At 54.4% G+C, this 57,671-nt stretch carries 41 protein-coding genes (2 of these 41 running past the window's edge); 22 read left to right on the top strand and 19 right to left on the bottom strand.

Annotated elements, in window-relative coordinates:
- A protein-coding gene (locus tag LOC67_RS01950; protein WP_230260803.1) for an ATP-binding protein crosses the window boundary here: on the top strand, positions 1 to 1,294 show its final stretch. 1,367 nt of this gene lie to the left of the window's left edge; 1,294 of the gene's 2,661 nt are visible here — the last part of the coding sequence; its start codon lies beyond the left edge, outside the window; the stop codon is at positions 1,292 to 1,294.
- A 50-nt stretch (positions 1,295 to 1,344) separates the two neighbouring features.
- On the opposite strand, the gene LOC67_RS01945 is transcribed toward LOC67_RS01950, so the two are convergent.
- From LOC67_RS01945 to LOC67_RS01935, 3 genes are all read right to left on the bottom strand, one after another.
- On the bottom strand, positions 1,345 to 2,784 hold the full coding sequence (locus tag LOC67_RS01945) for a DUF1501 domain-containing protein (RefSeq protein ID WP_230260801.1): 1,440 nt from the start codon (positions 2,782 to 2,784) through the stop codon (positions 1,345 to 1,347).
- A complete protein-coding gene (locus LOC67_RS01940; RefSeq protein ID WP_230260799.1) occupies positions 2,774 to 6,874 on the bottom strand; it encodes a DUF1553 domain-containing protein in 4,101 nt (1,366 codons plus the stop codon). The genes LOC67_RS01945 and LOC67_RS01940 overlap by 11 nt, the downstream gene beginning before the upstream one ends.
- A gap of 117 nt (positions 6,875 to 6,991) precedes the next feature.
- Positions 6,992 to 8,323, bottom strand: coding sequence for a sulfatase-like hydrolase/transferase (locus tag LOC67_RS01935; RefSeq protein ID WP_230260798.1), 1,332 nt, complete (start codon positions 8,321 to 8,323; stop codon positions 6,992 to 6,994).
- A gap of 841 nt (positions 8,324 to 9,164) precedes the next feature.
- On the opposite strand from LOC67_RS01935, the gene LOC67_RS01930 reads away from it, so the two are divergent.
- The 8 genes from LOC67_RS01930 to LOC67_RS01895 all read left to right on the top strand — a co-directional run bounded on the left by LOC67_RS01930 (position 9,165) and on the right by LOC67_RS01895 (position 20,811).
- Complete coding sequence (locus LOC67_RS01930; protein WP_230260797.1) at positions 9,165 to 11,891, top strand: DNA translocase FtsK; 2,727 nt, start codon at positions 9,165 to 9,167, stop codon at positions 11,889 to 11,891.
- A gap of 158 nt (positions 11,892 to 12,049) precedes the next feature.
- Positions 12,050 to 12,922, top strand: a complete 873-nt coding sequence (locus tag LOC67_RS01925; protein ID WP_230260796.1) for a hypothetical protein — start codon at positions 12,050 to 12,052, stop codon at positions 12,920 to 12,922.
- Positions 12,923 to 13,044: 122 nt separating this feature from the next.
- Entirely contained in the window at positions 13,045 to 13,935 is an 891-nt protein-coding gene (locus LOC67_RS01920) for a homocysteine S-methyltransferase family protein (protein WP_230260795.1), read from the top strand.
- A gap of 361 nt (positions 13,936 to 14,296) precedes the next feature.
- Positions 14,297 to 16,615 (top strand): DUF1592 domain-containing protein, encoded by a 2,319-nt coding sequence (locus tag LOC67_RS01915; protein WP_315861021.1) that lies wholly within the window; start codon positions 14,297 to 14,299, stop codon positions 16,613 to 16,615.
- A 2-nt stretch (positions 16,616 to 16,617) separates the two neighbouring features.
- Entirely contained in the window at positions 16,618 to 17,961 is a 1,344-nt protein-coding gene (locus LOC67_RS01910; protein ID WP_230260794.1) for a DUF1552 domain-containing protein, read from the top strand.
- A gap of 291 nt (positions 17,962 to 18,252) precedes the next feature.
- The gene (locus LOC67_RS01905; RefSeq protein WP_230260793.1) at positions 18,253 to 19,527 is read left to right on the top strand and encodes a PQQ-binding-like beta-propeller repeat protein; all 1,275 of its coding nucleotides are present in this window, start codon (positions 18,253 to 18,255) and stop codon (positions 19,525 to 19,527) included.
- Between the two features lie 7 nt (positions 19,528 to 19,534).
- Complete coding sequence (locus LOC67_RS01900; RefSeq protein WP_230260791.1) at positions 19,535 to 19,816, top strand: DUF167 domain-containing protein; 282 nt, start codon at positions 19,535 to 19,537, stop codon at positions 19,814 to 19,816.
- A gap of 23 nt (positions 19,817 to 19,839) precedes the next feature.
- Entirely contained in the window at positions 19,840 to 20,811 is a 972-nt protein-coding gene (locus LOC67_RS01895; RefSeq protein WP_230260789.1) for a threonine/serine dehydratase, read from the top strand.
- Between the two features lie 649 nt (positions 20,812 to 21,460).
- Here the strand turns inward: LOC67_RS01895 and LOC67_RS01890 are convergent.
- From LOC67_RS01890 to LOC67_RS01880, 3 genes are all read right to left on the bottom strand, one after another.
- On the bottom strand, positions 21,461 to 22,345 hold the full coding sequence (locus LOC67_RS01890; protein ID WP_230260787.1) for a sugar phosphate isomerase/epimerase family protein: 885 nt from the start codon (positions 22,343 to 22,345) through the stop codon (positions 21,461 to 21,463).
- Between the two features lie 50 nt (positions 22,346 to 22,395).
- On the bottom strand, positions 22,396 to 23,424 hold the full coding sequence (locus LOC67_RS01885; RefSeq protein WP_230260785.1) for a zinc-binding dehydrogenase: 1,029 nt from the start codon (positions 23,422 to 23,424) through the stop codon (positions 22,396 to 22,398).
- A gap of 241 nt (positions 23,425 to 23,665) precedes the next feature.
- A complete protein-coding gene (locus tag LOC67_RS01880) occupies positions 23,666 to 24,364 on the bottom strand; it encodes an orotidine 5'-phosphate decarboxylase / HUMPS family protein (protein ID WP_230260783.1) in 699 nt (232 codons plus the stop codon).
- Between the two features lie 236 nt (positions 24,365 to 24,600).
- Between LOC67_RS01880 and LOC67_RS01875 the strand changes: the two genes are divergently transcribed.
- A complete protein-coding gene (locus LOC67_RS01875) occupies positions 24,601 to 26,133 on the top strand; it encodes a HEAT repeat domain-containing protein (protein WP_230260781.1) in 1,533 nt (510 codons plus the stop codon).
- An 89-nt stretch (positions 26,134 to 26,222) separates the two neighbouring features.
- Here the strand turns inward: LOC67_RS01875 and LOC67_RS01870 are convergent, their stop codons facing one another.
- On the bottom strand, positions 26,223 to 27,563 hold the full coding sequence (locus tag LOC67_RS01870; protein WP_230260779.1) for a hypothetical protein: 1,341 nt from the start codon (positions 27,561 to 27,563) through the stop codon (positions 26,223 to 26,225).
- A gap of 550 nt (positions 27,564 to 28,113) precedes the next feature.
- On the opposite strand from LOC67_RS01870, the gene LOC67_RS01865 reads away from it, so the two are divergent.
- The gene (locus LOC67_RS01865) at positions 28,114 to 29,289 is read left to right on the top strand and encodes a trans-sulfuration enzyme family protein (protein ID WP_230260777.1); all 1,176 of its coding nucleotides are present in this window, start codon (positions 28,114 to 28,116) and stop codon (positions 29,287 to 29,289) included.
- On the top strand, positions 29,286 to 30,449 hold the full coding sequence (locus LOC67_RS01860; RefSeq protein WP_230260775.1) for a trans-sulfuration enzyme family protein: 1,164 nt from the start codon (positions 29,286 to 29,288) through the stop codon (positions 30,447 to 30,449). The genes LOC67_RS01865 and LOC67_RS01860 overlap by 4 nt, the downstream gene beginning before the upstream one ends.
- Before the next feature lie 80 nt (positions 30,450 to 30,529).
- Here the strand turns inward: LOC67_RS01860 and LOC67_RS01855 are convergent, their stop codons facing one another.
- From LOC67_RS01855 to LOC67_RS01845, 3 genes are all read right to left on the bottom strand, one after another.
- Positions 30,530 to 31,681, bottom strand: coding sequence for an iron-containing alcohol dehydrogenase (locus LOC67_RS01855; RefSeq protein WP_230261578.1), 1,152 nt, complete (start codon positions 31,679 to 31,681; stop codon positions 30,530 to 30,532).
- 158 nt (positions 31,682 to 31,839) lie between these two features.
- The gene (gene epsC / locus LOC67_RS01850; protein ID WP_230260773.1) at positions 31,840 to 32,811 is read right to left on the bottom strand and encodes a serine O-acetyltransferase EpsC; all 972 of its coding nucleotides are present in this window, start codon (positions 32,809 to 32,811) and stop codon (positions 31,840 to 31,842) included.
- 569 nt (positions 32,812 to 33,380) lie between these two features.
- Positions 33,381 to 33,776: a hypothetical protein gene (locus LOC67_RS01845; RefSeq protein WP_230260771.1), complete on the bottom strand. Its 396-nt coding sequence runs from the start codon at positions 33,774 to 33,776 to the stop codon at positions 33,381 to 33,383.
- 410 nt (positions 33,777 to 34,186) lie between these two features.
- Here LOC67_RS01845 and LOC67_RS01840 point away from each other — a divergent pair, with 410 nt between their 5' ends.
- Positions 34,187 to 34,609, top strand: coding sequence for a hypothetical protein (locus LOC67_RS01840; protein ID WP_230260770.1), 423 nt, complete (start codon positions 34,187 to 34,189; stop codon positions 34,607 to 34,609).
- Positions 34,610 to 34,916: 307 nt separating this feature from the next.
- On the opposite strand, the gene LOC67_RS01835 is transcribed toward LOC67_RS01840, so the two are convergent.
- Positions 34,917 to 36,329 (bottom strand): tetratricopeptide repeat protein, encoded by a 1,413-nt coding sequence (locus LOC67_RS01835; protein WP_230260769.1) that lies wholly within the window; start codon positions 36,327 to 36,329, stop codon positions 34,917 to 34,919.
- Between the two features lie 229 nt (positions 36,330 to 36,558).
- Positions 36,559 to 38,112, bottom strand: coding sequence for a sigma-70 family RNA polymerase sigma factor (locus LOC67_RS01830; RefSeq protein WP_315861020.1), 1,554 nt, complete (start codon positions 38,110 to 38,112; stop codon positions 36,559 to 36,561).
- 828 nt (positions 38,113 to 38,940) lie between these two features.
- On the opposite strand from LOC67_RS01830, the gene LOC67_RS01825 reads away from it, so the two are divergent.
- Complete coding sequence (locus LOC67_RS01825) at positions 38,941 to 39,474, top strand: hypothetical protein (protein ID WP_230260767.1); 534 nt, start codon at positions 38,941 to 38,943, stop codon at positions 39,472 to 39,474.
- 86 nt (positions 39,475 to 39,560) lie between these two features.
- Here LOC67_RS01825 and rnhA read toward each other — a convergent pair whose 3' ends face one another.
- Positions 39,561 to 40,019 carry a ribonuclease HI gene (rnhA, locus tag LOC67_RS01820; protein ID WP_230260766.1) on the bottom strand — a complete coding sequence of 153 codons (459 nt, stop codon included), beginning with the start codon at positions 40,017 to 40,019 and terminating at the stop codon, positions 39,561 to 39,563.
- Positions 40,016 to 41,836: a sensor histidine kinase gene (locus tag LOC67_RS01815; RefSeq protein ID WP_230260765.1), complete on the bottom strand. Its 1,821-nt coding sequence runs from the start codon at positions 41,834 to 41,836 to the stop codon at positions 40,016 to 40,018. The genes rnhA and LOC67_RS01815 overlap by 4 nt, the downstream gene beginning before the upstream one ends.
- A gap of 501 nt (positions 41,837 to 42,337) precedes the next feature.
- On the opposite strand from LOC67_RS01815, the gene LOC67_RS01810 reads away from it, so the two are divergent.
- Positions 42,338 to 43,915: an SHD1 domain-containing protein gene (locus LOC67_RS01810; RefSeq protein ID WP_230260763.1), complete on the top strand. Its 1,578-nt coding sequence runs from the start codon at positions 42,338 to 42,340 to the stop codon at positions 43,913 to 43,915.
- A 197-nt stretch (positions 43,916 to 44,112) separates the two neighbouring features.
- The gene (locus LOC67_RS01805) at positions 44,113 to 44,631 is read left to right on the top strand and encodes a GrpB family protein (protein WP_230260761.1); all 519 of its coding nucleotides are present in this window, start codon (positions 44,113 to 44,115) and stop codon (positions 44,629 to 44,631) included.
- Positions 44,632 to 44,642: 11 nt separating this feature from the next.
- On the opposite strand, the gene yaaA is transcribed toward LOC67_RS01805, so the two are convergent.
- Positions 44,643 to 45,410: a peroxide stress protein YaaA gene (gene yaaA / locus LOC67_RS01800; protein ID WP_230260759.1), complete on the bottom strand. Its 768-nt coding sequence runs from the start codon at positions 45,408 to 45,410 to the stop codon at positions 44,643 to 44,645.
- Between the two features lie 77 nt (positions 45,411 to 45,487).
- Here yaaA and LOC67_RS01795 point away from each other — a divergent pair, with 77 nt between their 5' ends.
- Complete coding sequence (locus tag LOC67_RS01795; protein WP_230260757.1) at positions 45,488 to 46,270, top strand: class I SAM-dependent methyltransferase; 783 nt, start codon at positions 45,488 to 45,490, stop codon at positions 46,268 to 46,270.
- Positions 46,271 to 46,342: 72 nt separating this feature from the next.
- Here LOC67_RS01795 and LOC67_RS01790 read toward each other — a convergent pair whose 3' ends face one another.
- On the bottom strand, positions 46,343 to 47,353 hold the full coding sequence (locus LOC67_RS01790; protein WP_230260756.1) for a ThuA domain-containing protein: 1,011 nt from the start codon (positions 47,351 to 47,353) through the stop codon (positions 46,343 to 46,345).
- A 666-nt stretch (positions 47,354 to 48,019) separates the two neighbouring features.
- Between LOC67_RS01790 and LOC67_RS01785 the strand changes: the two genes are divergently transcribed.
- Both LOC67_RS01785 and LOC67_RS01780 read left to right on the top strand, forming a co-directional pair.
- Positions 48,020 to 49,474 carry an ammonium transporter gene (locus LOC67_RS01785; RefSeq protein ID WP_230260755.1) on the top strand — a complete coding sequence of 485 codons (1,455 nt, stop codon included), beginning with the start codon at positions 48,020 to 48,022 and terminating at the stop codon, positions 49,472 to 49,474.
- 308 nt (positions 49,475 to 49,782) lie between these two features.
- A complete protein-coding gene (locus LOC67_RS01780) occupies positions 49,783 to 50,130 on the top strand; it encodes a P-II family nitrogen regulator (RefSeq protein WP_230260754.1) in 348 nt (115 codons plus the stop codon).
- Between the two features lie 291 nt (positions 50,131 to 50,421).
- On the opposite strand, the gene LOC67_RS01775 is transcribed toward LOC67_RS01780, so the two are convergent.
- The gene (locus LOC67_RS01775) at positions 50,422 to 50,805 is read right to left on the bottom strand and encodes a DUF3127 domain-containing protein (protein ID WP_094413573.1); all 384 of its coding nucleotides are present in this window, start codon (positions 50,803 to 50,805) and stop codon (positions 50,422 to 50,424) included.
- A gap of 242 nt (positions 50,806 to 51,047) precedes the next feature.
- Between LOC67_RS01775 and LOC67_RS01770 the strand changes: the two genes are divergently transcribed.
- A complete protein-coding gene (locus tag LOC67_RS01770) occupies positions 51,048 to 51,803 on the top strand; it encodes a DUF1080 domain-containing protein (RefSeq protein WP_230260753.1) in 756 nt (251 codons plus the stop codon).
- Positions 51,804 to 52,872: 1,069 nt separating this feature from the next.
- Positions 52,873 to 54,816, top strand: a complete 1,944-nt coding sequence (locus tag LOC67_RS01765) for a preprotein translocase subunit SecA (protein ID WP_230260752.1) — start codon at positions 52,873 to 52,875, stop codon at positions 54,814 to 54,816.
- 20 nt (positions 54,817 to 54,836) lie between these two features.
- Here LOC67_RS01765 and LOC67_RS01760 read toward each other — a convergent pair whose 3' ends face one another.
- Positions 54,837 to 55,823, bottom strand: coding sequence for a class I SAM-dependent methyltransferase (locus LOC67_RS01760; protein WP_230260751.1), 987 nt, complete (start codon positions 55,821 to 55,823; stop codon positions 54,837 to 54,839).
- 280 nt (positions 55,824 to 56,103) lie between these two features.
- Here LOC67_RS01760 and gap point away from each other — a divergent pair, with 280 nt between their 5' ends.
- Positions 56,104 to 57,126, top strand: a complete 1,023-nt coding sequence (gene gap, locus LOC67_RS01755) for a type I glyceraldehyde-3-phosphate dehydrogenase (protein WP_230261577.1) — start codon at positions 56,104 to 56,106, stop codon at positions 57,124 to 57,126.
- A 499-nt stretch (positions 57,127 to 57,625) separates the two neighbouring features.
- Here the strand turns inward: gap and LOC67_RS01750 are convergent, their stop codons facing one another.
- Positions 57,626 to 57,671, bottom strand: partial view of a metallophosphoesterase family protein gene (locus LOC67_RS01750; protein WP_230260750.1) — the final stretch only. The gene runs 737 nt beyond the window's last position; 46 of the gene's 783 nt are visible here — the last part of the coding sequence; its start codon lies beyond the right edge, outside the window — the gene reads right to left on this strand; the stop codon is at positions 57,626 to 57,628.

Raw genomic sequence — 57,671 nt, 5'->3', positions numbered from 1 at the left:
AAATGCCAAGTTCTGGGACTACCTTGCGGGCGAAGACTCTTCTCTGTCAGACGACTTCTGGATGGGCTTCGAGCAAATCGTCTCGGAAATTTTCCCATTCGAAGTTGCTGCCGCGCAGGCCCCTTCACGCTTGGACCACAACGATCGAACCTACGAACTTGACTATCGCGAAGTCTCGACTGACGGAACGCTAAACCGTGTCCTGATTATCGTCAAAGACATCACCGCACAGCTGGAAGCGGAACGTGCAGAACAAGCGATCAAAGAATTGCAGGACGTCATCGGCAACCTACTAAAGGATCGCGATGGGTTCTGTGATTCCATTCGTGAATGCAACAAGCTGATCGAAGACGTCAAACACGCCAAAGATTTGATCACATCTCGACGCATTATCCACACCATCAAAGGTAACTGCGCGATCATCGGATTCCGTTCGATTGCCAAATTCATTCACGAGTTGGAATCCGTTCTGGAAGACGAAAACCGCCTGCCGAGTGATATCGAAGTCGAATCACTTCGAGGGGTTTGGGATGACGGTTTGAATCGCATGGGAACCTTCCTGGACACATGCAACCAGGGAACCATCCAGGTCACACGATCTGAACTGGAACACGTCGTCGACCTGCTACGCAGCGAAGCGGAATACAGCGACATTCTGCCATTCGTCGAGCACTGTTTGCTGGAACCGGTTGACCTACAACTGAAACGACTTGCTGACCATGCGGCCAGAATTGCTGTTCAGCTCGACCGTGTTGTGCAAGTGCATACCGATGATGGAGGCCTTTGTGTCCCTGGCGAACGCCTGAAGTCATTCTGGCCAACGCTTGTGCACATTGTTCGAAATGCAGTTGATCATGGGTTGGAATCGCCTGATGAACGCACCGCTGCAGGAAAAGAAGAATCTGGACATCTGCGATTCTCTAGCGATGTCAAAAACGGCTGGATCGAAATTCAACTCAGTGACGACGGCCGAGGCTTGGACTGGGATAACATCCGAACCAAGGCGACCTCGTTGGGAATCCCTTGTGAAACAGACGAAGATCTGATCAAAGCGATGTTCAGCGACGGCTTCTCAACACGCGATGTGGCGACCGATTATTCTGGTCGAGGTGTCGGACTCGGTGCGGTAAAGGCAGCCTGCGAGGAGCTCGGCGGAAGCCTTTCGGTCCAATCCACCGTCGGTAGCGGCACCACATTCATCATTCGCTTCCCCTGGGAAAAAGGCATGCAACTGAGCACGCCTCGTAGCAGTTTGACGGACTCAACAGAGATCGCCGAACAACAGTCGATCTAGTATTTTCTATCCGCAACGGCCAAGGACTTGAACAAATCTGCCAAGTCCGTCTATGCGATCACCGGCATCATGACTTCGCCGTGGACATCAGTCAGCCGGAAATCACGCCCGCTATAGCGGTACGTTAACTTGGTGTGATCGACACCAAGCAAATGTAAGACCGTGGCCCAAAGGTCATACACGGTTTGTTTGTGTTCGACGGCATAGTAGCCGAGTTCATCGGTTGCACCATGCGTCACCCCGCCCTTGATTCCACCGCCGGCCATCCAGACGCTGAAACCGAACGGGTTGTGATCACGCCCGTTGCTGCCTTGCGAAAACGGTGTTCGGCCAAACTCGCCTCCCCATACGACCAAGGTTTCGTCCAACAAGCCTCTTTGTCGCAAATCTTTAATCAGCGCAGCGATCGGTTGATCAACTTGTCGGCTCATCGTCCTGTGGCCGGTTTCGAGTCCACTGTGTTGATCCCATGGATTGGGTGCCTGCCCCCCGCCGACGGTTTGCGGTAAGCAGCTCAATTCAATAAACCGAACACCTTTTTCGACCAGACGCCGCGCCAATAAGCACTGTCTACCATAGCCGGCCATCTGAGAATCATTCGAGTCCAAACCATAGTCGCGTTTGGTCGCCTCCGTTTCATCAGCCAGGTCGCAAAGGTCCGGCACAGACGTTTGCATCCGAAAGGCCGTTTCATAGTTTTTGATCGCGGCTTCGACTTGCGCGTCATGCTGCGTCATCGCGGCATATTGGTTGTCCAACACCGATGCCAGGCTTAACCGTCGCTGTTGCATCGCTTCTAAACCCAGCGGACGAATGTTTCGGATCGCGTCCTCGGCATCGGCAACCAAAATCGACCCTTGATGCTCTGCCGGAAGATAGCCGCTGCTAAATAAGCTGACGCCTCCGTGTGGTGCCGTCGCGCCTTGGCTTTGCAAGACAACGAATCCAGGCAGCTCGTCGGTCTCACAACCCAAACCATATGAACACCACGCACCGGCACTGGGATGCCCCATAAAGGGAAATCCGCTGTGCATCACGAAATTCCCTTGTGCGTGCTCGTTTACCGCTGTCGTCATCGATCGAATCACGGCAAGCTCATCGGCAACGCTTGCGATGTTTGGAAACATATCGCTAACTTCAAGTCCCGACTCGCCGTGTTGGCTGAACTTGAATGGGCTAGCCATCACGTTGCCATTGTTGTTGAACTGCGTCCTTTGCACTTTCACCGGCATCGGCTTGCCGTGCAATCGCGAAAGCTCTGGCTTGGGGTCAAAAGAATCAACATGCGACACTCCCCCGGACATGTAGCAAAAGATGACATGCTTTGCCCGCGGCGGTCGGTGTGTTCTTTCGAGCGCCGCGCCGGAAGGCAAGGCAACGCCATCGCTCGTCGATCCAAAGGTTCGACCACCGGACATCATCGCGGCCAGCACGGTGGCGCCAAATCCGGTTGAAGCCGTTTCTAAATATCGTCGACGACTAACGAACATAAATCATCTCCTTCAACAGAAACATCGAACGCGCTAATTCCGTATAAGTCTGCCGCTGAACATTGTCATCGAGCGAATCGAGCGATCGCAATTCGGCACGAACATCCGACAACTGCTGCTGTGCCTGACGATATTCAGTTTTCTGCTGAGAGCTTAAACGTTCGATTAAGTCGTCATCAGAAAGGTACTCGGGCATTCGTTCAGCAATCAAGGCAACTTGGCTTTCGTCCAAAGCCACGTCGTAGATTGCCGCACGCAAAATATGACCAGACAGTGAGCGGTTCCCAACGGCGGGCAAATGTCGAACGCCAAAGCTGAGCAGCGTCTGACCGCTCGGGTACAGGACCGGTCCGGAACTTAAGTATGGCTTACCGTAAGGCTTGCCATTTCGGTACATCGCGATCGCTCCGTCGGCGTGATACGACACCATCAAGTGCACCGCCCGATCGATCGCGTCGGACTCTGGCACCGTGTTAACGTCCTCACTGCGACGATGGAGATCACTTCCCGCTAGCCAGCGTCGCGACTGGCGTTCTCCATAGACAATCGAATCAAAAACGCGTCCGTTCTCGGTTTGCACAGTCACGACACCGCCGCCGCTTTGGTCCAACGTCCCTAGCTTGACAAATGCTTCTAACGTTTTCTCGCGCAAGTCTCTGTTGATGGGACCGGCGACGGCATAGGATCCTTGCTTAACCGATAAACCCTGACTGTTGAACAATGCCTGGTCGCCAAGAACTTGCTTTCCTGCAGCCTCGCCTCCCTCGACCCTGGCGTCGAAGCCGCCGATGGGATCCTGTAAACCCTTGGTAAAGTCCCAGGCTGCGATTGGCTGAACCGATTCGTGAATGTCACTTTCCTGGTTGACCATCGATCGCGCAAGATCCAATTGCGACGACAGGAACTCGCTCAGTTTTTTTCGTTCCGTGTCGAGTTCACGTCGGCGATCGATCAGTCGTGAAACGTCTGAGCTTGTGAGGTTCAAAAACGCTTTGAGTTGATCCAATTCGTCATCGGTCACTTTCCGAGAAGTCACCTGATAGAACATTTTCGAAAGCCTCGCTTCGTCGGTATCAAGCGATGTGTCGGCTAAAGTTTTCGCTGCCCAGCTTCGAGCCCAACTCGCGACCTGTGGATCGTTCATCAAAGCTAATGACTGAGCCGGAACATTGGTCACCGATCGCTTTCCAACCGTTGCGAACGGTTCGGGAAAATCGAAAGCTCGCAAAAACGGATCCAGTGCATTCCGAATAACCGAGACGTACAAGCTTCTCCTGGGCACCCCCGATTTGACAGGCGGTCCATAGATCGACTCATCGAGCAATCCCGAAACGAAAAGCATCTGGTCGCGAATCGTCTCGGCCTCTAAGCGACGCTGATTTGAACGAGCCAGGAATCGATTCAGTGGATCACGTTCATGAACTTGGGCGGTCGCTAAAGATGATCGCTGCCATGCCTCAGTCAGTACTAGCTCTCGAATCAAGGTCTTGATTGACCAACCGTCTTTCGAAAATTGATTGGCCAAGTAATCCAACAATTCTGGGTGCGATGGTTTCTCGCCAAGACGTCCAAAATTGTCGGGAGTTGCAACAATCCCTTGACCGAATAAGTGTGTCCAGATTCGATTGACAATGACTCGACGCGTCAGCGGGTTGTCGCTTCGCAAGCAGTCTTCGGCAAGCTGAAGACGCCCGCTATCGACTTCTTGATCAACTCGCTCCGCGTACGGGGTCGGATCGATCGCTTCAAGAAACCTGCGAGGAACCGGATCGGCAAGTTGCTTATGATTGCCTCGCACCATCAATGGGTGATCGGTGGGACTGGATTCGTCCAATGCCGGAATCCGTGTCGGAACGGGAATCGTTGCCTCCAACTCTCGGTATCGCAGGACGGCCTGTTTCGCATCTCGCAAATGATCCAAGCGGTTTTCGAGCAACGAATTTGTGAGCGCTTCGTTCAGCACCAATGCCTGTCCGTCACTCGCATTGCCTTGCTTCCATGCCTCGATTGCTGCTTGCAAATAGTTTCGATACATCGACACCAAGTCTTCCAACGACTTGGGATGATGATCTGCGGAATGCAAAAACTCGCCGATCAATTCATCGTTCTGCTTCGGCGGAACCCAGTCGTCGTTTGCAACCACGACGCGTCGAACCCCCATCCAGGATCGATCTTGTCCTGAAGTCAACAACGGCGCATCGTGCGAGGTTGCCGCTTCGATATGAATCGAATCGCCTTCCCAATAGCTCACGTCCAATGGTCGCCACTTCCAAGTCGAATCCAAATTCGTTCGTTGGTAGACGGTCCCGTTACGCGGATAGTCGTAGACGACATATCGATTGGTCGCCCCCGCCCCGCCAATCGATTCGACCCAAACCTTTTGTTTGGCTTGAAGTGTCACATCATCACTGGTGAACCGCCCCGGCAACTTTTGTGAATGCAAGTGCGAATAAATGCCGGCGGGATAAATCCCAGTGATGACGGAGTCACCTTGTGATTCGATGGCAAATTGTCCTGCCTTGGCACGATGCGTTTCCCGATGCCCGAACCATCGATCGAGGCCGGTGTTCTTCCCCAGATCCCATTCTTGGTTGACTTGAGAATTGCTAATCAATGATGAATCGATCGCATCTGGTGTGATGCCGTGACTGTGGCGGTACTGTTGCCAAGCTTCATCGAACGAATGCCCTTGCGACATGCTCTGCTTGATCGCATGTAGCGGTGCTAAGAACCCCGCTTCAACTTTTGCAAAGTCGTCACCGCGCAGACGGTCGGCTAAATCGTCGAGCGAACGAAGCCACTGCTCAGCAACCGCTGCCTTTATCTCGCCTTTTAACTCATCAAGTTTTGGTGTGACCGAATACAACCGATCCGGAAGATCGATCACCGCTCGGCCGGGACGGCAAGATTCCAAGATCCCGAATAGGGCATAGTAATCCGCTTGGCTAATGGCATCGAACTTGTGATCGTGGCAACGAGCACAGGATACAGTCAGCCCTAGAAACGCCTTGCTGAAGACATTGATCTGATCGTCGGTAAATCGCACCCGTTCGTCGTATGCATCCGTCGGCGCAAAACCATGAAAGACCATGCGCCAGTGAGCAGTCCCGATAACGGACTCGTTAATTCCGAGCTCGGTATTGATCCGCGGTTGCCGAAGCAGATCACCCGCAATGTGTTCTCGAACCAACTGATCGTATGGAACATCGGCATTGAGGGCACGAATCAGATAATCTCTGTAATGCCATGCGCCTTCGATCTTAGGATCACCTTCGCTACCGTGTGTTTCCGCATAGCGAATCCAATCCATCCAGTGTCGTGCCCACCGTTCGCCGAAATGATCACTTTCAAGCAAGCGCTCGACTAGCGAAGCGACCTCCTTCTGGTATGCCTCATCACCGGATTGTTTTGCACTGTTTAAACGATCGATCCACCGTTTGGACTGATCAACCGTCGGAGGCAGCCCGATCAAACTGAGAAACAGCCTTCGCACGAGAACTTCCGGTGATGCCTTGCCAGACGCTTGCAGTTGTTCGGATTCAATTCTCGCATCGAGGAATCGGTCGATCGGATGGTTCGCCGTACCGGAAGGCACATTGACATCAGCGATTGGCTGAAAGCTCCACCATTGTTTGCGGCGACGCAGCTTTTCCGTCCAAGACTGCGTTTGCGATCGCTCTTCGGCTGTCGGTGGCTGATCGCGTGGATCGAAAGCCCCTGACTGAATCCACGTTTCAAAATCCCGAACAACACCCTCGTCCAGTTTGGGACCACCGTCAGGCATTTCCAATCCAGGAATCTCGTGCCGTAGAATTGCGATCAAGCGACTTTGATCAGGGGCACCGGGAACAATCAACGCATCAGGAACACTTCCGCGCCGCATCCTCGCGCGCTGATCGGCAGCGAACTCGCCTTCCGCGGCATCGGCGGTGTTGTGGCATTCGTAACAATGCTCCACCAGTACCGGACGGATCTTGGATTCAAAGAACTCCAGCTGATCGGATTCCGCCGCATCGCAGTCGCGGAAATCAAAAGCGGAACAGCAAAGTGCGACTGAGAAGGCTGCAATGAGATGACGTGCGTTCGACATCAATCGGGCCGCCAAGCGAAAGAAGGTTAAAAAGGCGGGAGGTAGGAATCACTACCCTAAGCCCTTGGCGGCGCGTTCGCAAGTTTGGCCCCGGAATCTCGGTCCCGGGAAGGGTTGCTACTTCAGCGGTGGCATTTGACGATTGAAGGATTGCCAGCGATTGATTAGCTCACTTAGCTTTTCCGGTTGTTTGGCGGCCAGGTCACGTTCTTCGCCAATGTCGCTTGCCAGGTGGTAGAGCTCAAAGGGCTGGCTCTCGCCCGGTGAAACGACTTTCCAGTTACCGCTCCGCAGGGCCTTTTTGCCGCGTTGCATCCGCCAAAAAATCGTTTCGTGACCTTTCGCCAGCGGAGAATCGATCCAGCTCATCAGACTGACGCCATCGACGTTCTCCGGAATTGGCAAGCCCGCGACATCCAGTGCCGTTGCGGCGATGTCCAGACTTAGGATCGGTCGTTGCTCGACAACACCTTCGGGAAGTCGATCCGGAAAGCTCCAGACCATTGGAATCCGAACCCCGCCTTCATAGAGCGTTCCTTTCCCGCCGGCGAGTGGCTTGTTGCTGCTGGTCAGCTCTTTGGTCGGCCCGCCATTGTCGCTTAGGAACACGATCATGGTGTTTCGCCGCAAGCTATGCTCATCGATCGCATCAAGCAGTTGCCCGATACCACGATCCATGGACACCAACATTCCCGCAAAGATTCGTCGCTGGACATCCTCAATCCGCTTCAACGCTTCGCAGTCCTCCAGTGGCGCTTGCATTGGACTATGAACCGCGTTGTAGCAAACCATCAGGCAGAACGGAGACTCGTGGTTCTGCTTGATGAACTCAACAGATTCGTCCGAGATCGCTTCAGTCAGGTAGCGAGACTCTTCAATCACATCTTTGCCGCGCAAGATCGGATTGTCTTGATCGTAAGCCGGCTCGTTGATTGGTGCGTAGTTGCCTCGAACGAAGTTGCCGTCCTGGAGCACTGAACCGGCATCCAAAGACTTATCGCGTACCATCGTCATCACGTTGGCGAACGAATCGGGATGCTCAACCGATCCTGGGACATAAAAATGCCCTTCGTGCAAAAAGCCATAAAACGATTCGAAGCCTCGCTGCATCGGGTGCAGATCCGCAACAGCCCCGAGATGCCACTTACCAACCAAGCCCGTCTTGTAGCCAGAGTTTCGCAGTTGTTCGACGAACGTTGTCTCGGTCAATGGCAATCCGGAATCCGGCAACAGGTTTCGAGCCCCTGTCGGGTTCTGGTCATATCCGAATCGTGACTGATAACGCCCAGTCAACAAACCGGCACGCGAAGGGCTGCAATAGGATGACGTCACATAGCCACTGGTACAGCGAATCCCACGGTCGGCCAGGCTGTCGATATTCGGTGTCGGAATCTCGCGGTTTCCCATCATTCCCGTTTCGCCATAGCCGAGATCGTCCGCAACGATCACGACGATATTCGGCCGTGAAACTGCCTTAGTTTCTTGAGCCGAAAGCGAGCTTCCGATGGACACTATGGAAATAAGGAAGCACAGATGGATCGCCGAGAAACAGCGACGGGGAATACAACGATTAGAAATACAGCGAATCAAGTTCGTCATCTTTATCGGGGCGTTTGGCTGGACGTTATCTGGCTGAACGTTGCCTGGCAGAACATTGCCGAGACACGAAAGCTATGGTGACCAAGCCAGAGATTAGCGGCTGGCGACAATGATCTGGCCAACAAACAGCCAAACGAAGGTGAACAGGATTCCGAACGCGGTATGTAGCAGTTCAATCGACACGATGGTCACGTCAGAGAAATGAGGGGAAGATCAACATTCGACTTGTGGCAAGAGTGCTTCCATGTTGGTTGATTGTGGAATCGTGTTTCACGACGCCGATCAATCAGTCGCCCCTCGTGAGCGACCGGACTTGGATAGGTGACTGAAGCGTGTTCAGGCATCTTCCAAGTCGCTGCCGCATTAATTCTTACCGCGTTCTAAGCACCGTCGAATGAAAACGCGCTGGTGGTACAAGAATACTGCCCGATGTTTCACAGGCGTACCGACTGGCAAAGGTTTACGCCACAGCCAAAGATCAACGGTTTGGCAAACTTCGCAGGCTGTATCAGCGATTCAGCTTGATCGGATCAACCTTCACACCTTGAAGGAACTCATGCGGTTGACTTTAACGTCCGATAGCGACAATGACCGATTCTCCTTCGCCCATTACATCAGCGTGCCTAACGTCAATGCGTTGTTGATTCGTTCATCAAGGCACATTGCAACGCAATAAGAATTCGGAAGCTGCATGTCGGCTGATCTAGTCAACGAATCCTCTACAGAGCCCGACTTCGCCCGCGATGTCGGGTCGATCTTGTTGATTGCGCTGACAGTACTTTTGACAATCTCTTTGGCAACGCGAGATCCCTCGGACCCGATCGATATCCCTTTCTGGCCTATCAGCGCGATCCACGTTCCTGACGTGTTGGTCTATCCGCCCGGACAGTCAATATCCAATGCCTGCGGTTACTGGGGCGCGTTGATCGCTTCGGCGATGACACACTACTTGGGCATGGCTTCGGCGATCGTTGTTGCGGGGCTCGGCGGTGTTTCGATCGCTTTGCTCCGGCGTGGTCAGTTGCGAGCTCCCGTTCTGCGTTCCCTTGGCGGAACCATCGTGATCGCCTCGGTCGCAACCGCTTCGGCAATGATGCCGATCGCGGATGATGGGATGTCGCTTTATGGCGCCGGAGGAATCCTGGGTGCGATGACATCCAGTTGGTTGCTAGAGCACTTCAGCAGCGGTGGCGCTTGGATCTTGACACTGACGATGCTTGCCGTCGGGACGCTGCTGACGACCGACTACGCGATCCTTTACGCGACGCGAAAAATCTTCGCCGGTGGTGCGCAAGTTTCAAGAACCGGAATGGAAAAGGCCGCTTCCGCCCTGCCACCGATGCTGCGTGGCAAACGGAAGCCTTTTGATGAAAAAGCCACGACGTTCGCCGAATCCAACGCAAATCAGGCGACGGCGACGCAGGCAACCATCGCTGAAGCACCGAGTGAAGTAGAGGTCGACGAAACTTCTGACGCAGCCGAGGTCGAGGAAGAAAAGCCAGAGCCGCGAATCAAAGTTCGTGCAGGATCGCGTCGTCAAAAACCAAAGGAAGAAGTCGCCGAATCAGTCGAGGACGATTCCTCGGGTGAAGACGAAACGTACGCTGAGTACGACGAAGAAGATTACGAAGCGGAAGAATACGAAGACGAATCGGCCTATCGCGAATTAGAAGTCGAGGGAGAAACACAGCAACTGCGTCAGGACTCCGAGCATAAACTGCCCGGTCCTAAGATTCGCATGCCCAAACGCAGCAAGAGCGAAAGCGAGTTAGACAAAGTCTCGCGGGCGATGATCGAGCAGTCACCGGCTACCGCTGAAGAATACCAGCTGCCCCAGATCGAGTTGCTGGAAGCCAGCGATGACATCGACTATGAAGAGCAACTGAACGAAGTCCGGCGCAAAGCAAAAATCCTTGAAGCCACGTTTGCCGATTTTGGATTCAACATCCGAGTCGTCGAGATTGAAACCGGACCGGTCATCGCCCAGTACGAAATCGAACTGGAAGCTGGTCTACGATTGAGCAAAATCACAGGCCTTGCCGAAGACTTGGCTATCGCCCTTCGTGTCCCCAGCGTTCGTATCGTCGCGCCGATCCCTGGAAAGAATACCGTGGGGATTGAGGTTCCGAACGAGAAACGACAAGCCGTTCGGCTGCGCGATGTGATGGAAGAGTCGGACACCAATTCATTGAAAATGAACATCCCGGTGTTCTTGGGTAAAGACGTCTCGGGAAATCCCATGGTCGTCGACTTGGCCAAGATGCCTCACCTGTTGATCGCCGGTCGAACAGGAACGGGTAAAAGTGTCTGTTTGAACTCTATCATCACATCCATGCTGATGACGCGTGGACCGGATGAAGTTCGGATGCTGATGATCGACCCCAAGATGGTCGAACTTAGCGGATACGGCAAGCTTCCTCACCTGATGCACCCGGTGATCACCGACATGCGCAAAGCAGAAGCGATTCTGGCTTGGGCGGTCGAGAAAATGGAAGAGCGTTATTCGCTGCTTGCCAATGTCGGCGTTCGTCATATCAACAGCTTCAATGACCTTGGACGCGAAGAGATCCTTCGTCGTTTGGAAGTCGAGCCCGAAGACGACGACGGAAGCGTTCCTGACAAGTTGCCATTCATCGTCATTGTTGCTGACGAAATGGCTGACTTGATGATGACCGCGGGCAAAGACGTCGAGCAACACATCATTCGCTTGGCTCAGAAAAGCCGTGCGGTCGGAATCCACCTGATCTTGGCAACACAGAAACCAACGGTCGATGTCATCACCGGTCTGATCAAAAGTAACTTGCCGGCACGACTGAGCTTCCAGGTCGCCAGTAAGACTGACAGCCGAGTCGTCTTGGACGAAAACGGTGCGGACAAACTGCTTGGCAACGGTGACATGCTGTTCCTATGGCCCGGGACCAGCACACTGATCCGTGGTCAGGGCACCTACCTGTCCGACGATGAAATTGATGCGATCTGTGCGCATTGCAGCATGCGTGAACAGAACTTCGTCGGCGAATTGATGAATCTGAAAGTCAACGAAGACGAAGATGGCGACGGCCCATCACTCGGGTCCGATCGGCCCGACATTTACGACAGTGCGGTCGAAGTCATCATTCGTGAAGGACGCGGTTCTTGTTCACTACTGCAGCGACACTTGGGAATTGGCTACGGACGGGCGGCAAAGCTGATCGACTTCATGGCCGAAGACGGCATCGTTGGTGACTACAACGGCAGCAAAGCCCGCGAAGTTCTGCTGTCGATCGAACAGTGGCACGAAATGCAAGGTTTAGACCCTCCCGAATCAGACGAGGACGACGAAGATCCATCGATGTCTGAAATGGACGAGGCCGATTCGTACGAAGATGATGAAGAAGAGTACGAAGACTACGACGAAGACGAAAAGGAATTGTCGTAGCAAAGCCCCGTAAGGCCGCCCGTTCAGAAGTGGCCACTGCCGAACCACCGATTCTTTGCCGCTTTTTCTGGTAGCACTCTCGCCCCCCATTCGCTTGGAACTTGAACGTTCGGTATTCGCCGAATTGCAGTTCCTTAAATCAAGCAAAGGGAGACGGGATGATGGCACGCAAAGATCACAATCGACGTATCGGTTCGGGTTTCCAACAATTCGATCAGCGTTTGCTGATGGCCGGTGACGTTCAAGTCTGGATGAGCGGCAACGATCTGAGAATCGTCGGCAACGGATCAAGCAACCGGGTTGATGTTGCGCAAGTCGGCAGCGTCATCCGCGTTACAGGAAACAACTGGTACGGCGCGACATCGATCAACGGTGGAAATGCCCCATTCGAAATCAACGCATCCATCGTCGATGACATCTTTGTCGATATGAATGGCGGAAATGATCGCGTGTTCGTGAACAACATCGCCCTAACGAACACTTCTCACGGCGACCTAGTCATCGACACTGATAGTGGCGACGATTTCGTCGGTGTCTACAACAGTATCGCGCGTGACATCACTGTCCGGACACACGCCAATCATGACGACGTGATTATCGCTTTTTCCACCGCCACCGACGATATTGATGTCGAACTGGGCAGCGGAAACGATGAACTTGACCTCTATCAAGCTGCCGCCGGTGACTGGATCGATATCGATGGTGATACCGGCAACGATGATGTTGCGATCCAGTTTTCTTCAGCAGCCGACAAGCTATATGCAGACATGGATGCCGGTGACGACGTTGTCTGGATCAACGACGGCGACTATGAAGACATCGAAATCAACGGCGATAAAGATGATGATCGCGTCACATTGCAAAGCGTCAACGTCAACGATGACTTAGACATCGAACTGCATGACGGCTACGATCAGTTGTACATCTACAACACGATGGTTGGCGGATCGATCAACCTGGATGGTGGGGATGACCCTGACAAAGTCGGTGGAAGTGGCAACAACTTCAATGTTTACACGTTATTCAAATAGCCGTTGCTACTAAATTCAACGCTGATCGCCAGTTGCCCCACCGGATCAAAGCCCGAGGGTCAATTGGCGAAAGGCGATGATCAGCTCGCAGCGGCAGAATACTGGAGGCAGAGCACTGACGAATGACCAAGACTCGGTTCGAAACGTTTGCTTCCGGTCGTGACATCATCATTCTCGATGGACCGATAGGGACCGAACTGACATTGCGTGGAATCGACACTCCACCACCGCTATGGAGTGCCGACGCGATTACAAATTCGCCCCAAACAATCTCGGCAATTCATCAAGACTATGCCGCAGCGGGTTCGAGAGTCCATACGGCGGTAACGTTTCGGACGAAGTGTTCAGATGCCGGTCATCAATGGAAAAGGTTGACCGAGCAAGCAATCAACATCACGCGTGATGCGATTCCCAATGATCATTTCGTCGCTGGCAGCATTTCACCAATCGCGGATTGCTATCGCCCCGATCTGTCACCGCCGGATCCCATCGAGCCACACCGCAGAATGGCAAATCATTTGGCCCAGTGCGGATGCGATCTGATACTTTGCGAAACGTTTCCGCATTCAGGTGAAGCCATCGCGGCGCTACGAGCTTCCGTGACAACCGGGCTTCCGGTTTGGTTGGCCATGACCGCCGGCCCCGAAGGTGACTTGATGTCTCCCGACCAGATGTCTGAAACCGCCAAACGAGCCGAGCAAGAAGGAGCATCCGCGATCCTGATCAACTGCACGCCCGCAACACAGACACAGCGTTTTATCGATGCGTTCGCGGACGCAAAGCTTTCCGTCAGATTCGGAGCTTATGCCAACGCGGGTAGCGTGCACGATCAGATCGGCTGGCAAACCAAAGATGTGCATGCGACCGAACGCTACTCACGATTTGCTAAAGGTTGGATCCAATCGGGCGCGACGATCGTCGGCGGGTGCTGCGGCACTCGCCCTGAACATATCTCAGCGGTTGCCGAAGCCATCCTAAACACCGAAATTCCGGGTCACACAAACGATCCCTGAACGATTCGATCTTCAGCCAGTTGACGAAGGGCAGTCACCAATGAATGCGGCAACCCAACATCCGGAAAGTCACTGCCGACACCTCGGTCGGTCATTGGACACCCAACCAATTAGGTGGGCTATCTATTGAAGACGCAGAACATTCCGGTCCTGCGGCTAGCGAGATCCCCTTTTTTGAATCTCCCGTGCCACTGGGAAAGCATTTATTGAGCATGAACGAGGCGTCATTGCGTTCTGAAGGTAGAATATTTCACAGGAAGGGGCTCATTCACGCAGGGGCATTCGGTGAGCGTACGTCAATTTGCCGCCTCCCTCTGCTGATCGATTCGCTACTCGCTACGAAGCTTTTCCAAAACTCTGCATGTTTCGACTATCTCCGCAGAACGGTCATCGGCGTCTCTGGACCAGCCTCATACTGGCAATGATGTATGTCGGCTTTTCGGCAGGAATGAGCGACGCCGAAGATGACACGCAGCGTGAAGCCCGTTTCCACGACGAACTGCTGCCGTTGCTTCGTACCTATTGCTTTGACTGCCACGACCAGGGCAGCGAGATCGACCTTGAAGTCGATTCAAACGCGGCCAGCATCAATACGAATCGAACGCGGTGGATGCAGGCGATCGCACACCTACGTCTCGGTACGATGCCGCCAGAAGATGGTGTGGAAATGGCCCCCGAGATCCGGTCTCGTATGATCGAGTCGATCGATTCGCTCGCCAATGCGGTCAACTGCGTTCGCAATCCGAACGCGGGCCGAGTTGCCCTTCGAAGACTGAACCGAACCGAGTATCGAAACACGATTCGCGACCTAACCGGTGTGGACTACCAGCCTGCCGACGACTTCCCCGGCGATGACGTTGGGTATGGCTTTGACAACATCGGTGATGTGCTTTCGCTTCCGCCGATCTTGATGGAAAAGTATGTCGATGCGGCGATGGAGATCGCGGGTGAAGCCATCTATGCTCCGCCACCACCAGAAATTTTCGAACTCCAACGGACCGCTTCTAAACTGATCGGTGCAGAGAAATTCGGTGGGTCGTCTCCTATGGTGATGGCGTCCTCGGGAACGGTCGCCCTGCAAGCCGACCTACCCTTCGGCGGACAGTACGAGCTGGTCCTAACCGCAGGTGGTGATCAAGCCGGTGATGAACCGGTCAAAGTCGAACTGAACTGGGGTAGCAAACCGCGGATTGTCGAAGTCACCAGCGACGATGCCGAAGACATCACGATCCCGATTCGCCTGGGGCGCGGTGAACGAAAGATCGAAATCAGTTTCATCAATGATTACTATGAAAAAGACGTCGCCGATCGAAACTTTCATTTGTATCACGTCAAACTGACCGGGAAAGAACAACGTGACACACACATCGATGCGTCGAAGTTGCCGATGAGTCATCGGCGAATCGTATTCGTCTCGCCCTCGCGTGAGGTGAACGAAGAACAAGCAGCCTCCGCGATCCTATCTCGCTTCGCGAGTCGAGCCTTTCGTCGCCCCGCAACGAAAAGCGAAGTGAGTCGCCTAACCGATCTGGCGATGGAAGTGCGGAAATCTGGCGGACTGTTTGAAGACGCGATCCAAGTTGGAATAGCCAGCGTTTTGGTTTCGCCCCATTTCATTTTCAAAGTCGAACGACCGCGTGAGCCCGATGCCGAAGGCAAAATGCCGTCGATTGGCAATTATGAATTGGCGACGCGAATATCGTATTTTTTGTGGAGCAGCATGCCGGATGACGAGTTGCTGATGATGGCCCACCAAGGCACCATCCGTGACCGCGCTCGCTTGCTTCAAAAGATCGCGTCGATGATTCGTGACCGCCGCTCCAATCAGTTCGTCGATAACTTTGCCTCGCAATGGTTACAACTTCGAAACCTTGAAAAGCTCGATCCAGACACGCGGCTGTTCCGTGGCTTTGATGACGAGATCCGAAACCTGCTTTGGCGGGAAACGCTGACGTTCTTTGCCGGCGTCATGCGAGAGAACATGCCGGTGACGACTTTGCTAGACGCGGACTTTACCTACCTCAACGAACCACTCGCAAAGTTCTATGGTATCGCCGGAATCGAAGGCAACGAGTTCCGCAAGGTATCGCTGACAGGAACGCCACGAGGCGGCTTGTTGACCCAAGGCAGCGTTTTGGCGGTGACCAGCAACCCGACCCGAACCAGCCCAGTAAAACGTGGGAAATGGATTCTGGAAAACCTGCTCAACACACCGCCCCCACCGCCGCCCGCAAACGTTCCGGAACTTGAGCGTGGACAGCTGGCCGGTACCCTTCGCGAACGTCTAGAACAACACCGTGCCAACCCCGCATGTGCGGCCTGCCATAACATGATGGACCCACTGGGTTTCGCACTGGAAAACTTTGATGCGGTCGGACGCTGGCGAACCAGTGACGGTGTTGACCCGATCGATGCGACCGGTGCATTTCCGAATGGGACGACGTTCAACGGAATCGATGACCTGCGACGGCTGCTTAGCACCGAACGCAAGGAAGATTTCATCCGCGCGATCGCCGAAAAGATGCTGGTCTATGCCATCGGACGTGGGACCGAATACTACGACAAATGTGCGATCGATCAGATTGTCAGTGATTGCCATGCGGGAGACGATCGATTCGCGTATCTCATCGTGGCGATTATCGAAAGCGATCCATTTCAAAAACAAGGTCACCGAGAATAACAATGCCTAAACCAATCTCACGACGAACCTTGCTGCGTGGTGCCGGTGTTTCGATCGCCTTGCCATTGCTGGATTCGATGTCACCGACACGATTGCTTTCGGCCGCCAGCACGCCCAATAAGACACCACTGCGGATGGCGTTCTTCTATGTCCCCAACGGCATGCACATGCCGGACTGGAGACCTGCACAAACGGGATTCAAGTACGACTTGACCCCGACACTGGAACATGTCGGTGACTATCGCGACCAGATCAACGTGCTTAGCGGATTGACGCTAGACGGCGCCCGTGCCCACGGGGACGGGGGCGGTGACCACGCCCGCAGTGTTGCCGCGTTCTTGACTGGTGCACACCCGAGAAAGACCAATGGTGCCGACATCCAAAACGGCATCTCGGTCGATCAAGCCACCGCGCAATACGTCGGCGACCGAACTCGGTTTGCGTCGTTAGAACTCGGACTCGAAGCGAGCGCGCAAGCGGGAAACTGCGACAGCGGTTACAGCTGTGCCTACGCATCGAATATGTCATGGCGTGGCCCCACCAACCCGATGGCAAAGGAGATTGATCCGGGCGCGCTGTTCGATCGACTGTTCGCTGGCCAAACCGTCAAAGAAACAAAGACGGCGCTATCGATCCGTGAGAAATACCGCAAGAGTATCCTGGACTTTGCACTCGAAGACGCAAAACGACTGCACCGCGTCCTACCCGAAGTCGATCGTCGCAAGATGGACGAATACCTCTATGCCGTTCGCGATGTGGAAAAGCGACTCGGCGGAACCGAGCGACTACGACTAACCGAAGATGGCGTTCCCGATTACCCGCGTCCCAGTGGCGTCCCGAAGGAACTCGATCAACACAGTGACTTGATGATGGATATGGTTGCGTTGGCATTTCAAACCGATAGCACTCGTATTCTGTCGTTCATGTTTACCAACGCGGGAAGCAATCGCAGCTACAAGCAAATTGATGTTAGTGAAGGCCATCACGAGCTTTCGCATCATGGCAAAAGCGAGCACAAGCAGGCTCAAATCGCCAAGATCAACCGCTATCACCTGGATCGATTTGCATACTTGCTCGGACGCCTACGCAGCATTCCTGAAGGCCGATCAAACTTGCTCGATAACAGCATGATTGTTTACGGCAGTGGTATTAGCGACGGTGATCGCCACAACCATGATGACTTGCCGATCCTGCTGGCAGGCTCGGCCGGCGGTCGCATCAAAACCGGTCGACACATCGCGTACGACAACGGCACGCCGCTTTGCAACCTGTATCTCTGGATGATGCATCAAATGGGAGCCGAAGCGGAAAAGTTTGGCGACAGCAACGGTGTCTTGACGATCTAGTGCAAACCGATTTCCATCGCTTCTGACGTCAAATACAGAAGGCACTGCTGCAGCGCCGAAATGTTCAGTGGCCTCGAAAGTACCGCGGAACCCGGCGTAATGACCGGGTAAAATGACTGGGGATCGTTCTAAATGCGATTCCGTCTATGATACAGTCGGCCGGGCTACTGCCAATCGCCGCCTACATATCGTTCCCGTGGGAACGATCGACTCAAACGTAGGCTTGATTAGGTATCGCCCTTTTACTGAGTCGAACGATCATCTTCCCGCCAAACCATGCTGTCGGTCTACATGCGATCCATTCAATTTGCGTTCGTCGGTCTGTTCCTATTGGGTGCTACCAACCTTTCGGCTGAAGACTGGCAACAGTTTCGCGGACCGACCGGGCAAGGCATCTCCGAATGTCAAAATGTCCCGACGAAGTGGAGCCCCAGTGAAAATGTTGTTTGGACGTTCAATGATCCTGGCAAAGGCTGGTCTTCACCGGTCATTCAAAACGATCGCGTTTACATGACGACCGCAGTGCCGCTGGGCGAAGAAAAAGTCTCCAGCGAAAGCAAAGATTCTCGCAAGGTTGAAATCCCCTATTCACTCAAAGCGATCTGCCTGAACGCGAAAACAGGCGATCTGCTTTGGTCCACGCAAGTTGGCGAAGTCCCTGCGGAAGCTTCTTCGCACCCCAAGAATTCACATGCCAGTGGTACACCGATCGTCACCGAAGATCGCCTTTACGTTCACTTTGGCATTTATGGAACAGCGGCATTGGACTTGGATGGCAACTTGATTTGGCAGCGTGCAATCAAGTTCAAACCGGTTCATGGCTGCGGCGGTTCGCCGATCGTCTATAAAGATGTGCTGATCTTCAATTGTGATGGTGGCGACCACGCGTTTGTGATGGCGCTCGATAAAGCGACTGGTGAAGACCGCTGGAAAACGGATCGGTCCGTTGACGCGAAATTAAAGTTTTCGTTTTCAACACCTTTGGTCATCAATACCGACCAGGGCGATACCTTGGTTAGTCCGGCAAGCGATGCGGTCTACGGATACGATCCGAACACGGGCAAAGAAAAATGGCATGTACGTTATCCTAAAAAATGGTCCATCGTCCCTCGCCCGGTCTATGCTGGCGGTTTGGTTTTAATTTGCACCGGATACGTTGGTAAAGCCGAATTGTTGGCGATTCGCCCCGGCGGTTCGGGAGATGTCACCGACACACATGTTGCATGGCGAGACGAGAAATTCGTTCCATTCAACCCTTCACCGCTCGTTGTCAACAACATGATTTTCACCGTCAGCGATGACGGAATCGCATGCTGTCGGCAGTTGTCTGATGGTGAAATCATCTGGAAGAAACGCCTCGGCGGTAACTACTCCGCATCGCCATTCTTGTCGGAAGGTAAGATTTACTTTTTGTCCGAAGACGGCGTCTGCACGATCATCCAAGCCGCGGACGAATTCGAGGAAGTCGCGACGAACGAGATCGAAGAACGAACCCTCGCATCGATCGTCCCGCTAAATGACGGCCTTCTTTTGCGAACCGCATCGACCCTTTATCGCATCGATTAATTCGAACATGATCGAAGTGGCAGTTCACGCTAAACCGGGAGCGTCAAAGAACGTCGTCGGTGGAACACACGATGGCCGGTTGCAGGTTCGCGTCACCGCACCGGCAGACAAAGGCAAAGCCAATGCCGCGATCCGTAAAGTGCTCGGCAAAGCACTTTCCATTCCGCCCTCATCGATCGAATTGATCAGCGGCGCGACCTCAAGACAGAAGCGGTTTGCGATTGATGCCGATGCACAAACCGCGGATCGTATCCAAAACGAGTTACAGCGTCTTATGACAAGCGGATAGCTTGTCGATGGAGCCCCAAGACTATGCCAGGCCAACCTTTTGCGATCGGTATCGATGACGTTCGAAGTGCCCATCAACGAATCCGAGCGCACATCATTCGAACGCCTTGCCTCTTTCACGAGCGACTGTCAAATCGCCTCGGATGCCAATTGCATTTCAAGGCTGAAAACCTGCAACACATCGGTGCTTTCAAAGCTCGCGGCGCAATCAATGCAGTGTTGCAATTGAACGAGACCGACGCCGGACGCGGTGTCGTCACACATTCCTCAGGCAATCACGCCGCAGCGCTCGCTAGGGCCGCAAGCATCCGTGGGATCGATGCCCACATCGTGATGCCGCATAACTCGTCCCCCATCAAAATTGCTTCGGTGCAAAGCTACGGGATCGAACCGATTTTTAGCGAACCTGACTCGCAAAGTCGTGAAGCGAAGGCATTCGAAGTCCAAGCCCAAACAGGTGCAACTCTGGTGCATCCCTATGACTGCGCTGACGTGATGGCCGGCCAGGGAACTGTGGCCATCGAAATATTGGAGCAGGTCGAGAACTTAGACGTCATTTTGGCTCCTGTCGGTGGCGGTGGGCTATTGTCCGGCATCTTGATCGCCGCAAAATCGATCCGGCCCGAGATCCAGGTCATCGCTGTCGAACCTGCCTTCGCCGATGATGCGGCTCGTTCGATGCAGAGCGGTCAACGAGAAATGCCAAGCCGCTACGATACGGTCGCGGATGGTTTGAGAACCGGATTGGGGGAGTTGACCTTTCCCATCATCCATCGGTTGGTCGACGACATCGTCCTGGTCAAGGAAGAAGAGATCCTTGCCGCGACACGTGAAATCGCCGAACAAGTCCACCTCGTCGCCGAACCATCGGGTGCGGTCGCCTATGCGGGATTGAAATCGGATCCAGAAAGGTTCCAAGGCAAACGTGTTGCGGCGGTTATTTCCGGCGGCAACATCGATTTCAAAGGATGCCAGCTCGGAACGCCGCTCAAGTAACCGTCGCTAGCGCGATCGCGGCTCAGAGCAACCGACCCATCTGAGCCGAAAAGGCGCTAGCCTCGGTTAAGTGTCTCGCAAGAATTCACCTGCTAACAGCAAGACTCTCAAACAACCGTCGCTAGCGCGATCGCGGCTCAGTGCAACCGACCCAACTGAGCCGAAAAGGCGTTAGCCTCGGTTGAGTGTTTCGTAAGAACACACCTGCTAACACCAAGACTCTTAAACAACCGTCGCTAGCGCGATCGCGGCTCAGTGGATCCGAACCACCTGAGCCGAAAAGGCGCTAGCCTCGGTTCTGTGTCTCGTAAGAACACACCTGCTAGCAGCAAGACTCTCAAACAACCGTCGCTAGCGCGATCGCGGCTCAGTGGACGAACCATCTGAGCCGAAAAGGCGTTAGCCTCGGTTTTGTGTCTCGTAAGAACACACCTGCTAACACCAAGACTCTTAAACAACCGTCGCTAGCGCGATCGCGGCTCAATGCAACTGAACCATCTGAGCCGAAAAGGCGCTAGCTTCGGTTATGTGTTTCGTAAGAACACACCTGCTAGCACCAAGACTCTCAAACAACCGTCGCTAGCGCGATCGCGGCTCAGTGGATCCGAACCACCTGAGCCGAAAAGGCGTTAGCCTCGGTTGATTTAAATCAGCTCCAATGCTGGGCGATCTTGTCTTTCAAAAACGCCACACTGCGTCGCAACTGGTCCATCCCATCGACGCCATCTTCAATGCTGATCCAACTATCGAATCCTTTGGATCGCAACTCCGAAAAGATCGCGTCATAATCGTTCAAGCCTTTGCCGATTTCACCGTGACGCAATCGCTTTGCGTAACCTTCGGCCCCGCCCTCTTCGTTACGCAAATCTTCGATGGTGCCTTCGGCTAGATAGCGGTCACTCGCATGCATCGTGACGACACGATGCGAAACTCGCTTTAACAATTCCAGTGGATCTTCACCGGCAAGATAGGTATTCGAAGGGTCATAGTTGACGCCAAAATTCGGATCGTCGATTTGATCAACCAGCTTGCAAAACACATTCATTTTTTGGGCGAATTCGGGATACAGCCAAAAGTCATCCTTGTAATGATTTTCAAGGATCAATGTGATGTTGCGTGCTTTGGCAAACGGCAAACAGGCTTCGATACAATCGGCCGCAAGTTTGACACCTTCATCCACACTCAACTCAGGACGACGTTGACCGCTAAGCACCCGACAGTAGCTGCCGCCGAGGATTTCTGTCATCTCGATCCAACGTTTTTGCTTCGCGATTTCGGAATCTCGAAACGCCTGATCGGGATGCGTGAAATCGGGCGAACAACACATCATCGGGACCACTTTGCCAGTGTCCTCGACCATTGACCGAAACGCAGGCCAATTGGATTCGTCTTCCATTTCGAGGAAACCGGCGTACCACTCCAGTCCATCCACTTCCAAGTCGGCAGCGAGCCCGATCCACTGGGCAACGGTCATCGTTCCGTCTTTGCACAGCGCGGTCATGAAGGCTTTTGGGAAAGCCGCTAGCTTTGGCATCTTCGTTTGCTCCGTAAGTTGCTAAAAATCGTGGTGTCGATCGGGTCTTTTCAAACAGGCTTCAAGACGCTTTTGACAACCGCGCCGGAGTGCATCTTTTCGAAAGCTTCGTGCCACTGATCGATTGGCCAAACGCCACCGATGATTGGCCGGACATCCAGCGTTCCGCTACCAAGTAACGCCAGTACCCGTTCCCAGATCGGCCAGTTGTGACTGAAACTGCCTTGCAATGTCACGTTCTTTTGAACCAATGGATCGAGATTGAATCCGAGTGGCTGCGGCCCCCAGCCGACCTTGCTGATCCATCCGGCCGGACGCACCAAATCGATCGCGATCTTCAGTGTCGCACTGGCTCCGGCCGCATCAATGACTCCGTCGCAGCCCAGACCATCACGCTTCCGCGCCCATTCAGATGCGTCTCCGATGATGGTTTCGCAACCATAGGCTTCGCTAGCGATTTTCAAGCGGTGCGCATCCTGCTGCAAACCGACCAATGCGACCTCGGCTCCACACAAGCGGGCGACGGCCGCACAGAGAATACCGATGGTGCCGGGGCCAAGAACGATCACACGATCACCAGGTTCGATCCTGGCATTTTTGACAACCGCGTTGTAAGCGACACAACAAGGCTCGGTCAGACAAGCTTGTTCAAAAGGCACATTGTCGGGAACGTGATGCAGAATACGTGAAGGGACACGAACGAATCTGGTCATCGCGCCGTCAACGCCATAACCGAAACCTTTGCGTGTCGAATCCAAGTTATACAAACCTCGACGGGTCATCGGATTGTCCTTCGAAATGATCGCGGCGGTTTCAGAAACCACACGATCACCCTCGGACCAACCGACAACGTCAGAACCGACCTCCGCAATATGCCCTCCGAACTCGTGCCCTAGGATCACCGGGTAGTTGACCGGCCAAGAATGGTCCGAGGTCCACTGGTGCAAGTCGCTTCCACAGACGCCGACGTTGGCGACTTCAAGCAGCACATCGTCACGTCCGATCTCGGGCTTCTCGACATCACGGACTTCGACAGAACCTTTTTCAGGTGAATAGTTAACGACAGCGGCGGACTTCATGGGATGTTTCGCGTGATAGCGATCCGAGGGAGGAGAATAAACGGTGCGTGGAGAAGTAGACAGATTCAGTTTGCTTCGGAGCGACACAAGCTGTGTTCAGTGATCGGCACGATTGGCTAGTGCTTCGTTCCATATGAAAATACGGGTTCGGGTCATCAGCCGACGGGCGTTTGCCGGTTATTGCACTCAAACCGTGGCTAACGCCATACGGCTAATCCTAAAATCGAGCTGGAACGATGCACTAGCCTGCCTTGACTTCCTGTGCGTGAACAGCGTCACAAATCATTCGCAAACTTTCTTCCAGATTGCCGTCTGCCGTTTTAAAGGCATCGGCATCAATCGTTAGCGGTGCACCAAGAACCACCAGTGGTGCACCGTGGCTTGGACAAGCGATCGCTTGCTCAAGTGACAATCCACCGACGGCTTGAACAGGCACGTTGACCGCATTGACAACATCACGCAGTTGATCCATTGGGCTGGGCATGCGATGTCCCGCTGCGGCAATCCCGCGCCGTTCGTCATAGCCGATGTGGTGGATGATGTAATCGCACCCAAGGTCTTCCAACCATCGTGCGCCGGCGACCATGTCCTCGCTGACCATGTTGTCACCCATCACCTTGACACCAAAATCGTTGCCAGCCTGGACTACACATTTGACCGTTTCGGCATGTGCCCGGGCCATGACGACAACATGGGTCGCGCCTGCTTTGGCCATCATCTCAGCCTCCAGGTACCCTCCATCCATCGTTTTCAAATCCGCGACGATCGGTGTTTCTGGAAAAGCCTGACGCAATGCGCGAACCCCGTGCAGGCCTTCGGCGAGGATCAGCGGTGTACCAGCCTCGAGCCAATCGACGCCCGCTCGCAATGCCAGTGCGGCGGTGTCCAAAGCTTCATCGATGTTGGTCAAGTCAAGCGAAATCTGAACGGTGGGTTTCATCTGGCGGGCGGGGAATCGTTTGGGGAGGGGCTGAACTATCGCGGGAGACGTATGCTACCACGTGACCGCCAGACCGTGGCGTTCCGCCGGAAACTCACGGAAACCGAACTTCTCTGAATCCGTCCCGGAACTGGGCATCCGGAATGGAACCTAAACGATGGGTCGACAAAAAACGTTGCTAGGCCGAAACTGGGGGATGAATAACCGTTTCTTCTACGACTTTCCCTGGCACCACTGTGTCTTTAGAAACCACCCTGTCTTCGCTCGTCGGCCCAGAATCGGACCCCGTGGCTGCGGGCTACCGACTAAAAGAAATCGCGAGCGGAGACTCCGATTCGGCAAAGCAAGTTTTGCAATACTTCGGTGAACATGCCGAGCCGCTATCGCAATCGGATCCCGCCATCATCGGAACACTGCTGCGAATCGTTCATTCACAGCTTGCCACCGGCGAAAACGCGAAAGAAGCCCTTTCTTCGGTCGATCCCAATCTTGTCAATCAGATCGACATCGCGCTCCCGAATAGCGTCACCAACCGACACCTGTTGCTGCAGTTGCTCGCGCACGCGCGTTCCGATCAATCATTGCAAGTCTTAGTCAGCCGATTGCTCGCGCGTCCCTTGGAAGACTGGATGCAAGTCGGACAAGTCCTCGGCCCCTTGATGAGTCACGATGACTGGGACACCGACGCGGTCTTTCCAAAGATTTTGGAGTCGATTTCAGAGCCGTCCATGGCGGCCCCGATGCTCGACTTGGCCAACTACCTTTATCGCAGTGAACGCGTCGACCCACATCCGGCAGAGTCGCTGACCAACTCGCTGCAAGAGCTGCTTGGCGCCGTATCACGTCGGCTGGAACGATTCGAAGAAGATCCACGTTCGCTCGGTGACGATGTACCTACAGTTCAAAAACGACTTGGTGAAGCCGTCGCACTGGCGGTTTCGCTATGTGACTGCTTGGCTTCGATTGGCGATCCGACTTCGGTAGCCAAACTGAACCAGACGGTTACCCTGAAACACCGCCGCGTTCAATGCGAAGCCGCAGGTGCACTGGCAAAACTCGGTGACGAAGACGGACGCAAACGGTTGATCGAACTCGCGGACGAACCCGCCGCACGACTGCGTGCGATCGCCTATGCAGACGAGCTTGGCTTCGCGGACGAAATTGATGAAAAGCTCCGGACGGACGAAGCCACCGCAGAAGCCGAGATGGCGTTGTGGTTAAGCCAACCGCACCAAATGGGCGTGCCGCCGACTCATGTCGAAGTCGCCGCGAACCGACGATTGCTATGGCCCAGCTTCGATGACCCTGTTGATGTCATCCTGGTGCGGTTCGAATACAACACCGGCAATAGCGTTTACAGCAACATCGGATTGACCGGCCCAGGCGTTTGCGCGCTTAGCTGTGACCTGGCCGATATGCCGATCGATGACATCTATGCGATTTACGCCGGCTGGCATGCCGAGCACCCAGACATTTTTACGGTCCCTGCGGAATCGCAAAACGAAGCTCAGATACGTGCGATGGAAGCGTTCCTACAGCACTTACAGCACCTCGGTTACGAAGACGTCAAACCGAAGCTGCTAGGTCTGTTCCTTGATGAACGTGCCGGTGTGTTCTCGGCAACACGTGAAGGCACTGAATGCTTGGTCGTGACAGACAACTTGGAAACGATCGACCACGCGACGGCAGGACGCAACCGTCCCTTGGGCCCCGAAGACATCTTTAACCTATTCAAAGGCCGGAAGATGCTAAGAACGTTTAACCCATAGCGTCTTCATGCGTTAACGCATCACAAACACCGACGGCGGTCTTCAGCGATGGCTTGAGACCGCCTTTGGCGAGGACATAGCGAATTCACTTATGAATCGCTTTGCACGGCGGGTACGTCTTTCCCATCACCATCGAGCAGCTTCAAAACCGATTTACGGATCGCTTTGCGAGACTCCGCTTCTTTGCGTCGCTGTTGCTGAAAGATCTTAAACTGCTGAAACTCTTTCGGCCCAGCTTCCATGCCATGTTGCTTGAGCTGCACCTGGATATCTTCCCAGGCTTCCTTTTCTTCTTCGGTCATCTCAAGTTCGGACTCTTCATCCGCGGCAGCATTGCCTTCCAGAGCAACCGTCAAGTCTTCGATGATGATTCCCAACACATCGTGTTCGGCAGGCTTTGCGAAACCAACTTTCATCACTGACAGACCATACAAATGTGCGATCGCGGCTGCGGCGACATCGCTAACAAGCACATCGCTTTCTCGACTGCCAACATAGTTCTTTCGGACAATAACGGTCAGATCATCTAAGTAGGGCTTCAGGCGTTCGGCATCCTCGGCGGTGCCACGACTTGCCAACGCTTGCATCGCCCGACAAAGCAGCTGTTCATCTGGGTTCTGGTTCAGCGTATCGATGGCCAAGTCACGGGCAACGTCCATCTTCCAATCCAAAGCGATCCGTAGGATTCGATCACGGATGCCCAGATGGCTTTGCTTCATCCATTTCGTCACGATGACTTTGAATGGCTCGCCAAACGCCGGGTCGCCACGCAGATCATTTGCCGGGTGAAGCTGCAGCAATGTGTAAATGTTTAAATCCAATTGCAGATCGGTTTGCACGTCACTAATCGCCGGTGGCAAAAGCAATGCCAACAGATCGATTCGTTGTGGCGATTGAGAAATGCCGATGCCACGAACACTCTGCTGGCCACTGACTTTATTAAGCGCTTCGAGCACCTCACGCTTGCTGCCTCCGAACGACCGAACGGCAAAAGGATATTCGCGATATAGCTCGACAAAGATTTCGCGAACTTGCGGTGTGTCCTTGAACAGTTTTTCGAATTCAGGCCAGCCTTCCAAGTCAGTCGGTTGCCCATCAAGAAAGCGATCGATTTCGCCTTCGAACTCGCGTTCGTTCAGCAGCGAGATGATTCGTTCGAGCCGTTCAAGCTGCTCCAGATCGTTCGAGCGATCTCGCAACAGCTTCATCCGCCGAACTGCCGGCGCGCCGAGTTCGAACAGCTTCTCCGAAGCCATCTCACGAACTTTGAATTGATCGCTACCAAGCTGATGCACCCACTGATCGATCTGCTGGTCGCTGACCTTCGCAGATGCGGGTTGGGCTTCTTCACCCTGCGGTGACTGAGCCTTTGCCGGTCCGGCGCTGGCGAAAAGAAAAACCAAACAGCCAAATGAGATCGCTCTGAACATGCTTGCCATCCGCCCCCCTGCAGCCGACGAGCCCCCTGCAGCCAACCAGGTTGAGACCGCCCGAGAGCTGATGAACAAACCGGTTTCCTCGATTGAGGGACGTTGTTTTGCCAGCATGAATCCTTCCTGACGTACGCTTCGGTTCGGTCGCAAACGGGGGCTCAGTGACGGGTCACCCGCATCACACGATGAGACGTAAAGCCAGTCAGAACACCGACATCGGTCGCCGTTTTGGGCAGGCATCTGTGAATTTGGATGGATCATGCCGTCAATCAGGTCGGTGATTTGACATTGCGGTTACAGCAAAAACGTTTTGTCTTGTCGATTCTATCTTGCCCAGCTAGTCTGTGTGGAGTGACATTCCAAGGCAACTAAAGTCTCGGGTGTATTTAACGGGATTTAAGGCCACTTGCAGCCATACTGCTAAAGAGCCATGAGAACTGAACAATCTGCATGCGACGCGACAGCGTCATCGAAGGCGACGACCAATTCTAGCGCCCAAAACGTTTCGACAAGCCGATCGGATTCCGCCCACCAGAGTGGTGGCGAAATGAAAAAGGCTGATCTCTCGACACAATGTGTCCATGCCGGCGAAGCTCGCCAAAAGGATTCCGGCAGTATCACCACACCGGTCTACACCGCGGCGACATTCACATTCGAATCGACCGACGACCTGCTGAGGTTCGTTAACGGCGAAGAGCAACGTGAAGAGTACGGGCGGTACGGCAATCCGAACGAACGAAGTGTCGAAGCCAAGATCGCTGCCTTGGAAAAGGCCGAAGAGGCGATCGTCTATGGAAGCGGAATGGCAGCGATCGTCGGATTGCTGATGACGAAGCTTTCTGCTGGCGATGAAATCGTTTTCTTTGATCAGTGCTACCACCGCAGTCGCGAATTCTGCGCCAAGCACCTTTCACGCTTTGGTGTCGTCACCCGCCAGGTGAAAACCGGTGACTACGACGCGATGGAAGCGGCGATCAACAGCAACACAAAAATGCTGGTCAGCGAATCGCCAACCAACCCACACCTCTCCGTCATCGACTTAGAACGCTTTGCCGCTGTCGGCAAAGCAAACGAAGTCGAAACGTTGATCGATGCCACGCTGGCAACACCCTACAACTTGAACCCGACTGAGTATGGTGTTGATTACGTTTTGCATTCGGCAACAAAGTACCTTGGCGGACACAACGACCTGATCGCCGGCGTGATCTGCGGACGCAGCGAGCAACTGGAAAGCGTTCGCAAGATGCGTGGCATTCTTGGAAACATCAACTCGCCACACAACATGTATTTGTTGGAACGCGGATTGAAAACGTTTGAGTTGCGGATGCAGCGTCAAAACGAGAACGGGCTCCGCTTGGCTCAGTTCCTCGAAAACCATCCTCGAGTCGAACGCGTCTATTACCCAGGTCTGGAAAGTCACCCGACCCATGCGATTGCCAAAGCTCAAATGCGTGGCTTTGGAGGCTTGATCACATTCACCATTCGCGATGCGGATTGGAAACAAACCGCCAACGTCGTCGACGCGGCGCGCATCCCACGAATCGCACCCAGCCTTGGTGGCGTCGAATCGTTAATCGAACAGCCATTGGTGATGAGCTACTTTCACTGCACACCCGAGGAACGGCAACGTTTCGGAATCGCTGACAATATGATTCGTATGTCTTGCGGTATCGAAAACACCGATGACTTGATCGCCGACCTTGAGCAAGCACTAACCGCATGAGCAATCGCGAAAACGAAGTTCACTCCTTCAGGACTCGCGCCATCCATGACGGAAACGAAGTCGACCCTTCAACAGGCGCCGTCGTTCCGCCAATCCACTTCGCGAGCACATTTCGCCAACCCGGTGCTGGTGAATGGGGCGAGTTCGATTATTCACGCAGCGGGAATCCGACCCGTAGCCATCTACAGCAAACGCTGGCTTCACTGGAATCGGGCTGTGGATCACTAGCATTCAGCAGCGGAATGGCTGCGATTCACGGCGTCACGATGCTGCTGAATTCAGGTGATCACGTCGTCGCCGGTTGCGACCTGTATGGCGGTGCGTATCGACTGCTACACAAAATTTGCAATCGCAGCGGGATCTCAGTTTCGCTGGTCGACATGACCAATGTCGATGCGGTCGCGGAAGCGATTACCGACAAAACGCAATTGATCTGGGCCGAGACGATTGGCAACCCACGGCTATCGATTCCGAACCTGCCCAAGCTGGCTGAAGTCGCTAAAGAACACGAAGTGCTGATCGGAGTGGACAACACTTTTGGCACTCCCAGTCTGATCCGACCGTTGGAACACGGCATCGATATCGTGATGCATTCCGCGACGAAGTATCTCGGCGGGCATAGCGATTGCCTGGGTGGTACCCTTGCGGTTGCCGATCGTGAACTGTTCGACAGGCTGTATTACATCCAGAACGCCACCGGCGCGGTTTTGGATCCAATGAGTTCGTTCCTTATCAGCCGCGGATTGAAGACCCTGGACCTGCGTGTTCGCGAACAGAGCAAAACCGCACTGGCGATCGCCAAATGGCTTCAGGAACATCCCAAAGTCAAAAACGTTCTCTATCCCGGCCTGGATCACCATCCACAACATGCGTTGGCTGCCGAGCTTTTCGAAGGCGGATTTGGTGCGATGGTGACCTTTGAGCTGGATGCTGGTATCGAAGAAACCGCTCGCGTTTGCGAATCCACCAAGCTATTCCATCTGGCAGTCAGCCTGGGCGCTGTTGAGTCATTGATCGAGCAACCGGCAACGATGTCACATGCCAGCTACGATGCCAAGGATCGTGCAAAGTTTGGCATCACTGATGGCTTGATCCGACTATCGATTGGCCTTGAGTCATTCGAAGATCTACAAAGAGACTTGGCCACAGCGATCGGCTAGTCGCGGATACATCGCTAGCGAAAAGACGGTTTGCATATTCGCAAACCTGAGCCGTCATCCCGAACTTGACGGCTGATCAATCAGGCAACGCTACGATAAAGCTGCTCTGCGTTTTGCCGATCCAGCGGGATAGGATTAAAATTTCCGGTCCATTGCTGCAAAGCCTCTTCGACAAAACTTTCGATCCCACTGGCTGGAATCTGCAACGCGTTCAGGCTGGTCGCCAAGCCTGCTTCCTGAAGCCAATCTGTCACCATCGCGGCCAAACGCTCTGGTGCGTCAGCCTCGGTGACCGTCGGGTCGACTTCACGCATTAGTTCGGCATACCAGTCGGCATGCTTCTGACCATTCAATCGGATAACGGCTGGCAACATCAATCCGACTGCTTGGCCGTGAGTGATGTCATGTCGTGCGGTTAAAGGGTTCGCCGTCGCGTGGGCGGCACCCAACATCGACGTCTCGATGGCCATGCCTGCGAAACATGCTCCCAACTGCATCGAACTGCGTGCTTCGACATCTTGAGGATTCGTCAACACTGACGAGAAACCTGCGGCCAACAACCCAAACGCCCGCCGACTGTAAGTGATCGACATTGGATTTCGGCGATTGGTGACATAGGTTTCGATCGCATGTGAAATCGCATCGATTCCCGTTAGCGCCGTCACTTGGCGAGGCTGGGTGACGGTCAACTCCGGATCTAGAATCGCGATGCTGCAAGCAGCTCGCTTGTCACCACACGCCATTTTTACGTGGGTGTCGGCATCACTGATCAAGGCAAACGACTGAGCTTCACTGCCGGTCCCGCTGGTCGTGGGGACGGCAATCATGGGAAGCAAATCCGCAGTTGCCTTTCCGACACCGTGGTAATCGTGAATAGAACCGCCGCAGGAATAAACGAAGTTGATTCCTTTGCAACAATCCATGCTGCTTCCACCGCCCAGACCGATCAACAAATCAGGTTTCACTTCGGCCGCCTTCCTGACCCCCGCATCTACCATGGCAGAGGTGGGGTTTTCGGCAAAATCATGAAACGAATCCACTTGCAGGCCGGCTTGCTGAAGCAACTCCACCGCCCGGTCGAAATGCCCGGCTTTGACGATCCCGGAATCGCAAACCACCAAAACGCACTTGGGGCGGTATTCCGCAGCAAGGCTCCCAAGCTGGGTGAATACACCTTGCCCAAAGACAAAGCGAGTGCGATTGAGGACGTCGAATGATTGCAACGTTGGCATTGCTGGCGGGATGTAGTTCTGGCAGGAAGTAGTACCGGCTTGGAAGCTGTACTTGTCGGTGGGATTTTGTGGTGCCGGGTATTCTACCCCGAAGGCAAAGCGTTTTCGCGTCAAGGACTTCCCGATGCTAGCCTCCGGTCAAAGTCCAAACCTAAACTTCATATTTGGTAAGAACTGGCCCCGGATGACGAATTGTCTGTCGCGCTACCACGAACTTTCAGATCGGGCTTCTCTAAAATGACCGTCGTGTTCGGAGTTACGCTCTTGGTAATCCAGACACTCGAGCCGATCACGCTATCGTGGCCGATCACCGTCCGGCCGCCAAGGATGGTGGCGTTTGCGTACACCACCACGTTGTCTTCGATCGTTGGGTGTCGCTTTTGCCCACGGATCAACGAACCATCGTCGTCCGTTTTAAAACTCAGTGCCCCCAGCGTTACACCTTGGTAGAGCTTAACACGGTCACCGATCTCACATGTCTCACCGATCACAACCCCGGTGCCGTGATCGATAAAGAAATACTTTCCGATCCTCGCGCCGGGGTGAATATCAATCCCGGTTTGCTTGTGGGCCCACTCGGTCATCATCCGAGGGATAAACGGAACGCTTAGCTGTACCAATTCATGTGCGATACGATAAACGGTGATCGCTTCGATACCGGGATAGCAGAACACAACCTCATCGGTCGTCTGGCAGGCCGGGTCGCCATCGTATGCGGCTTGAACATCGGTTGCCAATGTCTTGCGAAGATCAGGGATGCGTTCAAGAAGCTCGATCGCCATCGCTTGGCCTTTCGCTTCGTAGTCGGTTTCATCTTCGCAATCCGAATGGTTGTTGCGAACACGATCCTCATGACGAAGTGCACGCGCAATTTGAGTGGTCAGCTTGTCGTGCAATGAATCAATGATGCTGCCAACGTGGTAAACGATGTTACCGGCATGAAGACCGATCTTTCGGCGATATCCTGGATACAACACATCCTTGATATCGAGCATGATCTCCACAATCGCTTCATAGCTTGGCAATGGACAGTGCCCCAGGTGATTGATTCCATCATCTGGGGTGTAACTGGCCACGATGCGATCGGTTAATCGCGGCAACTGCTCTTTCAGTCGTACGTCGGATGCCACGGCAATTTCTCTGACACGCTTGAATGAACGCGATCTGATCGGAAAGATGAACTCGTCCTGGCGATCGTGACAATCGCCACAGAACTTGATCGGCAGTGGCCCCTACAAAGACCTCGCCCTTCTGCGTCAAGGCCCGAAAGGCTCGCCGTTTGATTGTGGATACCAGACCAGTCCGCCAAACTAACATTTGGGTTCACCGGTTTTCCAAACTTTCATGCTTGGCAGTGTCCTGCGCCGCAAAGCTCCAAACCGTTCCGTGGAGCGATGCAGGCTTCGCGAGGCCCACAAAAGTTGTCGGCTACTGCCAACAGATCGGTGAGGATACTTCGCACCGCTAGCCTAAAGCCAGCCTCTCGCTGGACGGCCGTCAGCAATCGTAGGCTTGACGACAATCGCGGTTCGACCGGCAACTGCCAAGAACACCTTCCACAAAATCACAGGAGGCGTACGTCGACTGCGATCAGCGTCGTCACTAACAGGAGCCTGTATAGGTCGCGAGATGCAATCACACCAGTCGCGACCTGCTTACTGCGATAGTTCCACCACAGGAATCAGCCCGAAAGCGATACCTAGCGTCCGATTGTTGGCGGATCGCTTAGCAGAAAATCACGAGGACCGCGTACGGTGTAGTACGGGTACGCGACCTGCCCGGATGGTGGTCCAGGTGTGAAGTTCTGAGTCTGGCCACGCTGATGCGCCATTGCACCTGCGGACAAATGTGAACTGTAGTCCAATCCACCTTGCTGCCAGCCAATCGATCCTGGCGAGCATCCGGTGCGGCAGCCACTGCCACACGAGTTGCAGCCAGCCATCTTGCCGAGCAATCCGGAGCCACAGTTTCCAGTCGAACAGGTACCGGTCGAGCAGGCGCCGTTCGAGCAACCTTTGCGTGTTTGATGACGCAAGCAGCCGGTGCTTACAAGCAATAATCCGGCTAGTGATCCAATCCACATCCAACGGTTCATCGCGGAATCCTTTTGTGCTTCTTGCCAATCAGAGACCCCTATTGGTGCAAGCGATCTCTCCGAGTCATGAGCCAGATTGCGGGAACCTCTGGCACACTGTCACCATCGACGCTCCAGACGCCACGGTGCACACAATCCGTGCGACCAGCACAACGGTTTTCAAATCGCAATCGAAAAAATTACGCAAACTACCCAATCGTTGCTAGCATCAAGTTTGAGGCCTTGATTCACTTCAGCGAACTGGGATTGTCGCCGAGTGCAAAGAACTGGTAACGGCTTTCTTGAAGACGTCTGGACGTAAATCAGCTGCCAAACGCGAGTTCGCAATTCGCTTGCAATAAGAACTGCCGCGTTGACGTCGCCGTGCCAAAGAACTTTCGCCACCACACTCTGAAACAACGCCTTCAATCATGATTGAACGCCTTAAAACGATCGTCGCCGCGATGGCGATCATGCTTGGACTCGCTTCCACCGCGTCGGCTCAGGTTTCACTTTTCCCACAGAACGTCCCAGTCTCACCGGCCCAACGAAAAGCTCCATCGCTGGAAGAGTACTTGGTCAGCCGCTTGCGGGCGACATCGGAAGACCAACGGAACTATGTCCATGCAATCGTGCAGTTGATCGAACAAGGCCGACTGGAAAAGAAATTGGTACTGGCACTTGAGCGGCGATCACGAGGAAAGAACCCCGTGTTCCCACTGCCGGTGTTCGAACGAACCCTTCGATTCGAAGCGGCTCGGCGGCACATCACCGTTCCAACGATCCAGGAAATTGTCGCACGGAACGGCGCAACCGCGGTTCGTGCGGTTCAGGATTCACGCTTCACCCGTTAGCCAGACGACAGCAAAATTAGCGGGACAAAACGCTGTTTTCGCAGCGTGAAAGCGACATTAGTGCTTCGTTCGATATAAAAATACACGCTCGGGTCATCAGCCGACGGGCGTTGGCCCCGGTTGTTGAGTTCAAACCGTGGCTAACGCCATACGGCTAAACCTAAAATCCAGCGGGTTCGGGTCATCAGCCGATGGGCGTTAGCCCCGGTTATTGCACGGGAACCGTGGCTAACACCATACGGCTAATCCTAGAATCGAGTTGGAACGAAGCACTAGTCAATCAACAAGCTGCTAAGCATCTTGTTGTTCAATCATCCTTTTGTTCAAGCGATTGGAGATGCTGGTGCACGTCGTTGACCACTGGCGCCCAGTCTCGCATTTCTTTTTGGCGGAACAGCTTCAAACTCGGATACCATTCGGTTTGGTCGCCTTCACAAAGCCATCGCCAATCGGGAACTTTCCCCAACATCACCATCGTTGGCACGCCTAGTGAACCTGCTAAGTGCGCTAGCGACGTGTCGGTCGTGACAACCGCATCGATGTTCTTCATCACCGCAGCCGTATCGGTAAACGCGCCACCGGATGTGTCGGTATCGCTAGGTAGCTGACTGATTTTGCTGCCAAAATCCACTTGCGATACCTGCTCGCTACCAAATCCTTGCTGCAGGCTGATCAGATGAAAGTTGTCATCCTCTGCTAACGGGCGCAACACCTCTAAAGGCACACTGCGATAGACATCCGCGTGATGCTTTGGATTGCCTTGCCAAGCGATTCCGATTCGTTTGCGATGATCCTTGCCTAGACCATGCTTTTCCATCCAGTGATGCCAATAGTTCACCAGCGGTTCGGAAACATTCAGGTATCCCTGGTGGTTTCCATAGGTATGAAAGAACTCATGACCGAGTGGCAGCTCTCCGGTCGACTGATACCAACCGTCAACGGCTTCGATAAACGAAGCTTGATAGTCAACTGGTGGCAATTGGCTACCGGTTGGCAACAGCGACTGAATTCCGCGAACCGATGTGAACAACGGGATCATCGCTTGAGCACACTGGACCACAACGCTCGCGCCGGCTTGTGCCAACATTGACGCCACTCGAATGAAGTTCATCTCATCACCGCGTCCCTGTTCGGGATACAGCAAAATACTTCGTCCCTCGATTGGCTGTCCGGTCCAAAGAGGCGCCGGTGAACCGGGCCTTCTCATTCCGGCCATCTTCCATCGCCAGCGGTACTCGGGCCATCCGCGATCAAAGTCCCCCAGAAGCAGATAGATCACGCCCAGATTGCGGTGCAGTTCGGGATCATCCGGTGCAATTTGCAGCCCCTTTTCGTACCAAGCCAGCCCGCGTTCAATTTCGCCGGACCAGATCCAAAGCGTTCCACGGTTTTTGTAAACCGACAGATACTTTTCATCCAAAGCCAACGCTTTGCTGAAACATTGATCGCTCTCTTCGACATCACCAACCATGCGGAGCGAGTTGCCGAGGTTGTTCCACGCGATAGGAAATTGCTCTTTCAGAGAAATTGCGGTGCGGTACGAATCGACCGACTCCTGATAACGCCGTTGATCAAAAAGTGCGATTCCGAGGTAAACGTGAGCCTCAGGATTTCGCGGGGCCTGTTTGATTACGTGTTGGTAAACACGAAGGGCCTCATCGATTTTTCCAGATTGGTGAACCTTCCAACCTTGGGAAAGCACATCAGCAACGGTCGGCATTGATTTTGAAAGAAAAGCGGAGGAACGTCGTGACGAAGGGGAGTCACGCCAATGGTCCAATCGTCAAGAACGAAGTCAGGCCGTAATAAAGACGGCCGGGTAAATACAGCCGGATATACACGGCTAGAGATACACAGCCAGGTCCTAAAAAATTGAAGGCGACGATTATGGATCATAATCGTCGCCTTCGGTTGATCGTGTCACCGATGCGAATGCATCAAGTCGTGGCTTAGTCGAGGAATCCGACTAGGTCTTGGCTTCGACTCGGCTGCTGCAGCTTGCGAACGGCTTTGGCTTCGATCTGACGAATCCGTTCGCGTGTCACTTTAAAGATGTGCCCAACCTCTTCGAGGGTGTAGCTATAGCCGTCACCCAGGCCGTAACGTAGCTTGATGATTTCGCGTTCACGATACGAAAGCGACTTCAAAACGTTGGTAATCCGATCGCGAAGCATTTCCTGCGTCGCACCGATTTGAGGACTTTCGGCGGTTCCGTCAGGAAGCAAGTCACCAAACTGGCTGTCTTCGCTGTTACCGACTGGGCGGTCAAGCGAAATCGGGAATCGGCTCATTGTGAGAACGCGGCGAGCTTCTTCGACCGTCACGTCGGCGCGACGAGCGGTTTCTTCGATGGTGGGCTCACGTCCGAGTTCTTGAAGCAACTGACGAGCAACGTTGCGCACGCGGCTCATCGTTTCGACCATGTGGACCGGAATCCGGATGGTTCGACTTTGATCAGCAACAGCGCGGGTGATCGCTTGGCGAATCCACCAGGTCGCGTAGGTACAGAACTTGAATCCACGACGGTATTCGAACTTGTCGACCGCACGCATCAAACCGGCGTTGCCTTCTTGGATCAGGTCCAGGAACGACAGACCACGGTTACGATATTTCTTTGCGATCGAGACGACCAGACGCAAGTTACCTTCGCTGAGTTCACGTTTGGCTTGCTGATATTCGGAGTAGACCGATTTCAGCATTTTGACGCGATTGCGAAGCGAAGTTGGCGTTTCTTGGCAGGCGGTGAGAATCTGACGACGTTCGTGCAGCAGTTGCTCGCGGGTTTCGCGGCCGTGCTTGGTACGTTTTTGATCGTTGATCAGGTTGTCGATCTCGGTCAATCGGGCGCTGAACTTTTCCAGCAACTCGATGCGAGTCTCGATGCGTTGGGTACGCAGACCCAATTCTTCGATCAGACGCACAGCGCGACGACGACGACGGGCGAGCGAGCGCCATGCTTCTGCACGGCGACGCTTGGATGCACTTTTGCTGAGGGCGACCTTGAAATCGTGCTTATTTCGTTTGAGCAACGTTTGCAGGGTCAGCAGGTTGTGAGGCAAACGACCGATGATTTGCTCTTTTTCCAATCGGTCGGTTACGGAAACTTGAACGGTACGGTCAAACGGAAGCTGTCCGCGATAGACCTTTTTCAGCGTCTTGTAGGCTTCGACCAGAACGTAGTGGTTTTCCAGCAACTTCGTTCGGAAGCGTCGACGTGTTTCTTCGATGCGCTTTGCAAGTTCAATTTCCTGCCGTCGCGTCAGCAACGGGATCTCACCCATCTGCGTCAGGTACATACGAACCGGGTCATCGGACCAGGTTTCCGCCTCTTCAGCCAGCAGCTCATCGGGGCTGTCCAGTTGGACTTCACCTTCGGCTACTTGAGGCGATGAGACGCCGTCATCTTCGTTCTCGTCGACGGGCAATTTTCGAAAGCCACCGGTCACTGCTTCGGCAGACTGTGCGGCAACGTCGTCGAATTCGTCCAAGAGGGTATCGAACAAAGCTATGACTCCAGGAGGAATATTTCAGGTTGTTGAAGGATGATGTGGTGATCGGTGTGGTTGAGGCTACTAAGACTGGACGCTCGGTCCAAATCCAGGTCGCTTCAACCCGGCCGCACTTTGGCGGAACGTTCCGCTTGCCGTGCTTGGGGAAAGGCCAGAATCATGGTGTGGAAGAATCACTGACTACTCGCATCATTGAAATTCGCTGCGAAAACTCTACCACCCCTCTAACGCTTCCCTGGCGGCCTCTACCAATTGGAAAAACTTTCCTCTTGTCCCAATTGATTCTGATTGGTTGACTCTGTCGGTTGCTGAAAGTCGAACGCCATAGGCGCAGCGATCGACCGACAATTTCCCGTGCAAAATTCCCCAACTAGAGAAGCCCCCCTCGTAACGGTTTCTGATTCAGACGATTGCGTAAGCCGTTGCTATTTCTCAAATGGAAGCAAAAATCTCGGTTGAGAGTCTTACTCAATTTAATGAGGTCAGCATCCTGACACCCGCAAGCTGAGTCGTGCCGTCGTGGCCGTTCCCGATGTGTTCACGCCAACGTGATGGGAAGCAATTTCAATTCCTTTGAACTGCTGTACGAACAAATTAGTTCGCTATTTGACCGCGAGTCATCCGGGATGTCCGGCTATCAAATGCTAACGCGTCTGGGCCGCATTTCGTCCGAGTCAGAAAAAACACGGAATTCAGCGCGGCGTTAGCGATCCGATGCGGGAGCGGTGCGTAATGTGGCGTGTCGAGTACGAGTAAGATTCTAGTCCGGGCAAAGGCTCGGTCCAGCCGCTAACACTTCAAAAGTTCTTCATATTTCAGTCGATGTACTTGCTATCTTGCCCAAATTGTCAAGCGGATGTCCCGGTCACCCCAGCACAGGCGGGAGACTCCATTGCCTGCCCAAAATGCGCCGCATCGGTCCAAATCCCTAAGCTCGGTGAACTCCGCCAACTCGCGCCAGCCGCACCCACAGCGGACGCCAGTCGCGACGCTTCAAAGGTGGCAACAGGTGGCGGTGGATCGATCGGTTTTATCGCGCTGATGCTGCTAGCCGTTGCCGCCCTGCTCGCCGCCGGATATTGCGGAATTCGCTGGGCGGCAATCGAAGTCAATCAGACCTCCGAATCGCACATGAAAGAGATCCGTGAGAACTACGGCACCGCCGAACCGGCTTCGATGATTTTGGAATTCGAACACATGGAAAGTCAGTCGCTCGATCTGACCGCTCCGTTCGATTATCAGATCACCAACGACAAGAAGGCTCAGTGGGGACGCAACGCGCTGATCAGCGTTGGTGCTGCCGTCATCTTTGCTATAGGCGGCGTCATGCTCGGCTCACGCCGGCAATCGAGCTAAAGTTTTTCAACACTGTCAATCGGACACTTAGGATTCAGTCCAAGTGTTCGATCGCACTTGTTTGCAACTGAACTTCAAACAGCTGCTTAGCGTTTCACCAGATAACGCTGATAGGCCTCCACAGCCAACTGATCACAACGCTCGTTTTCGATGTGACCGGAGTGCCCCTTTACGTGCTCGAACTGAATCGTGTGCGTTTGCATCAGTTGATCGAGTTGCTGCCACAGTTCGACGTTTTTAACCGGCACCAACTTTGATCCATCTTTGCGTTTCCAACCGCGGCTTTTCCACCCGGCCATCCAAGACTTCATCCCCTGCAATACGTAGTTGCTGTCGGCGTACAGAATCACTTCACAAGGTTCCTTTAACGCCTTCAAGCCTTCAATCACGGCTTGCAACTCCATCTGGTTATTTGTTGCCGTCGGAGTACCTGCGGCGCGTTCAAGCTCTTTGCCGGTCTTTTCGCAACGCAGGATAAACGCCCAGCCGCCCGGACCCGGATTACCGCTGCACGCACCATCGGTGAATAGTTTGACTTGCTTCATTTGTTGACCGAAGGAAGGTCGGTCGGTTGACTGAGTTCGTTGGCTGCCTGAAGTGACTCATCACTGAGACGCCACGGTAGTTCAACCCAAAAGGTACTGCCGCGACCGAGCTCACTTTCGAACCCGACTTCTCCGCCCAAGAGTTTGGCAAGTTCTTTGACAATCGAAAGCCCCAACCCCGTGCCTGAAAACTCGCGAGTTAGCCCTTCCCCATCAAGGACTTTGCGGCTTTGGCGGAACTTTTGAAAGATCACCGACTGATCCTCGTCGGCAATCCCCACACCTGTATCGATCACAAGCATTCGAAAACGTCCCGAAGAAAGCCCGCCCGATAGATCAACCACACGCACCGTGACCTTGCCACCTTCAGGCGTAAACTTGATCGCATTGGACAACAAATTGTTGATAATCTGACCCAATTTGTTTGGATCCTGATATGCCGGCTGAAGCTGCTCGGGAATTTCCGTTGCAAGCGAGATGTGCTTCTCCTCACTAAGCGAACCGATCATGTCCGCTTGCGCAGCGATCAAACGCCCTAAATCAAATTCGCTGCGTCGAACTTCCATTTTTCCAGCTTCGACTTTTGCTAAATCCAAGATGTCATTGATCATCTCCAGCAACAGTCGACCGCTCTTTTGAATATTGCCCGCATACCGTCGCTGCTTGTCGGTAAGCGAATCGATCCCGTGGAGCACCTCAGAGAATCCGATAATGCTATTCAGTGGCGTTCGCAATTCGTGACTCATGTTAGCCATGAAATCACTTTTAACACGGTTGGCTTCGTAGAGCTGCCAGTTGAGCTGCGCCAATTGATCGACCCGTGCATCGAGTTCGGCATTGATCAACCGTTCCTTCTCTTGGCTTTCCAGCATTCCACGAAGCATTCGGTTGAACGCATCGGCAAGCTCACGAAATTCGTCTTCGGATTCGATCGTTGCCCTTTTTGTGACGTCGCCATGTGTAATCGCGTCACTAACATCGCGAATGTGGTACAGGGGTTCGAGCACCAGGTAGCGGATTAACGCGTGCAGCATGTAAAGCGTCATCGCGACGATAAATAAAGCCAGCGCGACAACAATTGAACTGACCCAAGTCGTCTGATCTTCGGTGTCCTTGTACGGCATCTTGACGCGGATCACCCGGAACGGCGCCAACTCGGCAAGCTTGACCGGATCGCCGCCTGCGGCCAACTCCAGCTGCTTGTCCTCAATCGAATGGCACGACCGACATTCCTTTTTGGGAAAGGGAAAAATCGGCCGGTAGTAAATGTAGTAGCCATCGACCGGGCCAACCTGCTGATGCACCGGCTGAGTCCCCAAACCGATCATGCTCATCGATTCGTTCTCACCGAGATCAAAGGTTTCGGTGATCTCCGGTTCCTGAGCAATGATCTGCGCAAGTTGCTCGCGAAATTGAGGTAGCAAGCCTTCCAAGATCAACCGTTCCGACGGATCGGTGGGTGCGGGTGCAGGAGGCAACTCCGCGTAGGACGTCTGGTCTTCCAATCCGAGAATCTCAAACTGGATGTCTTGAGCAAGGATTTCATCGCGAAGCCCCGCCATCACGCTCATGTTGTGAGTGATCGCCGCCTCGTCACAGTCGCCTGCCCAGATCGCGTCTCCGTGCAACAACATCAGCTCGGCGTCAGCTAAATCCTGGGCACGTTGTTGGGTCGTTCGCAGGACTAATCGGTTGCCGAGCGTTTGGACCACCAAAAAAGCGCCGCACATCAGCACCGTGAAAAAGAATCCAAAGAACAGCAAACTCTTTCGCTCTAGGCTCATCGACGAAAACAGCCGTTGAACAAAGCGAAACATCGATTCGGAATTCCTAGAGAGACTTTTTGAAATGATTTGCAAAGGCTGCGATGTGCAGGATCGCTTGAACGCCGTGGCCGCCAGCGATGGCTCCGATAGCCAAGGCCCTGTCAGCCAAGGCGCTGACAGTTGCGGCCCTGATCGCCGCCCCGACAGCGAACCGGCTGAGCCGAACCCACCGAATCAACCAGCGACCGAGCCCTCGTCGGCCCTCTCCGGCAGGCAATTCGCTCTTGACGGAGATATTTAATGCATCAAGCACCGCAATAACCGGCCAGAGACAGGTTTTATCGGCAGAGTGGCTTATGGCGACAGACCAGACACCAAGTGGAGGGCTGAATAGCTCATCTGCAATTTGCCCATTTTATCGACTTGTGACCGCATTTTGGCCCAATTAGCATTGAAGGTTCTTATCCGCGCCCAATCACGCGCGAATGCCTCGAACACTAACCGTTCTTGATTTCCAAGTTGCGGCTTATCGCAGCCGTCCAGGAGCCTAACATGATGAAACGAAAGGTCCTTAACACCATCCGGTGGACCCTCGTCGTTTGTTTGTCGACCATTCTCAGTGTTGGACCGGCGACCGCAGGGGGATTCTTAAAGCGACTTCGCTGCAAGCAATCTGATCCTTGCGCCACAAGCTGCCCAACCACCTGCGCGCCAGTTGAGTGCGAACCGGTTTGCTGTGAACCCGTCTGCTGCGAGCCTGCCGCTTGCTCGTCACCTTGCGAATCTGCGCCAAGCGGCTGCGACTCACCAGCCGGTTGCGGCGGAAGCGGCGAAGCTTCGAGCGCTGTCGAAGAGAGCGACGACGCTCCTCCAGTTGTCGAAGAAACTGAAGAAACCTTTGACGCCCCCGCTTCGGAAGAGCCTGAAGTCGCGCAGCCTGAAATGCCTGCCGAAGTCGAATCCGCTCGCCCAGCAATCACCGAAGAGCCTGCTGTAACAGAAGAAGCAGCCGCTACTGATCCAAATCCATTCGACGAAACCAAAGAAGCAGCCGCGCCAGCGGAAACCGAAGCTCCTGCCGAGCCTGCCGTACCAGCTGAAGAAGCAGCCGCACCGGCTGAAGCCCCTGCGGAAGTCGAGGCCCCTGCTGAAATGCCAGTCGAAGTTGCTCCCGAAACCGAAGCTCCTGCTGAACCTGAAACACCTGCCCAGCCCGAAGCTGCCGCAGAACCTGAAATGCCAGCTGAACCCGAAACCCCAGCGGAACCAGCTGTCGACGACCTGTTCGGCGAACCTACCGAGACGCCAGCAGAAATGCCAGCGGAAGCACCAGCTGAGACTCCTGCTGAAGCACCTTTGGACGACCTGTTCGGCGGAACGCCTACCGAAGAAGCACCTGCTGAAGCTCCCGCGGAGCCAGCAATGGACGACCTCTTTGGCGAACCGACCACCGAGGCACCTGCCGAAGCTGCCCCTGCAACCGAATCGATCGACGACTTGTTCGGCGAAACACCTGCCGAAGGCGAAGCGGCTGCTCCCGCCGAAGCCCCCATGGATTCGGTTGACAGCCTCTTTGGTGAACCAGCTGAAGAAACACCCGCCGAAGCAGCTCCCGCAACCGAATCGATCGATGACCTCTTTGGTGACGCACCCGCGGCAGAAGCTGCCCCTGCGGAAACCACCGAAGAATCGATGGACGATCTGTTCGGAACTCCTGAAGATGCACCAGCTGCAGAAACGACGGACTCACTCGATGACCTCTTCGGCCCAAGCGAAACCGAGGAAGCTCCAGCGAAAGATACCAAAGAGGAAAGCGACAACTTGGACGACCTGTTCGGCCAGAACAAGGCGAATGACAACGTCACCGTTCACGTCAGCTCCCTCGAAAAGACTCCCGCAGTCAATCCGTTGGCAGACACCCACGTCCGCACTTGGATCGACAACACCGGAACGTTCAGCGTGAAAGGACGCCTGATCGAAATCAACGCAAGCAACGTCCGCCTGCTCAAGGACAACGGCCGCACCTGCACCGTTCCAGCGGGTCGCCTTTGCCCAGCTGACGAGGCCTACGTCGATTCGATTCGCAAGCAAGTCGAACTGACCAAGCTAGCGATGCTAAGCAGCAACTAGTTCGCTGCAGTTCTGGAAAACCTGATAAAAAGCCTGTCACCTGCGTGGCAGGCTTTTTTTGTGCGTTGTGGATATCCCGGACCATCTACAACATCGATGCAGGAGCACCCCCGCCATCAATGCGGATTGCCATTCGCTAAGATACCGGTGGCAACTGCCCATTCACGATCGCTTCAACAGACACCTCTGATCCGTCCATGCTTGATCCGGTTCGCTTGATGCACTACGACCCGCGTTGGCCTCAAGAATTCGAACAGACCCGCAGCGGCTTGCTGCACAGCTGCAATGGCTGGGTCACCAAGGTGCACCACATCGGCAGCACTGCCATCGGTGGAATGGTGGCGAGGCCCGTCCTGGACATCATCGCGGCTGTTGATGACGACCAGCATCGCGAGCAGGCGATCGAAGAATCGTCCTTCCTGATCGAAGGCCTGTATTTTCGCCGACAAGAAACACCGATGTGGGCAGCCGAGACGATCGTGCTTGCCAAACCGCGCGGTGGCGAACCCACCCATCGCGTCTTTCTGACTTACAGCGACAGCCCGTTCTATCAAAGTTCACTGCTTGTCCGTGACCGGTTGCTAGTCGATCGCGAGCTGTCACTCCGATTCGAAACCACCAAAGTCGGCCGCTGGCGTCAGGGCGAAGGCGACCCGACTAAATATGCAGCCGACAAAGCAGTCTTCTTTGCCCATGTGCTTGAGCAGGCTGACTGACTTCACCAAGCCTACCCACGCAGGAATACTGGCTTTGTGTCGGTCGACGATTCCTCGTCGTAGCGGTACCCATCACCGTCGAACTGCTTCAGCTTTTTCAACGTCTTCGCCTTCTTGCGAATCACCCACGCTGCCATCGTCCCACGTGCCTTTTTGGCGTAGACGGTCACGATCCGATAGCTGCCTTTGGTCATGTCCTTGAAGACCGGTGAAACGACCTCCGCATCCAACGTTTTCTTATCGATTGCCTTGAAGTACTCGTTCGATGCACAGTTCAAGACGATACGGGAACCGATTTGATCAAGCTGTCGATTGATCGACTCGGCAATCGATGATCCCCAAAACTGATACAGGTCCTTGCCTGCCTTGTTTTTTAGCTTGGTGCCCATCTCCAACCGATAGGGCAAGATCCCGTCGAGTGGTCGAAGGATGCCGTACAGTCCCGAAAGAATTCGCAAATGATCTTGAGCGTACTCGAGCTGCTTTGCGGTCAGCGTTTCAGCTTCGAGCCCAAAATACACGTCGCCTTTGAAGGCCAGCGCCGCTTGACGCGTATCGGCATCGGGCATCGGCGATTGCCAATCCTGAAAACGCTCGTGATTGAGCAGTGCTAACTCGTCATTGATCCCCATCAGAGCCGAGATCTGCTTCGGCGTTAGCTTCTTCAGTTCCCTGGCAAGCCTTGCACTTTGGTCGATAAACTCTGGGGTCGTTTTGACACTTGATTTGACGGGGGTGTCATAGTCCAAACGCTTGGAAGGCGAGAGCAGCAGCAACATTGGGATGTGGAGATCAGCAGGGTGTATTTTTGGCGTCGGTAGTGGACGCGGGATTGTAGACCGGTTAAAAGCCTGTCATGGAAGTACTCAACGAATCGATCTACGATCACCCTAAGTATTACGATTTGGTTTTTGGCGCCGACTGTGCTGCGGAAACAAAATTCATTCTCGGATGCGCCGAACTCTATCTAACCAAACCGGCAAAGCGATTCTTTGAACCGGCGTGTGGAACCGGTCGCCTGCTCTATCACTTGGCTCGCAAAGGCTACGACGTCGATGGGTTAGACCTGAACCCCAAGGCGGTCGACTTTTGCAACGAGCGATTCCAAAAGTACGGCTTTGACTACCGCGCATTTGTTGCCGACATGTCTGACTTTCGCGTTAAACGAAAATCCGATCTGGCGTTCAACACGATTAATAGCTTTCGCCACCTTTCGTCAGAATCAGCCGCGCGAGGCCACATGACGTCTATGGCCAATGCCGTTCGTGTCGGAGGTATCTATTTGTTGGGCGTCCATTTGACACCGACGAAGGCCGCACCTAGCGATGGCGAATCCTGGTCCGCAAGGCGAGGCCATTTGATGGTCAACACGCACATGTGGACCAACAATCGTGACCCCAAGAAACGGGTCGAGCGATACGGAATTCGCTTCGATATCCATAAGCCTTCGGGAAGCTTTCGCATCAACGACGAACTCGTTTTGCGTAGCTACACTCGTCGGCAGATGGACCAACTGATCAGTCACAGTGGCAAATGGGAATCGATTGCCACCTATGACTTTGGCTATGACCTCGCCGACCCAATCGACGTCGACGACACCACCGAAGATGTGGTGTATGTCCTGAAACGCAAGCGTTAGGCGGGTGTCTCGATGGCGTGAATTGCAATCCGTGAATTGCACTCCAGCGCCATATAGCACCGACGATTTCGATCAGTCGAAGTCCCGCGTACTGACCTTATCTTGCGCCGGAAAATCATCGGGCACATCGGTCAACGTGACCTTTCCTGTTGCGGCCCACTCGCAGCCACGGACAAAGGTCGTGATGAACCCGACGCAGCTAACCGCGCCTTCATCGTGCCCCATGGTGGTGTGAAAAATCCTGCCCTGCTGATAATCAATGGTCATCAGCTTGGGCTCGTGGCGATCGGTCCCACGATACTGTGGGTCCGCATAGGCCGTCGCGAGGATGGTCATATTTAATGCCGGACCTCGTAGCTTTTGATAAAGCTCGTCCTTGCTGTGCATCCAAGCCCGTGGCAAACCCTTGACAATAGGATGGTCGGGCTGGCGGACAACCACTTGATATTCGTGTGCCGGTCCGTGGTTTCCCCCGGGCCCCGGCGTCTGATCCCGTTGCACCTCGCCCGATTTATCGATGTAGACATAGGGCCCCGATTGCTCGTTTCGCCCATCCCAACCACCCAGACCAATCATTTCATTGAACTCGGTCCATGACCCAAATGAATTGTCGGCGGCGTGAACAACGACAAAGCCTCCTCCACTGGAAACGTACTGCTGGAGAGCTTTCTGAGTCGCTTCAGGCCACGGTGCGGCGTTCCAGCCGAAATTACTGATCACGACATCGAAATCAGCAAAGTTCGGTTTGAAATCCGGATCCGACTTCGGTTTGCCTAAGTCTTCGTAGGTCTTCCCATCACCCAGCGGATAGGCATCGAGCAGCTCACCACCATTCCAGGTGTATTTCGTCCGCTGCACCTGCACGTTGAAACGTCCCGAGTTCTCTAGATACGACTTCATCATCACGGTCGTCTTAGGCCAAGCCTGGTGATTGTTTTGGCCGTCGATAATCAAGGCATTCAACTTCTTTGGCTCTTCCGCCGCAGCAACGCCTAACATCAGACAGGTGGCAACCATTCCGAGCAGCAACCGTTGCCACCGGCTCGACAGGATCCATTTCATTTCAGTTGTGACAAGAGTCATCTCGAAGGCCATCCAAAAGAGCGAATAAAAATCGGAGGCGGTAAGTATAGAACAGCGCCAAGACATCATCGCGATTGAGCCACCGAGGTATTGGAAAACGCGAAGGCTCGTTCCCTGAGCACGCGTGCCTCAGTTTTGACCGGCAACGGCAGCCACACCCCCGATTCCGCACTAAACGCCGCTAATGCAAGCAGATCGCGCATTAGCAAAGCACGCCATTCGCGGGGCATCTAGCCAGGCTGCGCGCCAACTGTGCATTTCAGTGCCCAACGACCAGGCACCGAGAGTCGGCCACCCGCCACTGGCCTTCACAATTGGATCTTCAGGAATTCTTCTCATTTTTTTTAAAGCGTTCGAACTACTGAACTTACGTCAGTGGTTTTGAGGGACTGACGCCTTTTGGCTCACCGTGTGCGAATAGCGTCCACCGATCGAGCGGACGATCGCATTCCACAAGTTTCCCTCATCAATGAACCGATGGATGGCCCGGGCAGGAGAGGTGACGAGCGGAGTCGTGCAGTTTGCTTGGATGTTGTTGCGGCGAGGCCGGATGGAGATACGCCGATCGACATCGCCAGGAACTCGACGGTTTCGAGTGCTTGGTCGTCGTGCTGACTGACAGTCGGCTCAACATATTTCCGTTATTTCACCAGAGAGAATGAAAGAATGACTCACCTTGGAAAGTGGTTGTTGCCACTTGCGCTGCTGATCGCAGCCTTCACGGTCATCGGGATTGATAGTCCCGAGGTATTCGCTCAAGACGCTGCCGAAGCTGCAGCGGAAGTCGCCGAAACGGCGCCGGCTGAAGAAGCAGCCGACACAATCAGCGCTGCCGATTACAACTACACGATCAACACCTTGATCATGTTCGTTTGTGCGGTTCTGGTTATCTTCATGCAGGCCGGATTCGCGATGGTCGAAGTCGGTTTGAACTCGGCTAAGAACACCGTGAACATCCTCGCGAAAAACGTGATGGACATTTCGGTCGGTGTGATCTTGTTCCTGTTCATCGGTTTCGCCCTGATGTACCCAGGTACGCCTGACGACAACGGTGTTTATCCAGACTCGTGGATCGCAGCCGGTTACCTTGGTGCCCCTGGTGCTTTCGTCAGTGCCGACGATACCGAGCCAGGTCAGTACGGTGACTACAGCAACTCAGCTGACTTCTTGTTCCAAGTCGCTTTCGCTGCGACCGCAGCGACAATCGTCTCGGGTGCTGTTGCTGGACGTATGAAGTTCGGTGCTTACTTGATCTACAGTGCAATCTTGACCGGCTTGGTTTACCCAATCAGCGGTTCATGGAAATGGGGCGGTGGATTCTTGGACGCGATGGGCTTCCAAGACTTCGCCGGTAGTGTCGTGGTACACGCGGTTGGTGGTTTCGCCGGCTTGGCTGGTGCGATCGCTCTTGGGCCAAGGCTCGGACGTTACACCGCCGACGGAAAGAGCGTGCCACTTCCAGGTCACAACATCGCATTCGCAGCTCTTGGTGTGTTCATCCTCTGGGTGGGCTGGTACGGATTTAACCCAGGTAGCCAATTGACCTACGCTGGTGCCGCTAACGCTGCTGCGACTACCTACATCGCTTTGACCACCACCATCGCTGCTGCGGCTGGTGCAATCGTTGCCCTCTTGGTTGGCTGGGCTCTGTTCAGCAAGCCAGACCTGACCATGGCACTCAACGGTGTTCTTGGCGGTTTGGTTGCGATCACCGCTAACTGCGACCGCGTTTCACAAGTTGAATCGCTGATCATCGGCGGCATCGGTGGAGCACTGGTTGTCCTCGGCATCGTGCTTCTTGACAAACTGAAAATCGACGATCCGGTTGGTGCATGGCCCGTTCACGGTCTGTGCGGTGTCTGGGGCGGTATCGCCACGGGCATCTTCGGTGACCTTCCAGACGGAATCGAAAGCGTCGGAGCTTTCATCACCGTTCAGGTTATCGCAACCGTCGTCATCTGTGCTTGGGCATTCATCACCATGGGTGTCTTGTTCTTCGCCCTGAAGGCTGTCGGACTGCTGCGAGTCAGCCCCGAAGAAGAGCAAGCTGGCTTGGACGTGTCGGAACACGGCATGCAAGCTTACCCATCGGACGCGATGGCAGGCCAAGCGGTTACCTAGTCTACCTACCGCTGCCCCGTCACCTGTGAAGCTTGCTTTGCAGGCGGCGGGGCAACCGAACACGTGAGAACTTCTCGGCTCTTGCCTGGGCCAGAAGCTGCCCGGCTCGGGCGAGTGTCCGCCTCGCTCGTCCGAGTTTGGGCTTTCACGCAGGACAACAAAATAACGCGACGCGAAGCCGGTTACCGCTACCACGGTGGTACCGGCTTTGTCTCGTTTGGCATTGTCGGTTATGCTCCCGTCTTCATTGCAGAAATCCTGGCCACGGAATTTGCTCGATCAGATAGAACAGTTAGGGAACCATCTCCGTGAAGCTCATCATCGCTATCATCCAGCCTTCAAAGCTTGACGCCGTCAAAGAAGCCCTGACCGAAGTCGACGTTCATCGTCTGACCGTCTTGGATTGCCAAGGGTTCGGCCGCCAGAAAGGACAAACCGGCAACTATCGCGGCACCGAGTTCAGCGTCAACTTGCTGCGAAAAGTCCAATTGCAAATTGCGGTCAACGAGGAATTCGTTCGCCCAACGATCGAAGCCATCTTGGCTGGTGGTCGCAGCGGAGATTCCGGAGAGATCGGCGATGGCAAGATCTTCGTCTTGCCCATGGATGAATGCATCCGAATTCGCACCGGTGAGCGTGGAAGCGAAGCGATCTAAGAATGGCTGGGTCGTGACCGGCGCTGTTGCTAGGCGGGCGATGTGCTGCAGGGTGGTGCATCACGACGGAGCGTGATGGGTACTAAATCAGACCACATCACTATCCGCTCCTCAGCACCCACTCCCATCGTACCCATCACGCTCCTCGTGATGCTCCCAACTCTGTACCCATCACGCTCCGCGTGATGACTTGCCGCATAGTATCCATCACGCTCCGCGTGATGTAATCAGCCCAACCATCTTGCCGAAAAAGATTCAGCAAGACGCCTGAACGACCAAGGCGAAGCGGTTCTAAAACGGCGCGTCTTCTTCGCTAGCTTCATCGAACGCACTGTTCGCGTCGGTCACTCGCTCGACCATTGGCTCGCCACCACCAGCACCGTTGCCGGTAATCCGGAATGAAGTCGCTTCGACGTTTACGAAGAACTTGACTTCACTGTTTGCGTCACGTTGCCAGCGACGACCATTGAGACGGTAGGTGATTTCGACTTCATCACCTTCGTTCATCTCATCGACGGCATCACAGGAGTCACGGGTGAACTCGACAGGAACAAAATTTGTGAAGCTGCCTTTGTCCTGCTCCAAGACGACCAGTCGCTTCCGAAACCCTTTGGCTCCGTAGGTTTTCGTTTCTTCAATTAGATGGACGACGCCCGTGACAGACGGATCGCTCATATGTTTGGCTCAATTTGGGTGGCAATCTGACTAGCTGTTCGCCATTGGGTCAGGCGAAACCGATCGGCAGTAGCCCCACCACCGACACTTTTCAGTCTACCTGAGAAAGCAAAAATCCGAAACGTGGTCGAATTTGCGATTTCAGATTAGATTGTCGTTCTCACAAGCATGAGAATTATTGCCAACGGCGTTTTTCCATCTAGAATTCCCGCCCCACACAATCCCCTCCCGGAGAGCCCTAAATGCTTCGCCATCTGTTTCTGTGTTCACTCGCCCTGACAATCAGCCCTTGTGTCGCCCCGCAGGCCAGCTTTGCTGATGAACCGTTCGTCACCGCTCCAGCCGAGCAAGACGGCATGGTCACTCTTTTTGACGGCGAGACCCTCGAAGGATGGGACGGCGACCCACAACTTTGGGAAGTCCGCGATGGCCTCATTCATGGCGAAACCACCAAAGACAAAGTCGCCAAAGGAAACACGTTCCTGATTTGGAAAGACGAGCTGGCCGATTTCGAATTGCGACTTTCGTTCCGCTGCAACGCAACGAATAACTCGGGCATCCAATACCGTTCGCAACGTGTCGAAACAAAGGAATCGTCGCCCAACCAGTGGGTACTGCGTGGCTACCAACACGAAATCCGCAACGAAGACGATTTCCCAAACGTGCCATCGTTCATCTATGACGAGAAAGGCTCGCGCGGACGCATCTGCCTCGTCGGCGAAAAGGCCGTCTGGAACAAAGATGGCAAAGAAGTCGTCGGCGAACCGTTGATCACCAAAGAAGAGTTCAAAGAACTGATGAAAGTCGACGAGTGGAACGATGTGGTCATCATTGCCAAAGGCAACCATATTCAACACTACCTCAACGGCCGTTTGGTTCTTGACTTCACCGACAATCACCCTGAAAAGTCATTCGCCAAAGGTCATCTAGGTCTTCAGCTTCACGCCGGTAAACCGATGTGGACTGAATTCAAAAACATCCGCTTGCGAACCCTGTAATCGCCAATAGGCAACGGGCGGTTGATGATGGCACGAAACCGTTGCTAACGCCAAAACGGCTCAGGGACAACTCAACTGAGCCGTAACGCGCTAGCGTCGGTTGATGGATCCCAGAAAGGACTCGTCGCCTCGTCCACTATTGGTATGCATTACACGCAACCGCAGCTAACGCCGACGCGGCTCAGGGACAACCCAACTGAGCCGTTAACGCGCTAGCGTCGGTTGATTGTTACAGCCAGGACTCGTCGCCTCGCCCACTATTGGTATGCATTACACGCAACCGCAGCTAACGCCGACGCGGCTCAGGGACAACCCAACTGAGCCGTTAACTCGCTAGCGTCGGTTGATGGATCCCAGACAGGACTCGTCGCCTCGCCCACTACTGGTTTGCATCCCACAGAACCGCGGCTAGCGCCGACGCGGCTCAAGGACAACCCAACTGAGCCGCTAACGCGCTAGCGTCGGTTGATGGTTCCAGACGGGACTCGTCGCCTCGTCCACTACCGGTGTGCATCCCAGGCAACCGCGGCTAGCGCCGACGCGGATCAGGGACAATCTCAACTGAGCCGTAACGCGTTAGCGTCGGTTGATGGTTCCCAGACGGGACTCGTCGCCTCGTCCACTACTGGTGTGCATTCCACGCAACCGCGGCTAACGCCGACGCGGCTCAGGGACATCCCAACTGAGCCGTTAACGCGCTAGCGTCGGTTGATTGATCCCAGACAGGACTCGTCGCCTCGCCCACTACTGGTGTGCATTACACGCAACCGCGGCTAACGCCGACGCGGCTCAGGGACAACCCAACTGAGCCGCTAACGCGCTAGCGTCGGTTGATGGATCCAGACGGGACTCGTCGCCTCGTCCACTACCGGTGTGCCTGTGCAACATCCATCCCGTCCTACAACTCCTAACAAGCTTTAGCGATCGCAACGATTCCCCGTCTTTGACCGCCAGCCTTTGTGTGTTGTTGAAAAGTCGGACTCACCACCGCTGAAGACAACTGCCGTGCACGTCGAAATTCATCCATGGGACTTGAGCTATCACAGGACCGAATGGAAACCGACGGCGAATGTTAGGGACACACAACCACATCGCGAACTACCGGACTGTTATCGGACGTCCGAAACGCAACGTGTGTTCCAAGAACTCAAGCACGCTACGTCAGATTCACCTCATCCGACATCGTGGCGAACAACTGCAGAGCCTTTCATCGGCTGAGTTTGCAGAGTGTGCAAAACGACTCCGCCCGCAAGTCCGCGAACTCGCGGACACGACCGTCGTTTCCAATGTGATTGAATCGTTCGCGCTCACTGGTGAGGCACTACGGCGAACGACGGGCATGGAATACTACGATGTGCAGCTGCTTGGCGGATTGGCTCTATCGGCAGGTACGATCGCCGAAATCCAAACGGGCGAAGGCAAGACGATCACGACCGCATTGCCAGCGGTGCTTTATGGCTGGACCGGAAAAGGCGTTCATGTCGCCACGACTAACGACTACCTTTCCAAACGTGACTTCGACACGCTTGTGGATGTTTACAAGCTATTGGGTCTAACCGCAGGCTTGCTTGTTTCTCAAAGCCCACTGAAACAAAAGCAAGAAGCTTACGCCTGTGATATCACTTATGGCCCGGGCTACGAATTTGGATTCGATTTCCTGCGAGACCAACTCGCAGTACGATCACAATACGACCAGCGACTTGGCAGCGACATGCTTCGAAAACTGCATGGCCGACCAAGTTTGAATTCGGAACGGATGCAGCGCGGTCACTTCATGGCGATCGTTGACGAAGCGGACAGTGTCCTGATCGATGAAGCCAACACGCCGCTGGTGCTGAGCGGTGGAAAGTCAAGCGTTTCGACCTCCGCAGATCTACACCACTTCGCCAATTCGATTGCAAAGTCGCTCGAGCTTGCGGTGGACTTTGAAATCGACCCCACTTCTCGGCGAATCAACTTGACCGAGTGCGGTCAGAACAAAGTTCGCCAAGCTTGGAAACTGCGGCCCGAAGGGATTCTCTCACGGCCGCTATCCGAAATGGTTATCAATGCCCTGCGCGCCCAGCATTTGCTTCGACGAGACATCGACTACGTGATCCAAGCCGACGAAGTTGTGCTGGTCGATGCGAACACGGGCAGGCTCCACGAAGAACGGAAGTGGAGCAATGGCCTGCACCAAGCCGTCGAAGCCAAGGAACAGGTGCAGATCACCGACGAAAATGAAACCCATGCGCGGATTACAAGGCAACGCTACACAAGCCTTTACCAACGTGTCGCCGGCCTGACAGGCACTGCCACGGGCAGCGAAGACGAACTGAAACGGTTCTATGCGTTACCTGTGGTCAGAATCGAGACGCATCGCCCAAACGCACGAACCAATATTGCCCCAAGGTTCTTCAGCGACTTTAAATCCAAAGTGTTCGCGATCACCTCAGACGTGCTAACCCGGTCACTGCAAGGCCAGCCAGTGCTGATTGGCACCGCATCCATTGCCGAAAGCCAACAGATCTCCGAACAACTTGGTCACGCTAACATTCCACATGTATTACTTAACGGACTTCAAAATGACGAGGAAGCGTTGATCATTTCGCGGGCAGGCCAAGCCGGCGCGGTAACCGTCGCAACCAACATGGCCGGACGCGGGACGGACATCAAGCTGGACGACCAGGCACTAGCAGCCGGCGGGCTTCACGTCATTGCAACAAACCATAGCCACAGCTCACGGATCGATCGTCAATTGATTGGACGAGCGGCAAGACAAGGGGCCCCTGGCAGTTGCCAATTCTTCATCGCGGCCGACGACGTCTTTATCAAAAAGCATTCACCCGCTCTCGCCGAGCAGATGATCGCCACCGCTAGCTCCTCAGGTGAATGCAATCGAGACTTCTCTGCAGCGGTAATCAAACTTCAAAAGCAAGTAGAAGAGATCGAGCTACAGCGGCGCGAACAAATGGTGCAGCACGATCGTTGGGCCGAATCGGTTCAAAGCTCTTTTGCCGGACGCGGCAATTGATGCCCGACCTAGCGATCCGACTAACGCTTTGAACAGACCACGAAATAACCTCCGGTATTCAGCCGCGAAGAAGTTAACCCGGTGCCATCGAGCTTGATCCGGTCAATACGATCGAGCTTCAGTCCGCTATCCTTCACCAATCGCCTGATCTCTCGGCAATCGAAGCGGTGCATGAACATGTCAGGTAAGCCGCGATACGCGTAGGTCCAATCGCCGAATTCACCGGTTGATTTTCCGCGGCTACGAAGCCAGCTTTGCAGCAATTGCTTTGCACCGCCGGGCTCACGCAGTGCGGCCCAACGGCGATGAACATGAAATACAAACGTGCCACCTGGACGCAGTGCGCGATGAACATGCCGAAGACACTTCAGCCGATTGGTGTGGCCTGCGATCATCCCGAGTGTGCTGAACATGCAAAACGCGTGGTCAGCGATCCCGTCGCGAAGGCAATCCAAGTCGACAAGACTGGCTCGCAAAGGAACCACCGCTTCGCTGACGGAGCTCGCTTCAGATACGGGAATCATGTTGCCAGTGGACTGTGATAACTTACCGTCGGACTGTGATAACTTGCCAACAAACCGTGACCTACGACCAGACTCGTGCGGGTCGCCTTCGTCTTGGCTTTGCACGCTCGGTTCAGACTCGGCCTCTCGAGCAGCCCTTTCAGCCGAATTTCTGCCTGCCAACTCTTCGAGCATCGGCTGACTGAGATCGATCGCCAGGACATCGAGGCCCAGTTCGTTTGTGGGGAACGCTACCCTTCCGGTCCCACACCCCAGATCAAGCACCAACGGGGGCCGTGATTGGCAAATAGTTTCTGGCTGCAAATCCGAGGTTTTGCGGAGCAGGTGCTCTTTGAGATACGCAACATCAAGTTCACATAGCGGCGTGTCAGCCACAAACTGATCGTAGTGGCGTGCGATCGACCGCTGATGGATATATCGCCACGTTCCCGGGGCCACTCCGTCGGGCCGTCGCCACTCCGGTGGCATTGAATCTTGGGTCATGGTGTAAATGGGGGCGTGTTTCTATAATCGCATCGTCCCAAGCAGACCCGAGGACGATTGATAACAAACTGGGTGTCGAAGACATGCGGACGAAAGTGGTGCCAAGCATCGCTCGTTGTCATCGTGGTCGGAAATCTTAACAACCACTGTTGAAATAGCACTGCTTAACAACACATATCTTCCCGTCCCCTTCACCGGGCGTCGGTAATTTTGCTCGGGCCGGTCGTTCGGCCAGCGAGTAGAACAGACGATGCCCGCAACGCCAGGAGTCATCAACAAAGTGGCTATTCGAGTTGCAATCAACGGCTTTGGTCGAATCGGTCGACTGACCTTCCGTAACCTGATGGAACGCAGCGACGAGTTCGAAGTTGTTGCCATCAACGACTTGACCGACAACAAGACCCTCGCGACCCTGCTGAAGTACGACAGCGTTCACGGTCGTTATGACGGCGATGTCGAGTACGACGACACCTCGCTGACCGTCAACGGCAAGAAAATCCTTGCTCTGGCTGAACGCGACCCACGCAAATTGCCTTGGGGCGAAAACAACATCGACATCGTGATCGAGTCGACCGGTTTCTTCACCGGCCGCGCCGAAGGCGACAAGCCAGGTTACGACAGCCACCTCGAAGCTGGCTGCAAGCGAGTTATCTTGAGCGCTCCAGCAAAAGACGGCGCTGACCTGACCTGCGTTTTGGGCGTCAACGACGACCAACTGACCGCAGAACAACTGTGCGTCAGCAACGCTTCGTGCACCACCAACTGCCTGGCTCCTGTTGCGAAAGTCCTGCACGAACAATTCGGTATCGAATCCGGATTGATGACCACCGTGCACGCTTACACCAACGACCAAAACGTTCAGGACCAACCTCACAAGGACCTGTACCGTGCTCGCGCTGCCGCGTTGAACATCATCCCAACCTCGACCGGTGCTGCTAAAGCTGTTGGTTTGGTGATCCCAGCTCTGCAAGGCAAGCTGACCGGTATCGCGATGCGAGTTCCAGTTCCAACCGGAAGCGTCGTCGACCTGACCGTCAACCTGACCAAGGACGCCACCGCCGAGTCGATCAACGCGGCAATCAAAGCTGCGGCTGAAGGACCACTCAAAGGCATCCTGAAGTTCACGACCGACCCGATCGTTAGCAGCGACATCGTTCACGATTCGCACAGCAGCATTTTCGCCGCTGACTTCACCCAAGTCCTGGGAACGAAGATGGTGAAGATCGTCAGCTGGTACGACAATGAATGGGGTTACAGCTGCCGTACCGCTGACCTCGTCGCTCGCATCGGCAAGTTCCTGTAAGCCGCAACCGCTTCAGCGAACAACAAATCAGAACCGAGTTTGCCTCCGGCAAGCTCGGTTTTTTCATGCGCCGATTGCCGAGGCAAGCCTTGGGAAAGTACGGCATACGCAACCGCGGCTAGCGCCTTTGCGGCTCAGGGATAATCTCAACTGAGCCGTTATCGCGCTAGCGTCGGTTGATTGAATCAAGACACGGGACACGGCTCGTCGCCTCGCCCACTAGTGGCGTGCTGCATACGCAACCGCGGCTAGCGCCTTTGCGGCTCAGGGATAATCTCAACTGAGCCGTTATCGCGCTAGCGTCGGTTGATTGAATCAAGACACGGGACACGGCTCGTCGCCTTGCCCACTACCGCGTGCAGCACACACAACCGCGGCTAGCGCCTTTGCGGCTTAGGGACAATCTAAACTGAGCCGTTAACGCGCTAGCGTCGGTTGCTTGAATCAACACACGAGACACGGCTCGTCGCCTCGCCCACTACCGGTGTGACAACGCGAACTACCGACCTTCGCGAAGTCGATAACCTAGAAAATTATCCAGCTCG

This window comes from Stieleria sp. JC731, from assembly GCF_020966635.1.
Taxonomy (GTDB): Bacteria; Planctomycetota; Planctomycetia; order Pirellulales; family Pirellulaceae; genus Stieleria.
Note: the sequence above shows the minus strand (reverse complement) of the source record. Positions and strands in the feature narration are given on the sequence as shown.

Bases quoted from the DNA above. Each gene is read 5' to 3' on its own strand.
- LOC67_RS01945 (WP_230260801.1), bottom strand. From the start codon at position 2,784: ATGTTCGTTAGTCGTCGACGATATTTAGAAACGGCTTCAACCGGATTT.
- LOC67_RS01940 (WP_230260799.1), bottom strand. From the start codon at position 6,874: ATGTCGAACGCACGTCATCTCATTGCAGCCTTCTCAGTCGCACTTTGC.
- LOC67_RS01930 (WP_230260797.1), top strand. From the start codon at position 9,165: ATGTCGGCTGATCTAGTCAACGAATCCTCTACAGAGCCCGACTTCGCC.
- LOC67_RS01925 (WP_230260796.1), top strand. From the start codon at position 12,050: ATGATGGCACGCAAAGATCACAATCGACGTATCGGTTCGGGTTTCCAA.
- LOC67_RS01920 (WP_230260795.1), top strand. From the start codon at position 13,045: ATGACCAAGACTCGGTTCGAAACGTTTGCTTCCGGTCGTGACATCATC.
- LOC67_RS01915 (WP_315861021.1), top strand. From the start codon at position 14,297: ATGTTTCGACTATCTCCGCAGAACGGTCATCGGCGTCTCTGGACCAGC.
- LOC67_RS01910 (WP_230260794.1), top strand. From the start codon at position 16,618: ATGCCTAAACCAATCTCACGACGAACCTTGCTGCGTGGTGCCGGTGTT.
- LOC67_RS01905 (WP_230260793.1), top strand. From the start codon at position 18,253: ATGCGATCCATTCAATTTGCGTTCGTCGGTCTGTTCCTATTGGGTGCT.
- LOC67_RS01900 (WP_230260791.1), top strand. From the start codon at position 19,535: ATGATCGAAGTGGCAGTTCACGCTAAACCGGGAGCGTCAAAGAACGTC.
- LOC67_RS01895 (WP_230260789.1), top strand. From the start codon at position 19,840: ATGCCAGGCCAACCTTTTGCGATCGGTATCGATGACGTTCGAAGTGCC.
- LOC67_RS01890 (WP_230260787.1), bottom strand. From the start codon at position 22,345: ATGCCAAAGCTAGCGGCTTTCCCAAAAGCCTTCATGACCGCGCTGTGC.
- LOC67_RS01885 (WP_230260785.1), bottom strand. From the start codon at position 23,424: ATGAAGTCCGCCGCTGTCGTTAACTATTCACCTGAAAAAGGTTCTGTC.
- LOC67_RS01880 (WP_230260783.1), bottom strand. From the start codon at position 24,364: ATGAAACCCACCGTTCAGATTTCGCTTGACTTGACCAACATCGATGAA.
- LOC67_RS01870 (WP_230260779.1), bottom strand. From the start codon at position 27,563: ATGTTCAGAGCGATCTCATTTGGCTGTTTGGTTTTTCTTTTCGCCAGC.
- LOC67_RS01865 (WP_230260777.1), top strand. From the start codon at position 28,114: ATGAAAAAGGCTGATCTCTCGACACAATGTGTCCATGCCGGCGAAGCT.
- LOC67_RS01860 (WP_230260775.1), top strand. From the start codon at position 29,286: ATGAGCAATCGCGAAAACGAAGTTCACTCCTTCAGGACTCGCGCCATC.
- LOC67_RS01855 (WP_230261578.1), bottom strand. From the start codon at position 31,681: ATGCCAACGTTGCAATCATTCGACGTCCTCAATCGCACTCGCTTTGTC.
- LOC67_RS01845 (WP_230260771.1), bottom strand. From the start codon at position 33,776: ATGAACCGTTGGATGTGGATTGGATCACTAGCCGGATTATTGCTTGTA.
- LOC67_RS01840 (WP_230260770.1), top strand. From the start codon at position 34,187: ATGATTGAACGCCTTAAAACGATCGTCGCCGCGATGGCGATCATGCTT.
- LOC67_RS01835 (WP_230260769.1), bottom strand. From the start codon at position 36,329: ATGCCGACCGTTGCTGATGTGCTTTCCCAAGGTTGGAAGGTTCACCAA.
- LOC67_RS01825 (WP_230260767.1), top strand. From the start codon at position 38,941: ATGTACTTGCTATCTTGCCCAAATTGTCAAGCGGATGTCCCGGTCACC.
- rnhA (WP_230260766.1), bottom strand. From the start codon at position 40,019: ATGAAGCAAGTCAAACTATTCACCGATGGTGCGTGCAGCGGTAATCCG.
- LOC67_RS01815 (WP_230260765.1), bottom strand. From the start codon at position 41,836: ATGTTTCGCTTTGTTCAACGGCTGTTTTCGTCGATGAGCCTAGAGCGA.
- LOC67_RS01810 (WP_230260763.1), top strand. From the start codon at position 42,338: ATGATGAAACGAAAGGTCCTTAACACCATCCGGTGGACCCTCGTCGTT.
- LOC67_RS01805 (WP_230260761.1), top strand. From the start codon at position 44,113: ATGCTTGATCCGGTTCGCTTGATGCACTACGACCCGCGTTGGCCTCAA.
- yaaA (WP_230260759.1), bottom strand. From the start codon at position 45,410: ATGTTGCTGCTGCTCTCGCCTTCCAAGCGTTTGGACTATGACACCCCC.
- LOC67_RS01795 (WP_230260757.1), top strand. From the start codon at position 45,488: ATGGAAGTACTCAACGAATCGATCTACGATCACCCTAAGTATTACGAT.
- LOC67_RS01790 (WP_230260756.1), bottom strand. From the start codon at position 47,353: ATGACTCTTGTCACAACTGAAATGAAATGGATCCTGTCGAGCCGGTGG.
- LOC67_RS01785 (WP_230260755.1), top strand. From the start codon at position 48,020: ATGACTCACCTTGGAAAGTGGTTGTTGCCACTTGCGCTGCTGATCGCA.
- LOC67_RS01775 (WP_094413573.1), bottom strand. From the start codon at position 50,805: ATGAGCGATCCGTCTGTCACGGGCGTCGTCCATCTAATTGAAGAAACG.
- LOC67_RS01770 (WP_230260753.1), top strand. From the start codon at position 51,048: ATGCTTCGCCATCTGTTTCTGTGTTCACTCGCCCTGACAATCAGCCCT.
- LOC67_RS01765 (WP_230260752.1), top strand. From the start codon at position 52,873: ATGTTAGGGACACACAACCACATCGCGAACTACCGGACTGTTATCGGA.
- LOC67_RS01760 (WP_230260751.1), bottom strand. From the start codon at position 55,823: ATGACCCAAGATTCAATGCCACCGGAGTGGCGACGGCCCGACGGAGTG.